General features: G+C 58.7%; 52 protein-coding genes (1 of these 52 running past the window's edge). 30 read left to right on the top strand and 22 right to left on the bottom strand.

Annotated elements, in window-relative coordinates; translation table 11 throughout:
- Positions 1-342, top strand: partial view of an apolipoprotein N-acyltransferase gene (gene lnt / locus AB5Y85_RS07125; RefSeq protein ID WP_368221289.1) — the final stretch only. It extends 1098 nt beyond the left edge of the window; only the last 342 of its 1440 coding nucleotides appear in the window; the start codon falls outside the window, past its left edge; the stop codon is at positions 340-342.
- Between the two features lie 67 nt (positions 343-409).
- Here lnt and AB5Y85_RS07120 read toward each other — a convergent pair whose 3' ends face one another.
- The 3 genes from AB5Y85_RS07120 to AB5Y85_RS07110 all read right to left on the bottom strand — a co-directional run bounded on the left by AB5Y85_RS07120 (position 410) and on the right by AB5Y85_RS07110 (position 4095).
- A complete protein-coding gene (locus tag AB5Y85_RS07120; RefSeq protein ID WP_101529544.1) occupies positions 410-1594 on the bottom strand; it encodes a MerR family transcriptional regulator in 1185 nt (394 codons plus the stop codon).
- 157 nt (positions 1595-1751) lie between these two features.
- Positions 1752-3482 carry a single-stranded-DNA-specific exonuclease RecJ gene (recJ, locus tag AB5Y85_RS07115; RefSeq protein ID WP_113739677.1) on the bottom strand — a complete coding sequence of 577 codons (1731 nt, stop codon included), beginning with the start codon at positions 3480-3482 and terminating at the stop codon, positions 1752-1754.
- A complete protein-coding gene (locus AB5Y85_RS07110; RefSeq protein ID WP_005335146.1) occupies positions 3448-4095 on the bottom strand; it encodes a disulfide isomerase DsbC N-terminal domain-containing protein in 648 nt (215 codons plus the stop codon). Before AB5Y85_RS07110 ends, recJ begins: the two co-directional genes overlap by 35 nt.
- Before the next feature lie 316 nt (positions 4096-4411).
- On the opposite strand from AB5Y85_RS07110, the gene mscL reads away from it, so the two are divergent.
- A complete protein-coding gene (mscL, locus tag AB5Y85_RS07105; protein ID WP_047438040.1) occupies positions 4412-4822 on the top strand; it encodes a large-conductance mechanosensitive channel protein MscL in 411 nt (136 codons plus the stop codon).
- A 72-nt stretch (positions 4823-4894) separates the two neighbouring features.
- Here mscL and xerD read toward each other — a convergent pair whose 3' ends face one another.
- A complete protein-coding gene (xerD, locus tag AB5Y85_RS07100; protein WP_257687036.1) occupies positions 4895-5794 on the bottom strand; it encodes a site-specific tyrosine recombinase XerD in 900 nt (299 codons plus the stop codon).
- Positions 5795-6044: 250 nt separating this feature from the next.
- On the opposite strand from xerD, the gene fldB reads away from it, so the two are divergent.
- The 3 genes from fldB (at position 6045) to AB5Y85_RS07085 (ending at position 9506) form a co-directional block, all read left to right on the top strand.
- Positions 6045-6563 (top strand): flavodoxin FldB, encoded by a 519-nt coding sequence (fldB, locus tag AB5Y85_RS07095; protein WP_005335151.1) that lies wholly within the window; start codon positions 6045-6047, stop codon positions 6561-6563.
- A 202-nt stretch (positions 6564-6765) separates the two neighbouring features.
- Entirely contained in the window at positions 6766-8166 is a 1401-nt protein-coding gene (locus AB5Y85_RS07090; RefSeq protein WP_113739676.1) for a TldD/PmbA family protein, read from the top strand.
- Entirely contained in the window at positions 8166-9506 is a 1341-nt protein-coding gene (locus AB5Y85_RS07085; RefSeq protein WP_257687037.1) for a TldD/PmbA family protein, read from the top strand. The genes AB5Y85_RS07090 and AB5Y85_RS07085 overlap by 1 nt, the downstream gene beginning before the upstream one ends.
- An 82-nt stretch (positions 9507-9588) precedes the next feature.
- Here AB5Y85_RS07085 and AB5Y85_RS07080 read toward each other — a convergent pair whose 3' ends face one another.
- Positions 9589-10083 carry a zinc ribbon-containing protein gene (locus tag AB5Y85_RS07080; RefSeq protein WP_005348075.1) on the bottom strand — a complete coding sequence of 165 codons (495 nt, stop codon included), beginning with the start codon at positions 10081-10083 and terminating at the stop codon, positions 9589-9591.
- Positions 10084-10228: 145 nt separating this feature from the next.
- On the opposite strand from AB5Y85_RS07080, the gene leuS reads away from it, so the two are divergent.
- From leuS to lipA, 14 genes are all read left to right on the top strand, one after another.
- Positions 10229-12805 (top strand): leucine--tRNA ligase, encoded by a 2577-nt coding sequence (leuS, locus tag AB5Y85_RS07075; RefSeq protein WP_368221288.1) that lies wholly within the window; start codon positions 10229-10231, stop codon positions 12803-12805.
- Between the two features lie 220 nt (positions 12806-13025).
- Positions 13026-13508 carry an LPS assembly lipoprotein LptE gene (gene lptE, locus AB5Y85_RS07070; protein WP_005335160.1) on the top strand — a complete coding sequence of 161 codons (483 nt, stop codon included), beginning with the start codon at positions 13026-13028 and terminating at the stop codon, positions 13506-13508.
- A complete protein-coding gene (gene holA / locus AB5Y85_RS07065) occupies positions 13508-14545 on the top strand; it encodes a DNA polymerase III subunit delta (protein WP_257687038.1) in 1038 nt (345 codons plus the stop codon). Before lptE ends, holA begins: the two co-directional genes overlap by 1 nt.
- Positions 14539-15189, top strand: coding sequence for a nicotinate-nucleotide adenylyltransferase (gene nadD, locus AB5Y85_RS07060; protein WP_257687039.1), 651 nt, complete (start codon positions 14539-14541; stop codon positions 15187-15189). Before holA ends, nadD begins: the two co-directional genes overlap by 7 nt.
- A 103-nt stretch (positions 15190-15292) precedes the next feature.
- A complete protein-coding gene (rsfS, locus tag AB5Y85_RS07055) occupies positions 15293-15634 on the top strand; it encodes a ribosome silencing factor (RefSeq protein ID WP_005335165.1) in 342 nt (113 codons plus the stop codon).
- Positions 15635-15653: 19 nt separating this feature from the next.
- Positions 15654-16121 carry a 23S rRNA (pseudouridine(1915)-N(3))-methyltransferase RlmH gene (gene rlmH, locus AB5Y85_RS07050; RefSeq protein ID WP_005335166.1) on the top strand — a complete coding sequence of 156 codons (468 nt, stop codon included), beginning with the start codon at positions 15654-15656 and terminating at the stop codon, positions 16119-16121.
- 103 nt (positions 16122-16224) lie between these two features.
- Entirely contained in the window at positions 16225-18141 is a 1917-nt protein-coding gene (mrdA, locus tag AB5Y85_RS07045; protein WP_040066816.1) for a penicillin-binding protein 2, read from the top strand.
- Entirely contained in the window at positions 18134-19237 is a 1104-nt protein-coding gene (gene rodA, locus AB5Y85_RS07040) for a rod shape-determining protein RodA (protein ID WP_005335170.1), read from the top strand. Before mrdA ends, rodA begins: the two co-directional genes overlap by 8 nt.
- Positions 19237-20235 (top strand): lytic murein transglycosylase B, encoded by a 999-nt coding sequence (gene mltB / locus AB5Y85_RS07035; protein ID WP_257687040.1) that lies wholly within the window; start codon positions 19237-19239, stop codon positions 20233-20235. The genes rodA and mltB overlap by 1 nt, the downstream gene beginning before the upstream one ends.
- Entirely contained in the window at positions 20177-21157 is a 981-nt protein-coding gene (locus AB5Y85_RS07030; RefSeq protein WP_257687041.1) for a septal ring lytic transglycosylase RlpA family protein, read from the top strand. The genes mltB and AB5Y85_RS07030 overlap by 59 nt, the downstream gene beginning before the upstream one ends.
- 186 nt (positions 21158-21343) lie before the next feature.
- Positions 21344-22540: a D-alanyl-D-alanine carboxypeptidase family protein gene (locus AB5Y85_RS07025; protein WP_005335176.1), complete on the top strand. Its 1197-nt coding sequence runs from the start codon at positions 21344-21346 to the stop codon at positions 22538-22540.
- A gap of 292 nt (positions 22541-22832) precedes the next feature.
- The gene (gene ybeD, locus AB5Y85_RS07020) at positions 22833-23096 is read left to right on the top strand and encodes a DUF493 family protein YbeD (protein WP_005335178.1); all 264 of its coding nucleotides are present in this window, start codon (positions 22833-22835) and stop codon (positions 23094-23096) included.
- A gap of 62 nt (positions 23097-23158) precedes the next feature.
- Positions 23159-23836 (top strand): lipoyl(octanoyl) transferase LipB, encoded by a 678-nt coding sequence (gene lipB / locus AB5Y85_RS07015; RefSeq protein ID WP_040066806.1) that lies wholly within the window; start codon positions 23159-23161, stop codon positions 23834-23836.
- Entirely contained in the window at positions 23833-24798 is a 966-nt protein-coding gene (lipA, locus tag AB5Y85_RS07010; RefSeq protein ID WP_005335190.1) for a lipoyl synthase, read from the top strand. The genes lipB and lipA overlap by 4 nt, the downstream gene beginning before the upstream one ends.
- A gap of 107 nt (positions 24799-24905) precedes the next feature.
- Here lipA and AB5Y85_RS07005 read toward each other — a convergent pair whose 3' ends face one another.
- Together AB5Y85_RS07005 and AB5Y85_RS07000 are read right to left on the bottom strand one after the other, a co-directional pair.
- Entirely contained in the window at positions 24906-25466 is a 561-nt protein-coding gene (locus AB5Y85_RS07005) for an NUDIX domain-containing protein (RefSeq protein ID WP_257687042.1), read from the bottom strand.
- Positions 25467-25473: 7 nt separating this feature from the next.
- Positions 25474-26274, bottom strand: a complete 801-nt coding sequence (locus AB5Y85_RS07000) for a DUF2989 domain-containing protein (protein ID WP_042082765.1) — start codon at positions 26272-26274, stop codon at positions 25474-25476.
- 211 nt (positions 26275-26485) lie between these two features.
- Here AB5Y85_RS07000 and AB5Y85_RS06995 point away from each other — a divergent pair, with 211 nt between their 5' ends.
- Together AB5Y85_RS06995 and AB5Y85_RS06990 are read left to right on the top strand one after the other, a co-directional pair.
- Positions 26486-27919, top strand: coding sequence for a glyceraldehyde-3-phosphate dehydrogenase (locus tag AB5Y85_RS06995; RefSeq protein ID WP_257687043.1), 1434 nt, complete (start codon positions 26486-26488; stop codon positions 27917-27919).
- Positions 27920-27991: 72 nt separating this feature from the next.
- On the top strand, positions 27992-28300 hold the full coding sequence (locus tag AB5Y85_RS06990; protein ID WP_042658559.1) for a YeaC family protein: 309 nt from the start codon (positions 27992-27994) through the stop codon (positions 28298-28300).
- Positions 28301-28432: 132 nt separating this feature from the next.
- On the opposite strand, the gene AB5Y85_RS06985 is transcribed toward AB5Y85_RS06990, so the two are convergent.
- From AB5Y85_RS06985 to ansA, 3 genes are all read right to left on the bottom strand, one after another.
- The gene (locus AB5Y85_RS06985) at positions 28433-30091 is read right to left on the bottom strand and encodes a VWA domain-containing protein (protein WP_139442258.1); all 1659 of its coding nucleotides are present in this window, start codon (positions 30089-30091) and stop codon (positions 28433-28435) included.
- A gap of 8 nt (positions 30092-30099) precedes the next feature.
- Positions 30100-32175: an AAA family ATPase gene (locus AB5Y85_RS06980; protein WP_257687044.1), complete on the bottom strand. Its 2076-nt coding sequence runs from the start codon at positions 32173-32175 to the stop codon at positions 30100-30102.
- A gap of 270 nt (positions 32176-32445) precedes the next feature.
- Positions 32446-33453: an asparaginase gene (gene ansA / locus AB5Y85_RS06975; RefSeq protein WP_005335195.1), complete on the bottom strand. Its 1008-nt coding sequence runs from the start codon at positions 33451-33453 to the stop codon at positions 32446-32448.
- Between the two features lie 446 nt (positions 33454-33899).
- On the opposite strand from ansA, the gene gltS reads away from it, so the two are divergent.
- On the top strand, positions 33900-35099 hold the full coding sequence (gene gltS, locus AB5Y85_RS06970) for a sodium/glutamate symporter (RefSeq protein ID WP_005348115.1): 1200 nt from the start codon (positions 33900-33902) through the stop codon (positions 35097-35099).
- Positions 35100-35338: 239 nt separating this feature from the next.
- Here gltS and AB5Y85_RS06965 read toward each other — a convergent pair whose 3' ends face one another.
- Positions 35339-37210, bottom strand: a complete 1872-nt coding sequence (locus tag AB5Y85_RS06965; RefSeq protein WP_257687056.1) for a methyl-accepting chemotaxis protein — start codon at positions 37208-37210, stop codon at positions 35339-35341.
- Between the two features lie 256 nt (positions 37211-37466).
- Here AB5Y85_RS06965 and prfB point away from each other — a divergent pair.
- The 5 genes from prfB to AB5Y85_RS06940 all read left to right on the top strand — a co-directional run bounded on the left by prfB (position 37467) and on the right by AB5Y85_RS06940 (position 44598).
- Positions 37467-38565 (top strand): peptide chain release factor 2 gene (gene prfB / locus AB5Y85_RS06960; RefSeq protein WP_257687045.1). Its coding sequence is split into 2 segments (ribosomal slippage): positions 37467-37541 and positions 37543-38565, totalling 1098 coding nucleotides; the frame shifts between segments, so codons are not numbered across the junction.
- Between the two features lie 16 nt (positions 38566-38581).
- The gene (gene lysS / locus AB5Y85_RS06955; protein WP_005335201.1) at positions 38582-40117 is read left to right on the top strand and encodes a lysine--tRNA ligase; all 1536 of its coding nucleotides are present in this window, start codon (positions 38582-38584) and stop codon (positions 40115-40117) included.
- Positions 40118-40314: 197 nt separating this feature from the next.
- Positions 40315-42102, top strand: coding sequence for an assimilatory sulfite reductase (NADPH) flavoprotein subunit (locus AB5Y85_RS06950; RefSeq protein WP_257687057.1), 1788 nt, complete (start codon positions 40315-40317; stop codon positions 42100-42102).
- Positions 42102-43826 (top strand): assimilatory sulfite reductase (NADPH) hemoprotein subunit, encoded by a 1725-nt coding sequence (cysI, locus tag AB5Y85_RS06945; protein WP_257687046.1) that lies wholly within the window; start codon positions 42102-42104, stop codon positions 43824-43826. Before AB5Y85_RS06950 ends, cysI begins: the two co-directional genes overlap by 1 nt.
- Positions 43816-44598 carry a phosphoadenylyl-sulfate reductase gene (locus AB5Y85_RS06940; protein WP_047438077.1) on the top strand — a complete coding sequence of 261 codons (783 nt, stop codon included), beginning with the start codon at positions 43816-43818 and terminating at the stop codon, positions 44596-44598. Before cysI ends, AB5Y85_RS06940 begins: the two co-directional genes overlap by 11 nt.
- 78 nt (positions 44599-44676) lie before the next feature.
- Here the strand turns inward: AB5Y85_RS06940 and folA are convergent, their stop codons facing one another.
- From folA to AB5Y85_RS06920, 4 genes are all read right to left on the bottom strand, one after another.
- Positions 44677-45168, bottom strand: a complete 492-nt coding sequence (gene folA / locus AB5Y85_RS06935; RefSeq protein WP_069526448.1) for a type 3 dihydrofolate reductase — start codon at positions 45166-45168, stop codon at positions 44677-44679.
- Between the two features lie 18 nt (positions 45169-45186).
- Positions 45187-45654 (bottom strand): threonine/serine exporter family protein, encoded by a 468-nt coding sequence (locus AB5Y85_RS06930; protein ID WP_257687047.1) that lies wholly within the window; start codon positions 45652-45654, stop codon positions 45187-45189.
- Positions 45651-46448 (bottom strand): threonine/serine exporter family protein, encoded by a 798-nt coding sequence (locus AB5Y85_RS06925; RefSeq protein ID WP_005348133.1) that lies wholly within the window; start codon positions 46446-46448, stop codon positions 45651-45653. The genes AB5Y85_RS06930 and AB5Y85_RS06925 overlap by 4 nt, the downstream gene beginning before the upstream one ends.
- A gap of 235 nt (positions 46449-46683) precedes the next feature.
- Complete coding sequence (locus tag AB5Y85_RS06920; protein ID WP_179902385.1) at positions 46684-47019, bottom strand: DUF3135 domain-containing protein; 336 nt, start codon at positions 47017-47019, stop codon at positions 46684-46686.
- A gap of 393 nt (positions 47020-47412) precedes the next feature.
- Between AB5Y85_RS06920 and mog the strand changes: the two genes are divergently transcribed.
- Positions 47413-47943, top strand: coding sequence for a molybdopterin adenylyltransferase (gene mog, locus AB5Y85_RS06915; protein WP_005348144.1), 531 nt, complete (start codon positions 47413-47415; stop codon positions 47941-47943).
- 83 nt (positions 47944-48026) lie between these two features.
- On the opposite strand, the gene AB5Y85_RS06910 is transcribed toward mog, so the two are convergent.
- The 6 genes from AB5Y85_RS06910 to trmB form a co-directional block, all read right to left on the bottom strand.
- A complete protein-coding gene (locus tag AB5Y85_RS06910) occupies positions 48027-48443 on the bottom strand; it encodes a DUF2541 family protein (RefSeq protein ID WP_257687048.1) in 417 nt (138 codons plus the stop codon).
- Between the two features lie 167 nt (positions 48444-48610).
- Complete coding sequence (locus AB5Y85_RS06905) at positions 48611-48820, bottom strand: YgdI/YgdR family lipoprotein (RefSeq protein WP_005335219.1); 210 nt, start codon at positions 48818-48820, stop codon at positions 48611-48613.
- A 203-nt stretch (positions 48821-49023) separates the two neighbouring features.
- Positions 49024-50319, bottom strand: coding sequence for a sulfurtransferase (locus tag AB5Y85_RS06900; RefSeq protein ID WP_179902387.1), 1296 nt, complete (start codon positions 50317-50319; stop codon positions 49024-49026).
- 29 nt (positions 50320-50348) lie between these two features.
- On the bottom strand, positions 50349-51269 hold the full coding sequence (gene glsB, locus AB5Y85_RS06895) for a glutaminase B (RefSeq protein WP_005348151.1): 921 nt from the start codon (positions 51267-51269) through the stop codon (positions 50349-50351).
- 122 nt (positions 51270-51391) lie between these two features.
- Positions 51392-51724, bottom strand: coding sequence for a YggL family protein (locus tag AB5Y85_RS06890; protein WP_005348158.1), 333 nt, complete (start codon positions 51722-51724; stop codon positions 51392-51394).
- Positions 51725-51772: 48 nt separating this feature from the next.
- Positions 51773-52486: a tRNA (guanosine(46)-N7)-methyltransferase TrmB gene (gene trmB, locus AB5Y85_RS06885; RefSeq protein ID WP_005335228.1), complete on the bottom strand. Its 714-nt coding sequence runs from the start codon at positions 52484-52486 to the stop codon at positions 51773-51775.
- 348 nt (positions 52487-52834) lie between these two features.
- Here trmB and AB5Y85_RS06880 point away from each other — a divergent pair, with 348 nt between their 5' ends.
- On the top strand, positions 52835-54016 hold the full coding sequence (locus AB5Y85_RS06880; RefSeq protein ID WP_257687049.1) for a PLP-dependent aminotransferase family protein: 1182 nt from the start codon (positions 52835-52837) through the stop codon (positions 54014-54016).
- 73 nt (positions 54017-54089) lie between these two features.
- Here the strand turns inward: AB5Y85_RS06880 and AB5Y85_RS06875 are convergent, their stop codons facing one another.
- Positions 54090-55619 (bottom strand): EAL domain-containing protein, encoded by a 1530-nt coding sequence (locus AB5Y85_RS06875; protein WP_240533715.1) that lies wholly within the window; start codon positions 55617-55619, stop codon positions 54090-54092.
- Positions 55620-55871: 252 nt separating this feature from the next.
- On the opposite strand from AB5Y85_RS06875, the gene AB5Y85_RS06870 reads away from it, so the two are divergent.
- Positions 55872-56777: a TIGR01777 family oxidoreductase gene (locus tag AB5Y85_RS06870; protein ID WP_257687050.1), complete on the top strand. Its 906-nt coding sequence runs from the start codon at positions 55872-55874 to the stop codon at positions 56775-56777.
- Positions 56778-56849: the final 72 nt, after the last annotated feature.

Genomic DNA, 56849 nt, shown 5'->3' with positions numbered 1-56849 from the left:
ACCGACTTCCTGCTGACCGTCTCCAACGACGCCTGGTTCGGCACCAGTATCGGCCCCTGGCAGCATATGGAGATCGCCCGGATGCGCGCGCTGGAGCTGGCTCGTCCGCTGCTGCGGGACACCAACACCGGTATCACTATCGTCACCGAGATCGATGGCAGCATCATCGGCCAGATCCCGCAGTTTGAAGCGGGTGTGCTGCGCAGCGAGGTGCGTCCCGCCCACGGCGAGACCCCCTATATGCGCTTTGGCAGCTGGCCCCTCTACGGTTTGACCGTGCTGCTGCTGGGTCTGGCGCTGGCGCTGCGCCCCAAGGCCCACCCCTGGGCCCGCGAGCTGTAACGCCAATCCGCAATCCCCGATAAACAACGAGGCGCCCGCAGGCGCCTCGTTTTTTTACGACAGCTAATCACGTATCTTTTTGCAGGCAGCAGATCACATAGCCGTAACTGCCCAGATATTGGCGGTGGATGGCTACTTCCCGGCTCAAATCCTGCCAGGCGGCACTCTCCCCCAGCTCGTCTCGATAGCGCACCAGATTGACCTCGATAGGGTCCAGATAGTTGTTCCAGGCGCTCATCGGCAAGGGAGTGTGTGACAGGCAGCGGTAGCCTGCCGCTTGTACCGTCTCAAGCAGGCCCGCCAGCGTCTGCATGGCAGGATAATCCTGCTGCCAGAACGCCAACGCCTCCTCGGGCGGGTTATCGGTCAGCCAGACCGCATCGCTCAGCACGATGCAAGCCTGCGGGCTTGAAAGCAGCGGACGCCACGCTTTCAGCGCATTGGCAACACCCATCACGTAGGCACTCCCCTCCGCCCAGATGAGGTCTGCCTGGGCCAGATCGTCCGGCAGTGCCGCCATGTTGGCGCAGAGGGTGGAAACATGCTCAAAACCCGCCGCGCGGGCAGAGTGAGCCACGGCGGCCAGTGCCTCCTCTTCCAGATCGATGGCCACAATGTCAGCATCGGTCACCTGAGCCAGCGCCATGGTTGACGCCCCACGCCCGCAGCCCATGTCGAGGATCCGGCGCGGCCGAATGGGCAAGGCGGCAAACTGCTGCTGGGTGAAGGCGCGCTCCCCCGGCCCCCAGTAACTCATGCCATCCAGCAGCTGGATAAAGTCCTTGATGTAACGCTCATGTTCATTCATGTCTTTGCTCAACCATTGCAAGTGGTAGCGATCTTTCTCGCTAAAACCCTGTTTCATCACCCACGCGAAGTAGGCCTCCGGTGCCTCGCGCTGCAGTTGCAGCTGCCAGGCCTTGAATTCCTCACCGGAGCGCGGGCGCAGCCCTGCCAGATCCGCCAACAGATCCCGGGCGCGCTGCATCCGCGCCAGCTCCTCATCCAGCTCCCTGACCCGGGCCTGCAATGCCGCCTGATCTATCTCGCCAGCCAGACAGGCGAGGCACTGCTTGAGGCTGAGACCACCCGCCTGCAGGGCCTGCACCATCTGCAGTCGCTGCAGATCCCCCTCGTCATAGTGGCGATAGCCGTTGGCGGCCCGAGTACCGGCAATCACCCCCAGCTTCTCGTAATAGAGCAGGGTGGAGCGGGCGAGGCCGCAGCGGCGGGCCAGTTCGGATATTTTCATGGCAATCACTCACGGTGCGGGCCCTCAGGTGACCCGATAGAGACGAGCTTAAACTGTGAAGCTATAGACGGGTCAACGCCCTTTTCCAGAAATCCGCCAACAAAAACGGCCACCCTCGGGTGGCCGTTGTCAGCGATAGGGCTGCGATGCTATTGACTCAGAGACCGGCCGCCTCCAGATGCTCCACCAGCAGCTGCACGCTGCGGTTGCCGCGCCACTCGTTGACGTCAAGCCGGTAGACAAGCCGCACCCGCTTGACCGAGGCATCGGGCCAGCGCTTGAGATCGACGCCAAAGGCGATGGCATCCACCGCGTGACCGGAATCGGTTGTCAGCATCATTTTGAGGTGCTTCTCCCCCACCAGCCGCTGCTGCACCAGCACGAACTCGCCGTCAAACAGTGGCTCGGGGAAGGCCTGACCCCAGGGGCCGGAGGCGCGAATAAGCTCCGCCAGCTCGATATTGAGTTCGTCCGGCAACAACTCGCCATCGGTGAGCAACACCCCGGTCAAAAGCTCTGGTGTCACCAGCTCACTGATGACCGCCTCAAAGGCCCGACTGAACGCCTCAATGTTGGCCTTGGGCAGGGTCAACCCCGCCGCCATGGCGTGGCCGCCAAACTTGCCCATCAGGCCCGGATGGCGGGTATCGAGCAGTTCCAGCGCATCGCGCAGGTGCACACCGGGGATAGAGCGGCCGGAGCCCTTGAGCTCGGTCTCGCTGCTCTCGGCAAACGCGATGACCGGGCGGTAGTACTTCTCCTTCACCTTGGAGGCCACCAGCCCCACCACCCCCTGATGCCACTCGTCCCGGTGCAGCACTATGCCCGACGGCACCTCGCCATCGCGAAACCGGATCTGCTCCAGAGTGGCGAGGGCCTCCTGCTGCATCCCCTGCTCGATCTCCTTGCGCTCCTGATTGAGGCTGTCCATCTCGGCCGCAAGCTGGCGCGCCAAATTGAGATCATCGCAGAGCAGACAGGCGACCCCGAGGGACATGTCATCGAGGCGCCCTACCGCATTGAGGCGCGGCCCCAGCGCAAAACCGAGGTCGGCGGCGGTGAGGCGGCGACCATCGCGGCCCGACACATCCACCAGCGCCTGAATGCCGGGGCGGCAGCGGCCGGCCCTGATCCGCTGCAACCCCTGATGCACCAGAATACGGTTGTTGCCATCGAGCGCCACCACATCGGCGACCGTGCCGAGGGCCACCAGATCGAGGTAATCCGCCACATTGGGGGCTCGCAACCCTTGCCGTTCGTACCAGCCGAGCTGACGCAGATGGGTGTTGAGGGCCGCCATCAGGTAGAAGGCTACCCCCACCCCGGCCAGCGACTTCGAGGGGAAATCGCAACCATGCTGGTTCGGGTTGACGATGGCATCGGCGTCAGGCAGCTCCTGACCCGGCAAATGGTGATCGGTAACCAGTACCTGCATGCCCGCCGCCTTGGCTGCCGCCACCCCGGCGATGCTGGAGATGCCGTTATCCACCGTGATGAGGAACTCGGCGCCGCGCGCCACCGCCAGCTCGACAATTTCGGGGGTGAGGCCGTAGCCAAACTCGAAGCGGTTGGGCACCAGAAAATCGATGTGGCGCCCCCCCATGGCGCGCAGGGCCAGCACACACAGGGCCGAACTGGTGGCACCATCGCAGTCGAAGTCGCCGACAATCAGGATCCGTTTCTGGGCGGTCAGGGCATCCGCCAGCAGCGGCACCGCCTGCTCCATCCCATAGAGGCGCTGGGGCGGCAACAGCTGGCTGGCGCTGCGCTCCAGCAGGGCGGGATCCTCTACGCCACGACTGGCGAAGATTTGGCGAAGCAGAGGATGCAAGGTGGCAGGCAGATGGGAATCATCAACTCGCGGACGACGACGGATTTGCAGGGACATCAATATGATCCAGTATCTTGAGCAGCTGTTCGGGGCTCTGATACCCACGCACCAGATCCCCGTCGGAGGAGACCCAGGCCGGCAGTACCTTGACCCCCAACCATTGGCTCAGGCCAATATTTTGGATAAGGGTCTCACTACATGCCGTTTGAGGCAAATAGGCTTTTAACGGATCATTTTGCAGCAGGGGATCGCTGCACCAGTCGGCGGCCCGTTCGGCGTGATCAATCACCGGATAGAGAGCCACGCTCACCCCGGATGCCTGCAGGTGTTGCAAGGTGCCGGAGAGCTGACGACGTTTGGCGTCCTGCTCGCCGAGAAACAGTGCGACCCGGTGACGCTCATCCCGAGCCTTGAGCACGATGGGGGCATGGGCCACCTGTGCCAAGCCAAGTCGGCGCTGCTCGCGCATACCCGAGATGGTCAGGTTCTTCATGTCACGGGTCATATCCAGCATGACCCCCTGCACCACATAATCCCCTTTGGCATCGCTGTAGAGCACCCCCTGTGAGGTACCCAGCATATACAACCCCGCGATCGGGGTCGGTTCAACCAGATAGACGGGGACCCCCAGCCGGGCTGTGATGGTCTGTTTCAAGGCTTGGGTATCCATCCCCGCTCTGGCAGCAAATGTGCACAAAAGCATCATTCCCAGTAGTAAATACTTCACTTGTTTACTCACGTGGTATGAATGAATCGACCCAGCAAACTACAGCAGCACAGCTCATCATTCAACCAGCTACTTACCAAAAAATTAATATCACTTTGTACCAAAAAAATGGCTCCCCCCGATTGCCAAGGACTCATAACGCCCGCAAGCTAGTCAGGACGACAGGAACAACGCGGCTTAGCCTCTGTTTTTCCTGACAAGAGTTCGCCCTTTGGCAAGGGTAATCAACGCGCTATCTTGTTTAATTTCGGAGGAAATAATGAGTCTGATTCAAGAGTTCAAAGCCTTTGCCGCCCGCGGCAACGTCATCGATATGGCGGTCGGTATCATCATTGGTGCCGCCTTCGGCAAAATTGTCTCCTCTTTTGTCGGTGACGTGATCATGCCGCCCATCGGCCTGATCCTGGGCGGCGTGGACTTCAGCGACCTGGCGGTCACCCTGAAGGCCGCAGAAGGTGCAACACCCGCCGTAGTTATCGCCTATGGCAAGTTCATCCAGACCATCATCGACTTTCTGATCATCTCTTTTGCCATCTTCATGGGACTGAAGGCCATCAACACCCTCAAGAAAAAGCAGGAAGAGGAAGCCGCCGCCCCGGCAGGCCCGACCAAGGATCAGGAGCTGCTGACCGAGATCCGTGATCTGCTGAAATCCCAGCAAGGGAAATAAGCGCCATCTCCTGTCGTGTAGAGATAAAAAAACCGCCTGCTGGCGGTTTTTTGTTTTTGGGAGGCCAGCCACTCAGGCTCTGGGGTGGTGCTCCCCGTGCAGCGCCTTGAGCCGTTCGTTGGCCACATGGGTGTAGATCTGGGTGGTGGAGAGATCCGCGTGACCCAGCAGCATCTGTACCACTCGCAGGTCGGCGCCGTGGTTGAGCAGATGGGTGGCAAAGGCGTGGCGCAGGGTATGGGGGGATAACTCGCCGTTGATCCCGGCCCGCATGGCATAGAGTTTGATGCGATGCCAGAAAGTCTGGCGGGTCATCATACGGGCCTGCTTGGAGGGAAATACCACGTCCGAGCTGGTGCCCCCCAGCAGCAGGATGCGGGCCTCCCGGTAGTAACGCTCCAGCCAGTGCATCGCCTCCTCGCCCATCGGCACCAACCGCTCCTTGTTGCCCTTGCCGACTACCCGCACCAAGCCCTGACGCAAACTGACATGCTCGGCAGTGAGCCCCACCAGCTCGGAAACCCGCAAGCCGGTAGCGTAGAGCAGCTCCAGCATTGCCTTGTCCCGCAGCTCCAGCGGGTCATCCACCATCGGCGCACTCAGCAGAGCCTCCACTTCCGCTTCGCTTAAATCGGAGGGGAGTTTTTTCGGCAACTTGGGCCCCTCCAGCAGCACGGTCGGATCATCGCTGCGCAGCTTCTCACGGTTGAGATACTGATAGAAACGGCGCAGGGCCGAGAGAAAACGGGCGGTGCTGCTGGCCGCAAACTGGTGATCGACCCGCCAGGCGAGGTAGTGCTGGATCTCGTCTATCCCCGCCAGCAACAGCGAGCTTCCCTGCTCGTCGAGCCAGAGGGAGAACTTCTCCAGATCGCTGCGATAGGAGCTGACCGTGTTGTCAGACAATCCCCGCTCCAGCCAGAGAGCATCGAGAAAGGGTTCAATCAGGGGATGGGGGTCGGGCTTGCTCATGGTGCGCTGCAATCAGGGGATCGATGGCCCATTGTAACGCGCCAACTCCTTGGAAAGACAAGGCACTTTCATTGGAAAGATAAGGCACGTTTGCCACACCCCTTGCCGGGCGGTGAAGGTCGAGTGGCAATCTGCTAGACTGGCGCCCTCCCCTTACGTTACCCATCGTGTTGCCAACATGGCGCAGCCCACACGAGCATGCGAGAACGCGCCAAAAGCAAGCGAGAACGCGCCAACAGAGAGTAGAGCGATGAAGATTGGTCTGTTTTACGGTTCCACCACCTGCTACACCGAGATGGCTGCCGAGAAGATCCGCGCCCTCATCGGCCCCGAGCTGGTGGATATTCACAATATCAAGGATGTCTCCCTGCGCCGGATGGAGGATTACGAGATCCTGATCCTCGGCATCTCCACCTGGGATTTTGGCGAACTGCAGGAGGACTGGGAGTCCCGCTGGGAAGATATCGCCGATCTCCATCTGGAGGGACGCATCGTGGCCCTGTTTGGCCTCGGCGATCAGCTCGGTTATGGCGAATGGTTCCAGGACGCCCTCGGCATGCTGCACGATCAGCTGGTGCCAAAAGGGGTCAAGCTGGTGGGCTACTGGCCCAACGAAGGGTACGAATTCGATGCCTCCAAGGCACTGATCGACGATGGCCGTCACTTCGTCGGGCTGGCCCTTGATGATGCCAACCAATATGACCAGACCGATCCGCGCATCGAGCAGTGGGTCGAGCAGATCCTGAGCGAAATCCACGCCCTGCTCTGATCTTTCCCAGGTTTTGGCAAAACGACCCTGAGCGCCTGGCGCTGGCCGCCGGGCGCAGTTATCGCACCGATTTTCTCAATCGGTATCATCGCATGACGCTATAGCGACTTTTTTGTGCTGGTCTGCAACAATGGACTCGACATCCCATAACAATCAGAGCCGGATGTCGGAAGCAAACGGACAGACCAGAAAAGGATATTCTATGACCCCATTCTCCCTGTTGGCCCCCGCCATTGCCCGTGACGTGCTCGATCACGCGCTGGCGCTGGGTGCCGATTTCGCCGAGCTGTTTGTCGAGCGCAAGCGCCGCAGCCAGCTCAGCCTGCTCTCCAGCCAGATAGAGAATATCAGCGGTGGCCTCGATTTCGGCATCGGCGTGCGCCTCTGTTACGGCCACAAGGTGCTCTACGGCTACACCAACCAAGCCAGCCGCGACGAGCTGCTGCGCATCGTCACCCTGCTGGCGGCCAAAGACCGCCGCGACCCCGTGGTGACCGCCACCGCCTTCGATTTCACCCGCCTGAGCGATCGCAACCCGGTGGCCCTGCCGCTGTCGGCAGACAAGCTGCTGGAGCAGAAGATCGCCTATCTGCACGCCATGGATGCGGTGGCCCGTGCCGAGAGCAGTAAGGTGAGCCAGTTCTCCGGCAACGTGCTGGGCTGGGAGCAGGAGGTGGAGATCTTCAATAGCGAAGGAGTGCAAGTGGCCGATCGCCGCCACTACAACCGCATCATGGCCCAGACCATCGCCATGGAAGGGAGCGAGCAGAGCGTTGGTTACGAGGCCCCCGGCGCCCTGATGGGGTGGGAGCATGCCGATCGCATCGATCCGCGCGAGCTGGCCCTCACCGCCACCCGTCAGGCACTGGTGAAACTGGGCGCGGCTCCCTGCCCGAGCGGCACCCTGCCGGTCATCATGGAGAATGGCTTTGGCGGCGTCATCTTCCACGAGGCGTGCGGCCACCTGCTGGAGACCACCTCGGTAGCCAAGAAGGCCTCGGTGTTCCACGACAAGATGGGCCAGCTTATCGCCAATCCGGTGGTCAATGCGGTGGATGAAGGCTTGCAGAGCAACGCCTGGGGCTCCATCAACGTCGATGACGAGGGGATGGCGACCCAGCATACCCAGCTCATCAAGGACGGGGTACTGACCGGCTTTCTGGTGGACAGAATGGGCGCTCTCAAGACCGGTTATGCCCGCACCGGATCGGGTCGGCGCGAATCGTACAAGTACGCCCCCACCTCGCGCATGCGCAACACCTATATCGAACCGGGCAACCACAGCCTCGACGATATGCTAGCCACCGTCGAACATGGCATCTACGCCAAGAAGATGGGGGGCGGCTCGGTACAGCCCGGCACCGGTGAATTCAACTTCAATGTGCAAGAGGCCTACCTCATCGAGCACGGCAAAATCACCAAGCCGCTCAAGTCGGCCACCCTGATCGGCACCGGCCCGCAGGTGCTGAAAGAGATCTCCATGGTGGGCCGCAATCTGGCGCTGGCCGCCGGTATGTGCGGCTCTGTCTCGGGCTCGGTCCCCACCTCGGTGGGCCAGCCGGCCCTCAAAGTGGACAATATCCTGGTGGGAGGGAACGCCTGATGAGCCAACTCGACATGAACCAACTGCTCACCCGCCTGCTGGATAAAGTGGCCGACCTCGGCGCCGAGGCAGACATCATCGCCAATCAGGAGAAGGCCTTCTCCCTCAAGGCTGACAAGGGCGAGCTGGGTGAATACAAGGTCACCAGCAGCCAGCAACTCGGTATTCGCCTGATAAAAGAGGGCCGGGTCGGCATCGCCTACTCGGAAGCGCTCGATGAGTCAGCGCTGGATGCCATGCTGCAAGATGCGCTCGATGCCAGCCGCTTTGCCAAGGTTGACCCGGATCAGCGCATCTCGGTGGCCAATAGCCGGATCACCACAGATTGCGCCGAGATCAACCAGCCCGATACCACGCCGGTTGAGGAGAAGATCGCTCTGGCCCTGCGCCTGGAATCTGACATGCTGGCCATGCCCGATGTGAGCGGCGCCCCCTACAACAGCTTCTTCGAAGGGGAGAGCCAGCTCTGGCTCGCCAACAGTCAGGGCACCCTCTGCCAGCACGGCGAGTTCAGCGTCGGCTGCTACACCTCGGCGCTGGTGGAACGGGATGGCCGCCAGTCGATGCACTCGCAGGGGCAGTATGGCCGTCGCTTCGACGAGCTGGACAGTCAGGCCCTGATCGAGCAGATCTACGCCATCGCCGATGGTCTGCTGCCCGGTGAAGCGGTGCCGAGCGGTCGCTACAGCGTCATCTTCAGCACCAACTGCTTCGCCAGCCTGTTTGGCTGCTTTCAGGGTGTGCTGTCGGGCAAGTGGGCCCAACAGGGGATCAACCCCTGGCGGGAAAAGGTGGGGCAGAGCGTCGCCTCGCGCTGGCTCACTCTGGAGAGCCGGGTCTATATGCCGGGCGGCATGAACATCAAGGCGTTTGATGGCGAGGGAGCGGCCACCTCGGATCTGCTGCTGATTGGCGACGGTGAGCTGAAAACCCTGCTCCACAACAGCGCCACCGCCCGCCACTTTGGCGTCGCCAGCAACGGCTCGGCCGCTCGCGGTGCCCGCAGCGCCCTCGATGTGACCGCTCGCCATCTGGTGTTTGGCGCGGGCCCCCACTGCGAAGCGGAGGTGCAGAGCGGCGACTATCTGGAGCTGGTCAAGCTGGATGGCCTGCATTCGGGTGCCGATGCGGTGAGCGGCGACTTCTCGTTTGGCGCATCAGGGTTCCTCTGTCGCGATGGAGTTCGCCTGCAGCCGGTGCGCGGCATCACGGTAGCAGGCAACTTCTACCGCCTGCTGGGCGAGCTGGAAGCGGTCGGTGACACCCTGCACCACAACGATGGCAAGGGCTTCTACGCCCCGCTTATCCGTTTTGGCGGGCTCTCCGTCGCAGGCAAGTAAACGTCCCGACGAAACCTGCAAGCAAGAAAAAGGCGCCTGATGGCGCCTTTTTCTCGTTATCTCGTCCGCCTTGAGGCCTGACTCAGGGCGAGAGCGGCTCGCGATGATACTCGGCGCAGCCGCATTCGGGGCAGGTGTCGAGCTGCTCGGGGTGCAGCACGGTATGGCGCCAGCCACACTGGTCGCACACCATGACCCCGAGCCCTACCCAGTCACCCGCTTCGTAAACACCCTTATGCTCCAGCTCGTCGGCCAGCTCGCGCCACTCCACCTGGGCGCGGTCGGTCACATCCGCCAGCCAGGACCAGGCGGTGTCTTTGAGGGCCAGCATAAAGGCAGACTCTTCCACCTGCGCACTATCGTCATGGCGCCCCTCGTCATAGTTGCCCAGATCCCGCTTCACGTACTCGGCGATGAGCGCCAGTTCGTCTTGGGTCAGGTCGCTGGCAGCCTCCAGATAGGCCTGCACCTTGGCAATCATCCGGTTGAGGCGCTCCCCCTGGAACTCTTCAGTCTCTTGCCACTGTTTTTGCAGCTCGGCAATGAAGGCTTCGTACCCTTTTTGACGTTTGTCCATGGCTCTAACTCCTCTACTAAACCCTGATCTGGCCCGGCTTAAGGCCCAAGGGACGCTGGCGGTTGTTGCCGCCGCAGGATATGGGTATTCTATTGCGATTTCCCAGCTGATTTATCTATTCATTTCACAGATCCGGATGTCACCAATGCAAGAGCAATACGTTCCCCAATCAATCGAACCAGCAGTGCAAAAGCACTGGGATGCCAAGAAAACCTTCAAGGCCGTGGAGAAGGTAGACAAGGAGAAGTTCTACTGCCTGTCCATGTTCCCCTATCCGTCTGGTCGACTACACATGGGGCACGTTCGTAACTACACCATAGGTGATGTGATCTCCCGTTATCAACGCCTCAATGGCAAGAACGTGCTGCAACCCATAGGTTGGGATGCATTCGGTCTGCCGGCCGAGAACGCAGCGATCAAAAACAATACCGCGCCGGCGCCCTGGACCTACGAAAACATCGAATACATGAAGAACCAGCTGAAGATGCTGGGTCTGGGTTATGACTGGGATCGTGAAATCGCCACCTGCAAACCGGATTACTACCGCTGGGAGCAGTGGTTCTTCACCAAGCTCTACGAGAAGGGCCTGGTCTACAAGAAGACCTCTTCCGTCAACTGGTGCCCGAACGACATGACAGTGCTGGCCAACGAACAGGTGGTCGACAACTGCTGCTGGCGCTGTGACACTCCGGTGGAGCAGAAAGAGATCCCCCAGTGGTTCATCAAGATCACCGACTACGCCGAAGAGCTGCTCAACGACATCGACAATCTGGAAGGCTGGCCAGAGATGGTCAAGACCATGCAGCGCAACTGGATTGGCCGCTCCGAAGGGGTCAACATCAGCTTCAATATCGAGGGTCAGGCTGATCAGCTGGAGGTCTACACCACCCGTCCGGACACCTTCATGGGCGTGACTTATGTCGGTATCGCTGCCGGTCACCCGCTGGCGCTGCAAGCAGCCCAGAACAATCCGGAGCTGGCTGCCTTCATCGAAGAGTGCAAGAACACCAAGGTAGCCGAAGCGGAACTGGCCACCATGGAGAAGAAGGGCATGGCCACCGGCCTCTATGCCATTCACCCGCTGGATGGCCGCAAGGTACCGGTCTGGGTCGCCAACTTCGTGCTGATGAACTACGGCACCGGCGCCGTGATGGCAGTTCCGGCTCACGACCAGCGTGACTTCGAGTTCGCCACCAAATATGGCCTCGACATCAAGGCGGTGATCAAGCCGGTTGATGGCGACGTCGACGTGAGCGAAGCGGCTTACACAGAGAAGGGCGTGCTGTTCAACTCTGGCGAGTTCGACGGTCTCGACTTCCAGGGCGCCTTCGATGCCATCGCCAGCAAGCTGGAAGGGCTCGGCAAGGGCAAGCGCACCGTCAATTACCGCCTGCGTGACTGGGGGGTCTCCCGTCAGCGTTACTGGGGTGCCCCCATCCCGATGCTGACCCTGGCTGACGGCACCGTAGTGCCGACGCCGGAAGATCAGCTGCCGGTACTGTTGCCGGAAGATGTGGTGATGGACGGTATCCAGAGCCCGATCAAGGCTGACGCCGAGTGGGCCAAGACCACTTACAACGGTCAGGAAGCGTTCCGCGAGACCGATACCTTCGACACCTTTATGGAGTCCTCCTGGTACTACGCGCGCTACTGCTCCCCGGACTACGACAAGGGCATGCTGGATCCGGCTGCTGCCAACCACTGGCTGCCGGTGGATCAGTACATCGGCGGTATCGAACACGCCTGTATGCACCTGCTCTACGCCCGCTTCTTCCACAAGCTGCTGCGTGACGCGGGTCTGGTCAACAGCGATGAGCCGTTCAAGCGTCTGCTCTGCCAGGGCATGGTGCTGGCCGACGCCTTCTACTACAAAGACGAGAAGGGCGGCAACGTCTGGGTCAGCCCGACCGACGTCAAGGTAGAGCGTGACGAGAAGGGTCGCATCACCAAGGCCATCGACAACGAAGGCCGTGAGGTAATGCACTCCGGCATGACCAAGATGTCCAAGTCCAAGAACAACGGCATCGACCCGCAGCTGATGGTCGAGCGTTACGGCGCCGATACCGTCCGTCTGTTCATGATGTTCGCCTCTCCGGCCGAGATGACACTGGAGTGGTCCGACTCCGGCGTAGAGGGTGCCCAGCGCTTCCTGCGTCGCCTGTGGCGCGTCACCTTCGAGCACGTCTCCGGTGGCACCGTTGCCGCACTGGATGTAGCTGCTCTCACCAACGAGCAGAAAGCCATTCGTCGTGAACTGCACAAGACCATCGCCAAGGTGAGCGATGACGTGGGCCGCCGTCAGACCTTCAACACCGCCATCGCCGCCATCATGGAGCTGATGAACAATCTCTCCAAGCTGGGTTCAGAAGAGCAGGACCGCGCCCTGATGCAGGAAGCGCTGGAAGCCGTGGTGGTCATGCTCTACCCCATCACCCCGCACATCGGCTTCGAGCTGTGGAAGATGCTGGGCAAGGGCGACGACATCGATCACGCAGCCTGGCCGGTGGCCGATGAAGCGGCCATGGTCGAGACCGAGAAGCTGGTGGTGGTGCAGATTAACGGCAAGATGCGCGGCAAGCTGACCGTGCCGGCCGAGATCAGCCAGGCCGACGTCGAGAAGCTGGCGATGGCCGATGCCTCCGTGCAGAAGTTCACCGACGGTCTGACCGTGCGCAAGGTGATCTATGTACCTGGCAAGCTGCTCAATATTGTCGCTAACTGATCGGTTGCCAACTGATGTCATACCATTTGGCAACCTTGGCTGACTGTGTGGCCACTCATGGGTAACGACGTACCGGCCCATGACAGCTCAATATTGTCGCTAACTAATTGGCTGCCAACTGATTGGTTACCAACTGATCATTGCCAATCTGTAACAGCAAACGGATGATAACGGCGGGCCATGCGCCCGCCGCTTTCCCTTAATGCAAAGAGGATTTTCTATGGGCACCATCTTCACCCGCTGGATGGCCATCGTGCTGGCTGGTCTGCTGCTGCAAGGCTGCGGCTTTCACATGCGCGGCAACGGCATTCCGAGCGAGCTGATGACCATGAAGGTCGTGGGCGACAACAAGAGCGACTTCTACCGGATGGTTACCACCCGCCTGAAGGCCTCTGGCGTGACCCTGGCCGACAAGGAGGGCATTCCGGTGCTCACTCTGGGCGGCGTAGGCAGCACCAGTCAGGTCGCCTCGGTCAACGCGCTGGGGACGGACACCGAATATGTGCTGGGCTTTGGTACCCAGTTCACCATCTCGGTACCGGGCAAGCCGACTCAGGTCTTCCCCATCAACTTCAACCGCAGCTTCCTCAACAAGCCGGATGCCGCACTCGCCTCCTCCCGTGAGCAGGAGCAGCTCAACCGCGAAATGCAGGAGCAGGCGGCCAATCAGGTGATCCGGCAGTTGAGTCAGGTCAGCTTCTGATGCGGATCTACCCGGAGCAATTTGGTGACCACCTCAAAGCAGGGCTTCGGCCCTGCTATCTCGTTTTTGGCGACGAGCCCCTGTTGCGACTGGAGTCCATCGATGCCATCCGTCAGGTCGCCCGCAAGCAGGGTTTCGATGAGCGCCACACCTTCGTGGTGGAACAGGGGCTGGACTGGAATCAGGTCTACGATGCCTGTCAGGCCATGAGCCTCTTCTCCGCCCGCCAGATCATCGAGCTGGAGCTGCCCGCCAAGGTGGACAAGGATCTGGCTGCCCGCATCAGCGAAATCGGCAAGCAGCTTCATCCCGACCTGCTGCTGGTGCTGAGTGGCGGTCGCCTCAATCAGACCCAGATGAAGGCAGCCTGGTTCGACAAGCTCTACCAGATTGGCACCTATGTACCGGTCAACCATCCGGAGCCCAAGTTCTTCCCCCGCTGGATGAACGCCCGTTTTGCGCGTTTCGGCCTCAAGGCGCTGCCGGATGCCATCAACTTCATGTGCCACTCCTACGAGGGCAACCTGCTGGCCGCCAGTCAGGAGATCGAGAAGCTGACCCTGCTCTCGCCGCCCCAGCCCATCAGCGTCACCTATCTGCAAGAGACCATTATCCGCCACGCCCACTTCACCCCATTCCAGCTGGTCGATACCCTGCTGGAGGGCAAGGTGAACCGGGCCCAGCGCATTCTGGCCGCTCTGCGGGCCGAAGGTACCGAGCCAGGGATGCTGGCCTGGACCCTCTGCCGCGAGCTGGAGCAGCTGACCGAGCTGTCGCTGGCGATGCGCAACGGCCAGCCGCTGGGTGAGCACTTCAGCCGCCTGCGCATCTGGCAGAGCCGCCAGCAGCTCATTCAGCAAGCACTGACCCGGCTGCCATTTGCCAAGTTGCAGCAACTGTGGCAACTGATGGCCCAATTGGACGATGCCCAGCGCCGCTTCGATACCGAACAGGCGTGGCTGATGCTGCAGACCATTGCCCTCGGCTTTCGTGATGGCACCCCGCTGCCGCTGGTGATGGAGAGCAGCCCGTGCTGAAGGCGCCTGTCGGTTTGCTTGGCGGCACCTTCGACCCCATCCATATCGGTCATCTTCGCCCGGCCATCGAGGCGCGCGATGCCCTCGGGCTGGCCGAGATGCGGCTGATCCCGAACCATATCCCGCCCCACCGCGCCAATCCGTTCTGCTCGAGCGAACAGCGCCTCGCCATGGTCAAGCTGGCGGCGGCGGAGAACCACCACTTTGTGGTGGATGAGCGGGAGCTGAGACGGGACAAGCCCTCTTACACTATCGATACCCTGATCGAGCTGCGTCATGAACTGCCCGATACGCCGCTCTGTTTTCTGATGGGGATGGATTCCCTGCTGAGCCTGCCAAGCTGGCACCGCTGGCAGGAGCTGCTCGACCATGCCCATCTGGTGGTGAGCGTGCGGCCGGGCTGGCAACCGGATTATCCGACCGGGGTGGCACAGCTGCTGGCGCGCCATCACACCACAGATGCTAACGCGCTGCACCAGCGTCTGGCCGGTCATATCTGGCTGGCGGACAACCAGCCTATCGAACTGTCAGCCACCCGACTGCGGGCCTTGCTGGATGGGGGGCAAGACACCCGCTACCTCTTGCCCGAGTCGGTTGCGCACTATATTGATCAACAAGGGCTCTACCGCGCCAACCGCCGCTAGCCCCTGTCGTAATCCCGCCCCACCCGATGGGAAACGGGAGTGACCATGATATAATCCGCCGCCCTGACGCAAACGCTGCGCGCCGGAATACAGGAGAGACTCATTGCAAGGCCAAGAATTGCATGCCTTTATCATCGACAAGATCGATGACATGAAAGGCCGCGACATCATCACCCTCGATGTTCGCGGCAAATCCAGCATTACTGACACCATGATCATCTGTTCCGGCAACTCCAGTCGTCACGTCAGCGCCATTGCCCACCATCTGGCCAGCGAGGCCCGCCACGCGGGTCTGGATCTGCTGAGCGTGGAAGGGCAACTGAGCGGTGAATGGGTGCTGGTAGATATGGGCTCGGTGATCGTGCATGTGATGCAGGATGAACACCGTGACTTCTACCAACTGGAAAAGCTGTGGAGCGGTGCCGCTCAAATGAATACGCAATAAGAGCACAAGTGTAACGACCATGAAGATCCAGTTGATTGCGGTGGGCACCAAGATGCCCGCCTGGGTAGAGCATGGCTTCGAAGAGTATCGTCGCCGCTTCCCCAAAGACATGCCGTTTGAACTCGTCGAGATTGGCGCAGGCAAACGGGGCAAAAATGCCGACATTCCGCGCATCCTGCAGAAGGAAGGGGAAGCCATGCTGGCGGCTGCGGGGCGCTCGCGCATCGTCACCCTCGACATTCCGGGCAAGCCCTGGACCACGGAGCAGCTGGCGACCCAGCTGGAGGCGTGGAAACTCGATGGCCGCGATGTAGCCCTGCTGGTAGGCGGGCCGGAAGGCTTGTCCCCCGAGTGCAAGGCTGCCGCCGAACAGAGCTGGTCACTGTCACCGCTCACCCTGCCCCATCCGCTGGTGCGGGTACTGGTGGCCGAGAGCCTCTATCGGGCCTGGAGCATCACCACCAATCATCCGTATCATAGAGAGTGAGCCATGCGTCTCTGGAGTCTCACCGCTCATATTCACCCCTATCACAGAGAGTGAACAATGCAGTTCCTGCTCTTATTGCCCCCAAGGGTCTTGAGGTAAAGGCATGCTGAAACAACGCATCGAAATGCGCGATCACAGTGCCGAGGGCAATCTGTTCTTCCGGCGCACCCTGGTAGCCTACATCGGCATCGTCGTGCTGATGCTGGTGCTGCTGGGCAATCTCTATTATCTGCAGGTCGAGTCCTACGACACCTACCAGACTCGCTCCAACTCCAACCGTATCCGCGTGGTACCGGTGGCGCCACCACGGGGCCTCATCTATGACGCCAACGGCGTGCTGCTGGCGGAAAACCGCCCAGTCTACAGTCTGGAAATTGTGCCGGAAGAGACCAAAGATCTCGAAAAAACCGCCGACCAGCTGATCACCCTGCTGGGTCTGCCGGAAGGCACCAAGGAGAAGTTCCTCGCCGAAGTGAAGCGCCAGCGCCGCTTCAAGCCGGTCCCCCTCTACGAGAAGCTGACCGAATATCAGGTAGCCCTCTTCTCGGTCAATCAGCATAACTACCCGGGCGCCAGCATCGAGGCCTACCTGAAACGCTACTACCCGTTTGGGGACACCCTCACCCACGCTTTGGGCTATGTGGCCAAGATCAATACCCGTGACGTGGAGCGCCTCGAGAAGGAAGAAAAACTCGCCAACTATGCGGCCACCAAGGATATCGGCAAGCAGGGGGTGGAGAAGTATTACGAAGATGAGCTGCACGGTGTGGCGGGCTATCAGGAGGTCGAGGTGAACAACCGCGGCCGGATTGTCCGCACCCTCAAGTTCCAGCCACCTATTCCGGGCAAGGATATCTACCTCAATATCGACGTCCGGATGCAGCTCAAGGCCCAGCAACTGCTGGCCGGCCAGCGCGGCGCCATCGTGATGATGGATCCGAGAACCGGCGCCATCATCGCCATGGAGTCGAGCCCGAGCTATGACCCCAACCTGTTCGTGACCGGCATCTCCAGCGCCAACTACTCGGCGCTCCTCAACGATCCGGCGCGGCCGCTGGTGAACCGCACCACTCAGGGCATCTATGCCCCCGCCTCCACCGTCAAACCCATGATGTCGGTAATGGGGCTCAACGAGGGGGCCATTACCCCGGGCTACCGCTATTTCGGCGGCCCGAGCTTCTCCATTCCCGGCACCACCAAGAAGTTTCGCGACTGGCGTCGCTGGGGACACGGCTGGCTCGATGTCTATCGCGCCATCGAGGTCTCGGCAGATACCTATTTCTACGATCTCGCCTATCGGGTCGGCATCGACAAGATCCACAGCTACATGACCAAGTTCGGCTTCGGTCAGTACAGTGGCGTCGACCTCTATGAAGAGACCAAGGGGGTCATGCCGTCCCGTGACTGGAAAATGGCCCGCTGGCGTCAGCCCTGGTATCAGGGGGACACCATCTCCATCGGTATCGGTCAGGGTTACTGGAGCGCCACGCCAATCCAGCTGGCCAAGGCGATCAGTATCCTGACCCAGAATGGCCACGATGTGACCCCGCACCTGCTCAAGAGCACCGCCTCCCAGGCGGGAGTGGTCGATGCACCGATCAACCCGAACATGGCGCTAAAAACCAAGAGCGACAGCTACTGGCAGGTGGCGCGGGAGGGGATGTGGCGAGTGATCAACGGCCACGAAGGTACCGGCCGTCGCGCTTTTGCCAACACCCCCTATGTGGCGGCAGGCAAGTCCGGCACCGCCCAGGTGGTCAACATGAAAGAGAATCAGGTCTACAACGCCAAAACCATGAAAGTGGAGCATCGCGACAATGCCCTGTTTGTCGCCTTTGCACCCTATGAAACCCCCAAGGCAGTCGTGGCACTGGTGCTGGAGAACGCCGGTGGTGGCAGTACCAATGCGGCCCCTGTTGCACGCCAGATGCTGGATGCCTATCTGCTGCCCCCTGATCCGCAACTGCCACCGGCACCGGAAAAGCCGTCCCAACCGAGTGAGGTCGCTCCCAATGAGTAATTCTGCCCGCCAGCAGAGCATCTGGTACAAGCTGCATATCGACTTGCCCCTGCTGCTCGGTCTGCTGGCCGTGATGACCCTCTCCATGGTGGTGCTCTACTCCGCCTCCGGTCAGGATATGGACTCCATCGTGCGCCAGCTGGTGCGCGGCGGCCTCGCCTTTGCCCTGATGATCGGCCTGGCCCAGCTGCCCCCTTCCCTCTACGCCCGCTGGTCGGTGCCGCTGTTCGCCGTGGTGGTGCTGATGCTGATTGCTGTGGACGTATTCGGCCACATCGGCAAGGGGGCCCAGCGCTGGCTCGATCTGGGCTTTATGAAGTTCCAGCCCTCCGAGGTGATGAAGCTCTCCATGCCGATCATGGTGGCTGCTTGGCTCAGTCGCCACTCGCTGCCACCCAAGTTCAGCCATGTGGTGATCGCCCTCATCATGGTGCTGCTGCCCACCCTGCTGATCGCCGCCCAGCCTGACCTTGGCACCTCCATTCTGGTGGCCGCCTCCGGCTTCTTCGTCATCTTCCTGGCGGGGCTCAGCTGGTGGCTGATCGGCTTGGCGGTCCTGCTGATGCTGGCCTTTATGCCGGTGCTCTGGTTCTTCCTGATGCACGACTACCAGCGCCAGCGGGTGCTGATGCTGCTCGACCCGGAGAAAGACCCGCTCGGCCGCGGCTACCACATCATCCAGTCCAAGATTGCCATCGGCTCCGGCGGCGTCTTTGGCAAGGGGTGGCTGCAAGGGACCCAGTCCCAGCTGGAGTTCCTGCCCGAGCGCCATACTGACTTCATCTTCGCGGTATTCAGCGAAGAGTTCGGTCTGGTGGGGGTTGCCCTGCTGCTGGTGCTCTACCTCTACGTCATCAGCCGCTGTCTGTTTATCTCGATGCAGGCCCAGAACAGCTTCGAGCGACTGCTGGGTGGTGCCATCACCCTCACCTTCTTCGTCTATGTGTTCGTCAACATGGGCATGGTGAGCGGCATCTTGCCGGTGGTAGGGGTGCCCCTGCCGCTGGTGAGCTATGGCGGCACCTCCATGGTGACCCTGATGGCCGGATTCGGTATCCTGATGTCCATCCAGACTCATAGAAGACTGCTCGCCTGATGAGACGGGTTGGATTGCTGCTCTCGCTCGCCACCACGATGGCGACCGCCGCCGTGGCGCCGGATCGGTTGGCCCTGCTCGCCGAACAGCAACAGGTGCCGCTGGCGGAGCTGCAGGCGGCCGTCGCCCGCGCCCAATTACGGCAGGAGGTGCTCGACACCATCAGCAAGCCGTGGGAGGCCAAACCCTGGCATCGCTACCGGCCGCTGTTTGTTACCCCGGATCGCATCCGTGACGGCCAGCAGTTCTGGCAGCAACATGCCGAGACACTGGCTCGCGCGGAGCAGACCTATCGGGTGCCCGCCTCGCTCATCGTGGCCATCATAGGGGTCGAGACCTTCTACGGTCGCCAGATGGGTCGTCATCCGGTGCTCGATAGCCTCTACACCCTGGGGTTCCACTACCCGGAGCGCAGCGACTTCTTTGCCAAGGAGTTTGCCCAGCTGGTGGTGCTGGCCAAAGAGGAAGGGTGGCAACTCGATACCCTCAAGGGCTCCTATGCCGGCGCCATGGGGATGGGGCAGTTCATGCCCTCCAGCTACCGCCACTACGCCGTCGATTTTGACGGGGATGGCAAGCGGGATCTGTTTGCCAACCCGGTCGATGCCATCGGCAGCGTGGCCAACTATTTTGCCCGCCACCAGTGGCGCTGGGGCGAATCCGTGGTGGAACCGGCCCAGATCGGGTTGATGGCAGTCGAACCTCTACTCAGGCCTGAGCCCGAGTTAACACAACAGTGGTCAGAACTGGCGGCGGCAGGGATTGAGCTCGCCACGCCGCTGGCCCCACAGACGCCGGTCAAGTTGCTGGCGTTTGCCCAAGCCGATGGACCGGAATACTGGGTCGCACGGCATAACTTTTATGTGATCACCCGTTACAATCGCAGCCCACTCTATGCGATGGCGGTGTATCAACTTAGCCAAGCCATTCAGGAAGCGTATGCATCTTCGTCACAAACTCCTCCCGCTCAGCCTGAGCTTGTTGCTGGCCGCCTGTAGCAGCCAGCCGGAACAGAGCGCCCCCGTCGAGCCGCAAGCACCGGTCAGCAAGCCACCCGTTATCGAGATCCCGCAAGCCACCGGCGCCATTCCGCGCCCCGAGCCCCTGAGTGCCAGCGGCAACCGGGACTACTGGATCGGCAAGCAGAAGCACGAGGTGTGGCGCGACATCAAACACTACAGCGAAGAGGGCACAGCCAGCTGGCTGTCGCCGGATCTGGACGGCCAGAAGACCGCCAACGGCGATGTGCTGGACAGCAAGCTGTTCAGTGCCGCCCACCGCAACCTGCCCATCCCGAGCTATGTGCGGGTCACCAATCTGGACAACGGGCTGGAGACCATAGTGCGGGTCAACGATCGCGGTCCCTTCAACAGCCCGCGCCTGATCGACCTCTCCTACGCAGCGGCCAAGCAGCTGGAGATGGTCGATAACGGTGAGGCCCGAGTACGGCTGGAGCTGATCAGCGACACCCCGGATCAGATGGTGATCATGGAGCCGATGAAGCCCATCGAAATGACTCCGACCACTCCGGCTGCGGCCTCGAACACGCTGTCGCAAGATGGCTTCCTGGGTGAACCGACGGCGCTGGCGATGGCCACTCCCGCCGCCGAACCCACTCCCGTCAAGGCGCCCGCGGCCACGCCCGCCAAAGCGGCACCTGTCAAGCCAGCTCCCGCCAAGACCGCAGCTCCTGCCAGCAGTGGTGATGGCAAGATGATCCAGGTACTGGCCAGCGGCTCCCGGGATCGGGCCGAGGCGATGGGCAAGGTGATGACCCAGCGTTACGGCGTGCCCTACCGGATCGATGCTCATGGCGCCATTTTCCGGGTGCTGATTGGCCCGGTCGCCGCCGACCAGCAGGCAAGTGTGCTGGAAAAAGTACGTCAGGGCGGGCTGGAACAGGCCTTTATCGTGCCCTGATCGCCCCCTTTTGCCGCGGATGTGACTAACCGCTTACTCACTGTCATCACGTCGTTTTATGGCGTGATGACAGGGAGTGATGGATAAAAAACCAGTTCTGATCGCCATCTCGGGCTATAACCTGCGGGCGCATCTGGTATAGTTAGGCCCGCATTTTATCCCCATCTGGCTCGCAGGAATTTCAAGATGTCCAAATTTGCCCGTTCAGTTCTTCTGGCCTCACTGATCAGCGTAACCGCCCAGGCCAATACGCCGGTGCCGACACCGACCCCGAATGCCATGCCCATGGTGGTTCCCGCCGCGCCGGAGATCTCCGCCAAGGCCCATATTCTGATCGACTACTACTCCGGTCAGGTGCTGGCCGAGCAGAACGCCGAAGAGCGTCTGCCGCCCGCCAGTCTGACCAAGATGATGACCTCCTACATCATCGGCCAGGAGCTGCTGAAGGGGAATATCAAGCGCACCGACATGGTGACCATCAGCCAGAACGCCTGGTCCAAGAACTACTCCGACTCCTCCAAGATGTTTATCGAGGTGGGCAAGCAGGTCTCCGTCGATGACCTGAACAAGGGCATCATCATCCAGTCCGGCAACGACGCCTGCGTCGCCATGGCCGAGTTCCTGGCAGGCAGCACCGACTCCTTCGCCAGCCTGATGAACAGCTGGGCCGCCAAGCTCGGCATGAACGACAGCCACTTCATGAACCCGCACGGTCTGGATGCGGAAGGTCACTACAGTACCGCTCACGATATGGCCCGTCTGGGTCAGGCGCTGATCCGCGACCTGCCGGAGGAGTACAAGATCTACTCCCAGAAATCCTTCGTCTTCAACGGCATCACCCAGCACAACCGCAACCGCCTGCTGTGGGATCAATCCCTGCAGGTGGATGGCATCAAGACCGGCCACGTCAGCCAGGTCGGCTATAACCTGGTCTCCTCTGCCACCAACAACGAAGGCATGCGCCTGATCGCCGTGGTACTGGGCGCCAGCAGTGAAGCCTCCCGCGCCGCCGAGAGCAAAAAACTGCTCACCTATGGCTTCCGCTTCTTCCAGAGCCTGACCCCGTACAAGGCAGGCACCGAGCTGGTCACCCAGAAGATCTGGATGGGCGACAAACCGGAAGTGAAACTGGGCGTCGACAAAGATGTCTCCGTGCTGGTCACCCGCGGTCAGGGCAACAACCTGAAGGCTGACTTCCAGCTCGACAGCGAGCTGAAAGCGCCGCTGGCCAAGGGCCAGCGCGTCGGTACCGTGTTCCTGAAGCAGGGCGACAAAGAGATCAAGCAGGTGCCGCTGGTAGCCCTGGAAGAGGTGCAGGAAGGTGGCTTGATGAGCCGTCTGTGGGACTACCTGGTACTGCTGGTCACCAGCTGGTTCAAGTAATCCAACGCACAATCCTCACCAAACAGCGGCGCCAACAGGCGCCGCTGCTGCCTGTGACCGGCAAAGGCAGTGAATAACCCTGTAAACTGCAGGTTCCGCCTTACCCTGATTTGTGGTAAAAAGCAGCACTTCCATCCTTGTCTGACCGATCCTGGCCTTGATCCCGGTCCGGGCAGCGCCCATATAGTTATGAGCCGTGCCCATATAGACTTGAAATGGCGGCCTCCACGGGCCATCGGCCACTAGCCATCCAAGATGAAGTCATCCAGGTGATGACGCAAAAGGTGAGTAAATGAATACCAAGTTTGATGAACTGCTGGAGTTTCCCTGCAAATTCCCGTTCAAGGTACTCGGCGTTGCCGACCCGGCACTGCCGGAAATGGTGGTTGAAGTGCTGCAGCAGCACGCCCCCGGCACCTACAGCCCGACAGTCCAGCCCAGCTCCAAGGGCAACTACCACTCGGTCCGCGTGACCGTGACTGCCCAGAGCAAAGAGCACATCGAAGCGATGTACCACGCCCTTGGCAAGATCGAGCTGGTGAAATACGTACTGTAATTTCTCTCTCGCCCCGTTCTGCGGGGCGACTGTTTTTGGCCGCAGCACGCCGCGAGGACGCCATGTCATCCCAGATCCCCGCCCAGTCCAGCCTGATTGTCAGGCAGCTGGGTCGCCGCCCCTACCAGCCGGTATGGGACGCCATGAAAGCCTTCACAGACAACCGCACCAGCGACACCCCGGACGAGTTCTGGGTGGTCGAGCACGATCCCGTCTACACCCAGGGTCAGGCCGGCAAAGCCGAACACCTGCTCAATCCGGGCAATATCCCGGTGGTGCAGAGCGATCGCGGCGGTCAGGTGACCTATCACGGCCCGGGCCAGCTGGTGCTCTACGTACTGGTGGATGTCCGCCGCTGCAAATTCTCGGTTCGCGAGCTGGTGACCGCGCTGGAGACAGCCATCATCAACACCCTCGCCAAAAGCGATATCCAGGCCTATGCCAAGGCCGATGCCCCCGGGGTCTATGTGAAAAATGACCTTGGCATGGAGGCAAAACTGGCCTCGCTGGGTCTGCGCATCCGCAAGGGGTGCTCGTTCCACGGGCTGGCCCTCAACATCAACATGGACATGACCCCCTTCCTGCACATCAATCCGTGTGGCTATGCGGGCATGGCCATGACCCAGACCAGCGCCCTGGGCGGCCCGCAGAGCGTGGCCGAGGCGCAATCCATTCTGGTGGCCGAGCTGGCTCGCCTGATTGGCTATCAAACAATAACAAACACCGAGAGTGAATCATGAGCAAACCCGTTCGTATGGAGCCGGGCGTCAAGCTGCGCGATGGCGACAAGATGGCCCTGATCCCGGTGAAATTCATGCCGGATCCCAACGAAGAACTCCTTCGCAAGCCGGACTGGATGCGGATCAAGCTGCCCCCCTCCAGCCAGAAGATCGAACACATCAAGAGCACCTTGCGCAAGAACAAGCTGCACTCGGTCTGTGAAGAGGCCTCCTGCCCCAATCTGGCGGAGTGTTTCAACCACGGCACCGCCACCTTTATGATCATGGGCGCCATCTGCACCCGCCGTTGCCCCTTCTGCGACGTGGCCCACGGCCGCCCGCTGGCACTCGATCCGGAAGAGCCGAAGAAGCTGGCGCTGACCATCAAGGAGATGAACCTCAAGTATGTGGTGATCACCTCGGTGGACCGCGACGATCTGCGCGACGGCGGTGCTCAGCACTTCGCCGACTGCATCCGCGAGATCCGCGAGCACAGCCCGCAGACCCGCATCGAGATCCTGACCCCGGACTTCCGTGGCCGGATGGAGCAGGCACTGGAGGTGTTCCGCGAGACCCCGCCGGATGTCTTCAACCACAACCTGGAAACCGCGCCGCGCATGTATCGCGTCGCTCGCCCGGGTGCCGACTACAAGTGGTCGCTGGAGCTGCTGCGCCGCATCAAGGAGATGCACCCCCACGTACCGACCAAGTCCGGTCTGATGATGGGCCTTGGCGAGACCAACGAAGAGATCGTCGAGGTGCTCAAGGATCTGCGCGCCCACGGCGTCAACATGCTGACCCTGGGTCAGTATCTGCAGCCGAGCCGCCACCACCTGCCGGTGAAACGCTACGTGCCGCCAGCAGAGTTTGACGAGCTGAAAGATGTCGCCATGGAGTTGGGCTTTACCCACGCCGCCTGTGGTCCTTTCGTTCGCTCCTCCTACCATGCTGATCTGCAAGCCAAGGGCGAAGAGGTCAAATGATCTCGCACGACAGAGAGGCCAAATAACCGCCTCCATCTCAATTAAAAAGAGCGCCTATTGGCGCTCTTTTTGTTGGTGTCACTGACCGTTGCGGCTTGATCTACTCATCAGCCGTGGTTGAAGATCCCCTGCTGATGCCAGCGTTGCAGTTGGGCCAGCACCCGGGTCTCTCGCGCCGTCCACTGGGGACAGGGCCCCGCCAACTGGGTCTTGTTGGTCTGCAGCGCCTCGTCGAGGGCAAACCAGCCGGGCACGAAGCCTAGGCGGATCTCGTAGGGCTGCGGCTGCGGGGCCACCAGCTGATCGCCAATCCGGCACAAGTAGTAGAGCGAGCGAATGCAGTAGGCATCGAACCCCGGCTCGCGGGCGGCGCGATATTCACGGGTCTCGCCAAGCAGGCCCCCCACTTCCCGCAGCTCGGCACCGCACTCCTCCAGCAGCTCGCGAGCGAGCGCCACATGGTGGCTCTCCCCCGCTTCAATGCCGCCCCCGGGGAACATCAGATCGCCGTTGACCCGGGAGTGAACGAGCAGCAGCTCATCGCCACGGGGCACCACGGCACGCACCGTGAGGCGCTCCAGAGTACGGCCATCGGTACGTACCTCGCCATGAACGAAAGAGAGATCGAACGGATTGGGCCAGCAGCTGGCCGGGGAGAACATCGTCATCACTGCCTCAGGGCCGGTAGTTGCCATGCTTGAGCTGCTCGACAATTTCGGCAGCCCGCACATCGTAACCATCCTGCTCTGTCTTGCTCAGGGTGTGGTAGATGCCAAAACGCTTGGCTGAGACCTCGGGGCTATCCTGAAACGACTCGCTCACCTTGCCCCACAGATAGGCCAGCCCGTACTGTTTCTGGCCCATATAGAGGGTGCTGAGGGAGGTGAACATGCGGCTGTTCACCTTGTCCCCCTCCTGATAGAGGGAGAGCCCGTGCTGCAGGGTGGCAATGGCCTTTTCCGGGTCGCTCTTGGCGTAGATACCACCGAGCGCCAGTTGCAGCTCGGGTTCATCCAGCGCCTTGGTACCTTCCAGCGCCATAAACTGCTGGCGAGCCAGCTCGTTGGTGTTGTTGGTCCAGTGCCAGAGCAGCAGGTAGGGATCTTGTGAATTGCGGGTCGCCGCATCGAGCTGGGCCAACTGATCCCCGGCCGCCAGCATGCCCTCGACCCTTGGACTCTTCTGCTCGCGGGCATTCTTGTATTCAATGCTGGTGGAGCGCTCGGCACATTTGAGATAGCGCTCAAGGTTGCGCATCAGCTCGTACTTGCGCCGATCCGTCCCCTCCTCCTTGAGATAGAAGCGACTGCGGATCACATCGGTACGCTCATAGCGACACCAGCCATCGTCCACCAGATCCTGGCAGAGCTCGGGATGATTGCCACAGATGTTGTGGATCCGATCGTCATTGCAGCCAGCCACGGCAAGGCCGACTGAAAGCATGATGAAGGTCTGTCGCAGGGGGAAATTGGCCATGGTTCACATCTTGTTGGTAACGCGGGTTGGTAACAACTGGCGCCTTTACGGGCCACCTCCGGCTAGCAAACCGGTTACATATCCATTACAATGCGCGCGCCATATAAGGCCGCGATTGCAGAATAATATAACGAAATATACACCCCTACACTGATCTGCATTCGACGAATTTTCTATTTACACCAACAACGTGAAATAAAGGATCTGGTCAATGACCCACGAGCACTACTTGCAAGCGTGGCAGGAGAGCCAGGAGCTCGCCGAAGCCATGCAGCCCTTGATTGGTCGCCTCTACCGACAACAAGGGGTCGAGATCACCCTCTACGGCCGCCCGCTGCAAAACGCCTCCACCATCGATATCCTCAAGGCCCACCGGGTCGTCCGCCGCCACCAGGGCGCCCCCCTCCCCATCCAGCAAAGCTTCCCCCTGCTTCAGGCCATCGTTGCCCTCAAACCCACCGCCGCCGAGGTTGACCTTGGCAAGCTGGCAGTCGGCTACTGGCAGGATCATCAGGATGAAGCGGGGATCGAGGACTATCTGCAAGCGCGACTGGCACAGGCCCTTGGCCGCAGCCAGATGCCGCAGCCGACCGACGTGGTGCTCTACGGCTTTGGCCGTATCGGCCGCCTGCTGGCCCGGCTGCTCATCGAGCGCACCGGCGCTGCCAATCCGCTGCGTCTGCGCGCCATCGTGGTACGCGGTGGTCGTGACGGGGATCTGGAAAAACGCGCCAGCCTGCTGCGCCGCGACTCGGTGCATGGCCCCTTCAACGGCTCCATCGAGGTGGATGTGGAACGCAGCGCCATCATCGCCAACGGCACCTTCATTCAGGTGATCTACGCCAATAGCCCGGCCGACATCGACTACACCGCCTACGGCATTCACGATGCGCTGATCGTCGACAACACCGGCGTCTGGCGTGACGAAGCAGGCCTCTCCGAGCACCTGAAAGCGCGCGGTGCTGGCAAGGTGCTACTGACCGCCCCCGGCAAAGGGGAGATGAAGAACGTGGTGTTCGGGGTCAACCATGAGGTGATAGGCCCGGATGACAGGATCATCTCCGCCGCCTCCTGTACCACCAACGCCATCACCCCGGTGCTCAAGGTAATGCAGGAGCGATTCGGCATCCGCCACGGCCACGTGGAGACGGTCCACTCCTACACCAACGATCAGAACCTCATCGACAACTACCACAAAGGCGAGCGCCGCGGTCGCAGCGCCGCCCTCAATATGGTGATGACCAGCACCGGCGCCGCCAAGGCGGTGGCCAAGGCGCTGCCGGAACTCAAGGGCAAGCTGACCGGCAACGCCATCCGGGTGCCGACCCCCAATGTGTCGCTGGCGATTATCAATCTGTCGCTGGAGCAGGCCACCGATCGGGAGAGCCTCAACGCCTATCTGCAGCAGATGGCGTTAAGCTCGGCCCTGCACCGCCAGATCGACTTCAGCGCCAGCACCGAGCTGGTCTCCTCCGACATGGTGGGTTCCCGTTATGCGGGCATCGTCGACTCCCAGGCGACCATCGCCGAGGGGGATCACTGTGTGCTCTACGTATGGTATGACAACGAGTTCGGGTACAGTTGTCAGGTAGTGCGGGTGATGGAACAGATGGCTGGCGTAGTCCGCCAGGATCTGCCTGCATAGACCGATAGAGTCTACCTGCATGACCCGTCAGATCCCGCAGTTTATGGCTCAATAGTTCAAGGAGAAGGCCGGATGTCGTTTCAACAGGGTGAGTTTTTACAAGCTATCAGGCAGATGCCACAAGAGGTGTACGAGCGGCTCAAGACCGCAGTCGAGCTGGGCAAGTGGCCCGATGGCAAGCCCCTGACCGACGAGCAGAAGGCCACCTCGCTGCAGGCGGTGATGGCTTGGCAGGCGATGCATCTCGACAATCCCGAGCATATGAACATCGGTCGTGACGGCGAGATCGTGATGAAGAGCAAGAGTGAGCTCAAGAGGCTGTTTCGTGATGAAAATCAGCCGGTTGAGGAAGAGATAGTGCGGGTCAATCTCAACCACTGAGACCGCTCGCCATCCCGTCTCGCGGCGGCCAGTCGAATAGCGATAGTGCGATACATAGTTCGATAAATAGCAAAGAGGGGAGCCATAATGGCTCCCCTCTTCTAAACTACTCTTCCACCAAGTGTTCAACCTTTACAGCACAATAACCTCATCACTAAAGCTGTCAGCAACACGTTGGCCATGGCAGAGCACAGAATAAACAGAACAATTGAGTAATCTCTTTTGGGTCTGCAAGTGTTCGATAAAATCCTCCGAAAGAACGCAATCCCCATCAGAAATCATCAAAATATCAGCTTTTTCGTAGCCCTTATCTTGCCCGATGATTTCACAGGCTCGCTTCATAGGCGTCTCGTAATCGGTACCCCCTCCAAAACCCTGCCGCAAGAAGTGAAGCAGACCTGCGGCATTATTCTCCTCGGTCATCGCAAATTCTCTTACCTCTCCGCTATCGCCAAAGAGCAAGATATGTAAAGAGCGCCGCTCTTGCCGCAGGATTGCCGACACAGCCAACAATAATGCCCTGGCTTTTAATAGCGCTGTTCCATTCATGCTACCGGATGTATCCAGACAGGCCACCACAGGCCCTGTTCTTTTTTGCTCCAATTCCAGCTGTTCACCCGAAGTAAAAGTGGTTCCCTGCAACTCATAGGTCATCAGGTTTTGCTCCAAAAAACGGGCGTAGAACAGAGTTTCCAGCGCCTCATCTTCCAGATTGACCAACTCAGTAGGAAGCAAACGAGCCAGATCATCACTACGGTGAGTACCGTGTACCTCACTCTTGCTCGCCTGAGGGAGCCGGGCCTGTTTTTTCTTCTCTTCCGAAATATAGGCGCGACCCATCTTATGAGTTAACTCTTTAATGGCATGATTTTGCTGTAGCTGCTTGGCGAGTGGCTCGATATCATCCTTACATAGCTTGAGATCGTTATACGAGAAATTGGCACCGGAACAAGCTAACAATAAGGGTTTGGACTTTTCATAGGTTGTATCTATATCGCCCAATATCTGACCATAACCAGCCAACTTTTTACGCATCTCGTCAGGGATTTCCTCATCGGCCAGCTCTGCCTCATAAGCTTTACACTCTGCCAACTCTGCACGAAGAGCGGCAATCATCTCCTCATTAAGAGGCTGGTTTTTAAGGTGTTCCTCCTGTTCCTGCCAGTCCGGTTCCGGGGTAGGATTATCCGCCAGCGAGTCATCCCAGTCCCATAATCTCCATTTGGTTGCCCCCAACTTGTATCTGGCTGACTCTTTAAGCGCTTTGATGGTCGGTTCCCAGCTCTCGTCAATGATATTCACTGTTGATAACAGGCTATTAAACCAAGAAGAACCTCTATTTTTGGGCGAATGTTTGACACATCGGGCAGAAAAAACATGGCAATTCGCAAATACCAGCCCATAAAAACCACGGTCGCCAATATGACTCACAGCCTTGTCCGCCACCACCTCACAACCAACTGCTCCGTCCCCATCACAGGATACATAGATCTTGCGACCCAGTGTACTTTTGGAGGTGAAACTGGCTGGATCACAGCGCTTTACCGTACTCTCTCCAATATCTGTAACTTCAATATTTGAGATCTCTCCCTCACCGATATAAATACCAGAATGTTCTGCGAAGAATCCAAGATCGCTATAAAGCACACTACCTGGTTGTGGCGTCACCTGATCACGAAAATTGCTGTCAATAAAGTATTTGATACCCTTTATCCCGAGTGGAATTGCAGCGGTAACACCGCTGATGCCTCGCCATAATGAGCTGGCTATGCCAGTTAATAGACCGAACATAGAGCCCCTTATACCCAGAGATTGGCATTCATCTGCTGTATTAACAGATCAATTTTATCTGACTCGGATATCTCATCATCTATCGGATTACTAACAGCTTCTACTCCAACGAATTTCAGTCTGGGGCTATTTTTTTGACTATCCCATTGCCAAACATTGTTAAAATCCCAGCCTAATGTATGTTCGAATACAAACTGTTTAAAAAGAAGCGAAGGTATTTTTTTACCATCTTTACCATTTGCATCATCTACACGTCCCCAGAGCTCTAGAATATCTATGGAAATGTTGTTAAATGATTTCAAACTAGGTTTTACTCCTGAAACAAACCCATACATAGCATTATGATTACCATTATAAGACTTTATTAAACCACAAGCATTGGAATTTATCTCTACATTAGAATATTCAGCAAAAAAAACAGAATCTAAGTATTTTGAGCCTTTGCATTCACCTTCGATAAAGCAACGTGATATAATGCTATTATTGCATATGTTGGCAACATATCCGACTGAACTAAAGCTTGAAAAATCACAACCATCTAGGATGAATGCACAGTCAAATATTTTACTATCATCAACACGCTTACTAAGTTTAGGGAGCGCTACAAAGGAAGAATTTCCAGATATGATGCAAAATGAAACCTTACAATTATTTAGTCTATTTTTGCTTAAGCTACTATTTATATGGCACCAACTAACTTCACTATGCTCCAAAACATCCAAAAACATTATTCCATCTATATTGCAATAGCTAACTTTGCTGTTGCTGGCCATATTCGCCAAAGAACTTCCTGTTACATCTAAATTTTTAATAACTGAGCCTGACTGTATTGAATTAAATATTGCCCCCTTATTATCTAGTCCTTTAATCGAGAATCCACCACCATCGTAAAAACCTTTAAAGTCTATAGGTGTCCATGAACTTAGCACCGACAAATCAATGTTTGACACTTGCTTAAAGAAATATTCTTTTTGACTGACATCTGGATTTGAGAGAAGGAAAAAATGTTCAATGCAAGATATTTCAATCGGATCTTCTTCTGTCCCGTTACCATATAACCCCGAGCTAATGCTAGAACGATGTTTGTTACATGTGTCATCACAACTGTTGAGGAGATTTGATATCATTAGACTTGAGCTATCATTCCCATTTTTAGGTACTGGATAGCTTACACTTCTTAGAGTATTGAAAACTAATTCTTTAACCTTCCCAATATTATCTGGGTGTGCCCATAAGCAGTGTCGCAGTAAAATTAAATCTGATAGATTTACTTCATCTCGGTCATTTGTCAATGCTGATACTTGTAGCAGGTGAATAGTTTTTACCAAACGACGATCAGATAATCCCTCTCTACGATCATCTTTAAAAATTTCATGGTATTTTCGCCAAATATTCAGAACCACACTCTGAATTAATTCAGATATCTTTACACTTGCAATCTTTTTATCCAGTTCGGCTAATTCCACCAATGTCAATTGATTAAACAGGTCCATGCGTCTACCTTCTCCCAAGGTAAACAGCTTATGCAAATTATCTTCGCTCACATAGTTAACGAAGCTACGCAGCAAAAATCGGTCATACAGAGCCCCCAGTTCCTCTTGACCAGTTGGCAGTTCGTTTGACGCTGCGATCAGGCTGCGTAGCGGTACCCTCTGCACTGATGCACCATTGTGATAGATACGTTCGTTAAGAATGGTCAGCAAAGCATTAAGAATGGAGGAACTGGCTTTAAATATCTCATCGAGAAAAGCAACCTGCACCGATGGCAGATATCCAGCCGTATTGCGCTCAAAACGATCCTCTTTCAGCTTGGAGATGGAGAGAGGGCCAAAGATCTCCTCGGGAGTTGAAAATTTTGTCAGGAGATATTCAAAATGACTGGCCCCCTCTTTGTCATCATCCTTAAGCGCCTTGGCGACCTGACGAGAAATAAGGCTCTTTGCCGTTCCCGGTGGGCCCACCAGCAGGATGTTCTCTCCCGCCAGCAACGAGAGCAATGCTAGTTTCATCGCCTCATCGCGCTCCACCAATCCTTCGTTAAGCTGTGCCAACAGGGCTACCAGTTTGTGTTTGATCTCGAGCATCTGCCGTTTCGTCCTTCATTATTCAGTCACGTGCTAACCACGCCGAAAAATAGATTCAAATTAACCCCAGCGGCACAATCTAGCATGAACATCGCCAATGAGCAGGACCTCGAGCATTGTTATGTGCTCTGTATCAAATGGAAAAGCATATTTTTCAGTTAGATACTGTGCCGACTATGCTGATTCAGCGAACAACTGATTCATGATTGGTAAAAACAAGAAGGGAGCCATAATGGCTCCCTTCTTGTTTATCCATACCTCACCTAAGCATCAGGGAGTCAGCTCCCCACGCAGGGACTGCTGCATCAACTCGCGAATCCGGTGGGAAGGCAAGTCCTGGCTCAGCAGGAAGTGGAGCTTGGTGAGTGCCGCTTCGGCGGTCATGTCAAAGCCCGAGATCACCCCGGCCCGCGACAGGGCGTTGCCGGTGGCATAGCCCCCCATGTTGACCTTGCCGTGCAGGCACTGGCTCAGGTTGACGATGATGACGCCGCGGGCCGAAGCCTCGGAAAGCAGCGCCAGCATGGCCGGGTTCTGCGGCGCATTGCCAACCCCGAACGACAGCAGGATCAGCGCCTTCACCGGCTGTTGCAGGATATTGGCGATCACCTCGCTGGAGATCCCCGGATAGAGGGTCACCACGCCGATGGGTTGGGGGGTGATGTCGTGCAGCACCAGCGGCCGCTCGGACGGCACGCCCAACTCGCCCGCCTCCAGCGAGATGGCGATCCCGGCATTGAGCAGCGGCGGATAGTTGGGCGAATCGAAGGCGTGGAAGCCGTCGGCGTGCACCTTCTTGCTGCGGTTGCCGCGATAGAGCTGGTTGTTGAAGAACAGCGTCACCTCGTGGATCGGGTAGTTGGCCGCGATATAGAGGGCGTTGAGCAGGTTCTGCTGACCGTCGGAGCGCAGCTCGGCCAGCGGGATCTGGGAGCCGGTGATGATGACCGGCTTGTGCAGGTCTTCCAGCATGAAAGAGAGCGCCGAGGCGGTGAACGACATGGTGTCGGTGCCATGCAGGATCACGAAACCATCGTATTTCTCGTAGTTGTCTCGAATGTCCTCGGCGATGCGCTGCCAATCCGCTGGCGTCATGTCGGAGGAGTCGATGAGGGGCGCATATTCGTGGATATGGTAATCCGGCATCTCGGGGCGGTGGAACTCGGGCATCCGCGCCAGACAGTCTTCCATAAAGCCCGCCATCGGCACGTAGCCGTGATCGGAACGCTGCATCCCTATGGTGCCGCCTGTGTAGGCAATGTAGATAGACTTCTTCACACCCTCTCCTCTTGATGAAGTGAACACCGCCAAAACATGAACCATGTCGGGGTGAACCACAATGTCAACGCCCGCCAGCGCCTCTGCGTGCAGCGGAAACCGGCGAATTATAGAGACTGGCGCCCCAAATGACAGCCGTTCCATGCACCCTTTTCGGCTTTTCTGCCCTCTACCCACATAGTGTTAAATGTCACAATAAACGACTAAAACGAGCATTAATACGACAAAGATGGAATTAAACGATGCTTTTTGCTACAATCCGCCGGATTTTACTAAAATCTCATCTGGATGCCTGAGCATTTCAGGCCCGCACAAGCCCCATCTTTCCTGGGGCGGGGAGATGTTTCCCCTTCTTTGCTGGCACATAAGCCACACTGTTTTCATCCCGGCTGAATCTGTAAGTCTTTTGCTATGAAAGACACAGCCAATCAACATGGGAGTACTGAATGTTACAACTTGATTCCTACGCAACGCTGGTCGCTGCCACTCTGGTATTGCTGCTTGGCCGGGTGTTGGTTACCCGAGTCGGGCTGCTGCGTACCTTCAACATCCCCAAACCGGTAGCCGGCGGCCTGGTGGTCGCGCTGGTACTGCTGCTGCTGCGCTCCACCCTGCAGATGGAGCTGCAATTTGATACCAGCCTGCAAACCCCGCTGATGCTGGCCTTCTTCGCCTCCATCGGTCTCTCCGCCGATCTCGCCAGCCTGAAACGCGGCGGCAAGGCGGTGGTTACCTTCCTGATGGTGGTCACCGGCCTGCTGCTGGTACAGAACAGTCTGGGTGTCGGTCTGGCGACCCTGCTCGGTCTGGATCCCCACATGGGGCTGCTGGCCGGCTCCATCACTCTCTCCGGCGGCCACGGCACCGGAGCGGCCTGGAGTGCCACCTTCTCCGAGAAGTACGGCGTGCAATCCGCCGCCGAGCTCGCCATCGCCTGTGCCACCTTCGGTCTGGTGCTGGGCGGCCTGATCGGTGGCCCGGTGGCTCGCTATCTGGTGAAGAAAGTGCAGGTGCCCGGTGAGGAGCACAATCAGGATGAGGCCCCCCAGGGCTTCGAAATGCCGGATATGGAGCGCCCCCTCACCACTTTCAGCGTTATCGAAACGCTGGCATTGATCGCCATCAGCCTCAAGGGAGGCGAGCTGCTCTCCGCCTCGCTCAAAGGGGGCGCCTTCGAGCTGCCGATCTTTGTCTGCGTGCTGTTTGTCGGCGTGCTGCTGCGCAACGTCCTGACCCTGCTGAACTGGCATGAGGTGAGCGATCGCGAGGTCTCCCTGCTGGGCAACGTCAGCCTGTCGCTGTTCCTCGCCATGGCACTGATGAGCCTGAAATTGTGGGATCTGGCCAGCCTGGCCCTGCCCATCTTCATTCTGCTGGCCGCCCAGACCGTAGCGATGGCGCTCTACGCCATCTTCGTCACCTTCCGGGTGATGGGCAAAAATTACGATGCAGCCGTGCTGGCGGCGGGTCACTGTGGCTTTGGCCTCGGGGCCACCCCGACAGCCATCGCCAACATGCAAGCCATTACCCAGCGCTTCGGACCCTCCCACCTGGCGTTTCTGGTGGTGCCCATGGTGGGCGCCTTCTTTATCGACATCATCAACGCCATGGTGATCAAGCTGTTTATGGCGATGCCGTTCCTGTAATTCCCTTTCCGTCAGACGTATATGATCAGAGCCCACCTTTCGGTGGGCTCTTTGCTTGCTCTCTACTCACCAGCTGACGCAGGCAGAGCCGGGGCTCGTATCCGCCACCAGGGTGACCCGCGAGCAACCTAAACAGCCCGAAATCACCAAGCCCGCACTCCCCCGAACAACAAAAAGCCCCGCACTCGACAGAGGGCGGGGCTTTTTTATGTCAGCCGGAACAGGCTGAGAGATGCACCTTACAGGATAAAGGTCGACACCTGCTGGTTCAGGTCAGCAGCACGCCCTTTGAGGCTGTGGGCCTGATCCAGATCGCGCATGGCGGATGCGGTGATCTCGTCACTCACATCCTTGATGGCGGTGGTGTTCTGGGTGATCTCGCCGGTCACCTGAGTCTGCTCCTCGGCGGCGGTGGCGATCTGGCCCGCCATGTCGGAGATGAGGGAGATGGCGCTGGTGATCTCTTCCAGCGCGCGCACCGCCTGATCGGCATCCTGCACGCTGTTGTCCGCCAGCCCCTGACTGGTCTGCATCAGGCTCACCGCGCGGGCAGTGGTCTGTTGCAGGGTCTCGATGGTGGACTGGATCTGCTGGGTGGAGTCCTGGGTACGGCGCGACAGTACCCGCACCTCGTCAGCGACCACCGCAAAACCACGCCCCTGCTCACCGGCACGGGCCGCTTCGATGGCTGCGTTCAGTGCCAGCAGGTTGGTCTGCTCGGCAATCCCCTGAATGGTGGAGAGGATGCTGGTGATGGCCTGCGCGTGGCGGCTCAGCTCACCGATCACCTCGGTCGCCTGCCCTACCTCTTCGGCCAGACCATTGATGGACTGGCGGGTCTTGTTGACCAGCATCTTGCCCTGCTCACTGCTCTGGGCAGATTGCTGGGCAGCGGCGGCGGTGTTCTCGGCGTTGCCGGCGATCTCCATGGTGGCGCTCGCCATCTCGGTGACCGCAGTGGCGACCATGGTCACCTCCTGCTGCTGACGCTGCAGCTCGTCCACCGCGGCCTGATTGGTCACCAGACTGCGCTCGGCATCGGCGTTCAACTCGTTGGCCAGCTGGCGGATATTGCCGATCAGCTGATGCTGGCTGCCGACGAAACGGTTGAAGCTGTTGGCCAGTTGGCCCACTTCGTCGTTGGCGTCGATCTTGATGCGCTGGGTCAGATCGCCGTTGCCATCGGCAATGCGGGCCAACGCCAGGGATACCTTGGTGAGCGGGCCAAGCAGCATGCTGACCAGCCAGGAGATAGCGAGGATGCTGCCCACCAGCACCAGCAGCGCCATCCCCAGCTGGGTCATCAGCAGGGAGGAGAGCGGCGCTTCCAGCGCGGCCTTGTCCAGCACCAGCACCAGTTCCCAGTCTGTGTCGGGGATATCAACCGCCCACAGCAGCTTGTCGCGACCTTCATTGTCAAAATAAGCTGGCACCAGCTCCTTGCTCGACTTGCTCTGCTCGATCAGCGCGTTGGTCAGATCATTGTCGATCTCGCTGGCCGGTTTCATCGCCTTGGCGGCATCCTTGTAGGCGATGATGGTGCCATCCTTGTGCATCATGATGGCGAAGCCATCCGCAGGCAGCTGCATCTTGGTCACGTCTTCCACCAGCGAGGCGATGGAGAGGTCACCACCGACAACCCCGCCAGAAACCGGCTGGGCCAGGGTCACCACCATGATGTTGTAAGCCACATCGAGATAGGGTTTGGTGACAATCAGGCCACCTTTGCTCATCGCCTCCTGATACCAGCCACGAGAGCGCGGGTCGTAGCCATCGCGGTTGATGGAAGGATCGGAGTCATTCATCTTGCCGCTGCTCTCACCGAAATAGGTGAGCTGGAAACGGCCGGAAACTTGTGCCTGTTGCAAGGCATTGAGGGGTTCGGCACCGGCCTTGTTGCCGAGCGCCTGGATCACGTCGCGACGGGCTGCGAGCCAGTCGCTGACACGCTCGGCCTGCTGGGTACCCAGCCGTTGCAACTGCTCCTGGCTGCCTTGCAGCAACAGGGACTTCTGGCTGCTATAGCTCTGCCAGGAGAGCAACAAAATCACCAACGAAAGGGCGATCACCACTGACAACAGTATCTTCTGCTTGAGTGACAGGTTTTTCATCATGTGTTCTTCTTATTGAGGTGAGGAGCGGGTTTTTCCCTAAATTGCACAACACTACACGTAGTCATTAGCGACCCGAATGGCCAAAACTGAACCTGAAAATGGGTCTGCGGGCGATATTTTCTACCGAGGTGGAGAAAAGTGCACCAGAAATTGACGGCATGAGCCGCACAAGCCAAGGCAACCCTGTTTATTCCTTCCACAATTGGCTAGAATATCCCGTTTTTAAATCACATCGACCCTGAGAGTTTTCACGATGTTCGAAGTTAATCCCGTATTAAATAAACTTAAGGAGCTGTCTGAGCGGACCGAGCTTCTTAGGGGGTACCTTTGACTATGACGCCAAGAAAGAGCGTCTAGAAGAGGTCAACGCCGAGCTGGAACAGCCGCACGTATGGAATGAACCCGAGCGCGCACAGGCGCTGGGCAAAGAGCGCGTTGCGCTGGAAAACGTGGTCGGCACCATCGACACCCTGACTCAGGGCGTGGATGACGTCGAGATGCTGGTGAGCCTGGCCGTGGAAGGGGAAGACGAAGAGACCTTCAACGAAGCCATCGCCGAATCCGAACAGCTGGAAGCCAAGCTGGTGGATCTCGAGTTCCGCCGCATGTTCTCCGGTCAGCACGACGGCTCCGACTGCTATATCGATATTCAATCCGGCTCCGGTGGTACCGAAGCACAGGATTGGGCCAACATGGTACTGCGCATGTACCTGCGCTGGGGCGATGCCCACGGCTACAAGCCCGAGCTGATTGAATGCTCCGAAGGCGACGTGGCTGGTATCAAATCCGCCACCATCAAGTTCACCGGCGAATATGCGTTCGGCTGGCTGCGTACCGAAACCGGCGTACACCGTCTGGTTCGCAAGTCTCCGTTCGATTCCGGTGGCCGCCGTCACACCTCCTTCTGTTCTGTGTTCGTCTACCCCGAGATCGACGACGATATCGATATCGAGATCAACCCGGCGGATCTGCGGATCGACGTCTACCGTGCCTCCGGTGCCGGTGGTCAGCACGTTAACCGAACCGAATCCGCGGTGCGTATTACCCACGTTCCGACAGGTGTCGTGGTACAGTGCCAGAACGACCGTTCCCAGCACAAAAACAAAGACCAGTGTATGAAGCAGCTGAAAGCCAAGCTCTACGAGCTGGAAATTCAGAAGCAGAACGCTGAGAAACAAGCCCTGGAAGAGACCAAGTCTGATATCGGTTGGGGCAGCCAGATCCGTTCCTATGTGCTGGATGACTCCCGTATCAAGGATCTGCGCACCGGCGTCGAAACCCGTAATACCCAATCGGTGCTCGACGGTGACTTGGACAAGTTTATCGAAGCCAGCCTGAAATCAGGTCTGTAAACAAGCAGGAATCACCATGTCTGAACAAACCATCACTCCGGAAGTCGACCAAACTCTCGAACTCAACAACGAGATGACCGAGCGTCGTTCCAAGCTGGCCGCCCTGCGCGCCCAGGGTAATCCTTTCCCCAACGACTTCCGTCGCGACAGCCTCTCTGGCGATCTGCACGCAGAGTTCGACGACAAAAGCGCCGAGGAGCTGACGAGCCTGGGTAAACGGGTGAAGATTGCCGGTCGCATCATGACCCGCCGGATCATGGGCAAGGCTTCTTTCGCCACCCTGCAGGACATGGCCGGCAAGATCCAGGTCTACGTCACCCGTGACGACCTGCCGGAAGGTTTCTACAACGAGCAGTTCAAGAAGTGGGATCTGGGCGACATCGTGGGTGTCGAAGGTACCCTGTTCAAGACCCAGACCGGTGAGCTCTCCGTTCACGTTTCCGATATCCGCCTGCTGACCAAGGCGCTGCGTCCGCTGCCCGAGAAGCACAAAGGCCTGACCGACCAGGAAGCTCGCTGCCGCCAGCGCTACCTGGATCTGATCGCCAACGAAGAGTCTCGCAAGACCTTCATGATCCGCACCCAGGTGGTTGCCGGTATCCGCAAGTTCTTCAACGAAAAGCGCTTCATGGAAGTGGAAACCCCGATGATGCAAGTCATCCCGGGTGGTGCCTCCGCGCGTCCGTTCGTCACTCACCACAATGCGCTGGACATCGACATGTACCTGCGTATCGCTCCGGAGCTCTACCTGAAGCGTCTGGTGGTTGGTGGTTTCGAGCGTGTCTACGAGATCAACCGCAACTTCCGTAACGAAGGTATCTCGGTTCGTCACAACCCCGAGTTCACCATGATCGAGTTCTACATGGCCTACGCCGACTACATCGATCTGATGGACCTGACCGAAGAGCTGCTGCGCACCCTGGCGCAGGACATCCTGGGCGACACCAAGATCCGTTACGCCAAAGAGGGCGAAGAGGGCCTGACCATCGATTTCGGTCAGCCGTTCCAGCGCCTCACCATGGTCGAGTCCATCCTGAAGTTCAATCCGGATGTGACCCTGGATGATCTGGCTACCCTCGAGAGCGCCAAGGCCGTTGCCAAGCGTCTGCACATCGAGCTGATGAAGGGTTGGGAGCTGGGCCACGTGATCACTGCGATCTTCGAAGAGACCGTGGAACACATGCTGCTGCAACCGACCTTCATCACCGAGTACCCGGCCGCCGTTTCTCCGCTGGCTCGCCGCAACGACGTGAACCCGGACGTAACCGACCGCTTCGAATTCTTCATCGGTGGCCGCGAGCTGGCCAACGGCTTCTCCGAGCTGAACGATGCAGAAGATCAGGCCAAGCGCTTCCAGGATCAGGTTGATCAGAAAGAAGCAGGCGACGACGAAGCCATGTTCTACGACGCCGACTTCGTTACCGCGCTGGAGCACGGTCTGCCGCCGACTGCCGGTCAGGGTATCGGTATCGACCGTCTGGTGATGCTGTTCACCAACAGCCACACCATCCGCGACGTCATTCTGTTCCCGGCCCTGCGTCCGCAGAAATAAGGTTCATGCCCGCCGGGATCCATCCCGAGCGCGATAGCTTGAAAACGCCCCGCAACAGCGGGGCGTTTTTCTATCTTCTTTACCGCCAAATCACTTTATAAATTCAATAATGGAATAAAGAAGATGTTTTTATTCTTTGTTGTTATCCAACACGCCCTTTAATCTGGCCAAAAATCAGACCATGGAAGACGCGTGTGATGCAATTGAAGGATTCCCCATTCAACCTCTCCCCCCTCTCTGACGAGCAACAACGTCAGCTGGGTCAGGTACTCTCGACCCTCAATACCCAGCAACTGGCTTGGGTGAGCGGATATCTCTACGGCCTCTCCCAGAGCGGTCACCAAGGCGTTGCAACCAGCGCCGCCGTGGCTGCGCCCAGCGGCAGCCTGACCATTCTCTACGGCTCCCAGACCGGCAACGCCAAAGGTGTCGCCACTGCCATCAAGGCGCAGGCAGAGGCCCGCGGCCTCCCCGTCACCCTTGCGTCGATGGCCGACTACAAACCCAAGCAGCTCAAGAAAGAGAGCCATCTGCTGGTGGTAGTGAGCACTTACGGGGAGGGTGAACCACCGGAGAGCGCCGTCGATCTGTTCGAGCAGCTTAAAAAAGGCAAGCTTGGCAAGCTGGACGGGCTCAAGTTCGCGGTACTGGGGCTGGGTGACAGCTCCTACGAATTTTTCTGCCAGACCGGCAAAGATTTTGACGACTTCCTCGCCAAAGCAGGAGCCGAGCGCATTTATGAGCTCGCCAGCCTCGATGTGGATTATCAGGATGCAGCCAAGAGCTGGAGCGAACAGGCGCTCAATGCCATTGCAGCGACGCTCTCTATCGGTGCTGCCAGCAGCGTAGCCAGCGCGGTGCAGCAGGCGGTTGGCCACAGCCAATACAGCAAGGAGAACCCCTTCCCTGCCCGCCTGTCGGTCAATCAGAAGATCACCGGCCGAGATTCCACCAAGGATATCCGCCATATCGAGATCAATCTGGCCGACTCAGGCCTCACCTATCAGCCGGGGGATGCCCTCGGTGTCTGGTTCGATAATGACGCCGAACTGGTGGGCGAAGTGCTGGCCCTGACCAGCCTATCCGGCGATGAAGCCACAGCCCACGGCACCTTGCGCGCCGCACTGACCGGTCACTTCGAACTGACCCGGCTGCACGGCGGCTTTATCACAGGACTCGCTGATATATCGGAGAACGCAGCGCTCAAAGATCTGGCTGGCGACAAGGCCCAGGTCAATGCACTGGTCGCCTCTGCCCAAGTGGTGGATGTACTGAAACGGTTCCCGACCGCGCTAACGGCCGAGCAGCTGGTTGGCCTGCTGCGACCCCTCACCCCGCGCCTCTATTCCATCGCCTCCGCCCAGAGCGAGGTGGAAGAGGAGGTACACCTGACCGTCGGCGTGGTGCGCTACCCACAGGAAGATGGCACAGTGCGCAGCGGCGCCGCCTCCTCCTATCTGGCGGATCGGCTGATTGAGGATGGCGAGGTGCGGGTGTTTGTCGAGCACAACGACAACTTCCGCCTGCCGCAAAACCCCAACACCCCCGTCATCATGGTGGGTCCGGGCACCGGTATCGCCCCCTTCCGCGCCTTTATGCAGGAGCGGGAAGCTCAAGGGGCCGAGGGCAAGAACTGGCTCTTCTTCGGCAACCCCCACTTCACCCAGGATTTCCTCTATCAGGTGGAGTGGCAGCGTTATGTGAAATCGGGGCTGCTGTCGAAGATCTCCCTGGCCTTCAGCCGGGAGCAGGCCAACAAGATCTATGTGCAGGACCGCTTGCGTGAGGCAGGGCTTGAACTCTACCAGTGGCTGGAAGCTGGCGCTCACTTCTATGTGTGTGGCGACGCCAACAAGATGGCCAAGGATGTACAGGAGGCCCTGCTGGATGTAATTGCCGAACACGGTCACAAGAGCCGTGAGGAAGCAGAAGAGTATTTGAGCGAATTGCGTCGTGCCAAACGTTATCAAAGGGATGTCTATTGATGAGCAAACAACCTCTTTCTCACCCAAAAGCGGGACCGGTCGAAGGGCCGCTGGCCGACAACGAGCGCCTCAAGCGCGAGAGCAACTTCCTGCGCGGCACCATAGAGCAAGATCTGCAGGACCCGCTCACCGGCGGCTTTAACGGCGACAACTTCCAGCTGATCCGCTTTCACGGCATGTACCAGCAAGATGACCGCGACATCCGCCCGGAGCGCGCCGCCCAGAAGCTGGAGCCGCTGCACAACGTCATGCTGCGTGCCCGCCTGCCGGGTGGGATCATCACCCCGGCCCAGTGGCAGATCATCGACAAGTTCGCTGAAGAGCACAGCCTCTACGGCAGCATCCGCCTGACCACCCGTCAGACCTTCCAGTTCCACGGGGTCTTGAAGCGCGACATCAAGCTGATGCACCAGACCCTCAACAGCACCGGTATCGACAGTATTGCCACCGCGGGCGACGTGAACCGCAACGTGCTCTGCACCAGCAACCCGGTGGAGTCCGAACTGCATCAGGAGGCCTACGAGTGGGCCAAGAAGATATCCGAACACCTGCTACCCAAGACCCGCGCCTACGTGGAGATCTGGCTGGACGGTGAAAAACTGGGGCAGGATGAGGAGCCGATATTGGGGTCCAACTACCTGCCGCGCAAATTCAAGACCACTGTGGTGATCCCGCCCCACAACGACGTGGATATCCACGCCAACGATCTCAACTTCGTGGCTATTGCCGAAGGTGGCAAGCTGGTGGGCTTCAACGTGCTGGTGGGCGGTGGCCTCGCCATGACCCACGGCGACACCACCACCTATCCGCGCAAGGCGAGCGACTTTGGCTTTATTCCGCTCTCCCACGTGCTGGAGGTGGCGGCCGCCGTCGTCAGCACCCAGCGCGACTGGGGCAACCGGGTCAACCGCAAGAACGCCAAGACCAAGTACACCCTCGAGCGCGTCGGCGTCGAAGCCTTCAAGGCCGAGGTGGAGAACCGCGCCGGCATCCAGTTCGGGCCGGTTCGCCCCTATGAGTTCACCAGCCGTGGCGATCGCTTCGGTTGGGTCGAGGGGATCGACGGCAAGCACCACCTCACCCTGTTTATTGAGAATGGCCGCCTGCTGGACTTCCCGGGCAAGCCGCTCAAAACCGGCATGCTGGAGATCGCCAAGGTGCATCAGGGGGATTTTCGCCTGACCGCCAACCAGAACCTGATCATCGCAGGGGTGCCTGCCAGCGAGAAGGCCCGCATCGAAGGGCTGGCGCGCCAATACGGCCTGCTGGACGATGGCGTCAGCGAGCAACGCAAGCAGTCGATGGCCTGCGTAGCCCTGCCCACCTGCCCGCTGGCGATGGCCGAGGCTGAGCGCATGCTGCCCGCCTTTGTCACCGACATCGAAGGGCTGCTGGCCAAGCACGGCCTGGCGGATGACGCCATCATCTTCCGGGTCACCGGTTGCCCCAACGGCTGCGGCCGCGCCATGCTGGCAGAAGTGGGTCTGGTGGGCAAGGCGCCCGGCCGCTACAACCTCCATCTGGGGGGCAACCTGGAGGGGACCCGCATTCCGCGCCTCTATCAGGAGAACATCACCGAGCCGCAGATCCTGGCCGAGCTGGATCGACTGATCGGCCGCTGGGCTGCCGAACGCACTGCGGCGGAGTGCTTCGGTGACTTCGTGATCCGGGTTGGGGTAATTGCCCCCGTTATCGATTCTGCGAGGGACTTCTATGCCGCTTAATGTCACTGAAGATGGCCGTCTTGACCTGCAGGCACTGCTGGCCCTCGGCCGTGAGGAGCAAGTCGAGGCTCTGGCCCCCCTCAACCGGGAGCTGGATACCATGAGTGCCCCCGAGCGGGTGCGCTGGGCCCTGGCAAATCTGCCGGGGGAGCATGTGCTCTCATCCAGCTTCGGCATTCAGGCGGCGCTGATGCTCCATCTGGTAAGCCGCGAGCGGGCCGACGTGCCGGTAGTGCTGACCGATACCGGTTATCTGTTCCCGGAGACCTACCGCTTTATCGACGAGCTGACCGAGCGCCTCGCGCTCAACTTGAAGATCTACCGGGCCGAGCTCAGCCCTGCCTGGCAGGAGGCTCGATTTGGTCTCTTGTGGGAGCAGGGGGTGGAGGGGATCACCCGCTACAACCAGCTCAACAAGGTGGAGCCGATGGACCGCGCCCTGCGGGAGCTGGGGGCGCAGACCTGGTTCTCCGGCCTGCGCCGGGAGCAGTCCGGCAGCCGTGGCAAGCTGCCGGTACTCGGCATCCAGCGCGGCCGCTTCAAGTTCCTGCCGGTGATCGACTGGAGCAACAAGGATGTCTTCTACTACTTCAAGGAGTTCGACCTCCCCTACCACCCGCTGTGGGAGCAGGGTTATCTCTCGGTGGGCGATGTCCACACCACCGCCAAGTGGGAGCCGGGCATGAGCGAGGAGCAGACACGCTTCTTCGGCCTCAAGCGCGAGTGCGGTTTGCACGAGGAAAATGGCGAGAACGACGGCTCAGGCATCTAATCCAGTCTTGAAATCCATCAGAACAACAAGGGCATCCGAAGATGCCCTTGTTGTTATTTGCCCATTAGCATTCGCCCGTCAGCGGCGCTGCCAGGTCTCGAAGCTATAGGGATGCGGGTTCTTCTCATCGGCAGGGTGGCTCTCGCACGCAATGCGTTGCCACTGGCCATCGTCAAAAGCAGGGAAACGGGTATCTCCCTCCACCGCCAGATCGATTTGCGTCAGATAGAGACAATCCGCGCTCGGCAACATCTCGGCATAGAGATGACCACCACCGATCACCATCAACTCCTCCACCGAGCTGCCTGCCAACAGCGCCAGCGCCGCCTCGACGGAGCCCACCACCTCAATGCCCTCAGCCTGATAGCCGGGATTGCGGCTGATCACCAGATTGCGCCGTCCGGGCAGCGGTCGACCGATGGATTCGAAGGTCTTGCGCCCCATCAATACCGGTTTACCGAGGGTGACACGCTTGAAGTGAGCCAGATCGGCAGGCAGATGCCAAGGCATCTGGTTGTCCTTGCCTATCACCCTGTCGTGGGCCATGGCGGCAATCATGGAAATCTTCATGGGGCCTCTCACCGTCTGTCAGATTATGGGGCGGTTACGGTACACGACCAGAGAGGGGATCGCCAAACCGAAACTGAGGGCACCGACGATAAAGAGCGCCTTGAGGCCGTTCTCCACCGCACTCTGGATCAACTCCATGGTCACGCCATTAATGTTGAGCTCTACCACCGCAATCATGGTCTTGAACGCATAACTGCCCGGGATCATCGGAATGATGGAAGCAACGCTGAACACCGGACGCGGCGCCAGCAGACGGCGCGACCAGTAGACGCAGACAAAGCCGACCGTGGTCGCCGCAGCCAGCGTCGCCCACTCGATGGGCATACCATAGTGGATCAGCAGGGTACGCAGGCTGTGGGCCAGCGCGCCGCCCATGGCGCAATACTTCAGCATCCGTGGCGGCACGTTGAACAGCATGGCAAACCCCACCGCCGGAATGGAGGACCAGAAGGCATCCTTGGCCAGTAGCCAGAACAAATCCATCATACTTTCCACCCCCAGATCCCGGTGACCGACATGGCCAAAATGATACCTATGGCGGCGCTGATGGTCAGCAGGGTCGCGGTCCCCCAGCGGGCCAGCCCCATGTTGAAGTAGCCCTTCACCATGTCTGAGACCGCATTGATCAGCGGAAAGCCCGGCACCAGCAGCAGCACGCTGGCCGCCATGGCGAGATAGGGCTGGTCACCCCAGTTGAAGAAGGTGGCGCTGGAGGAGAGCAGGGTGGCAATAAAGCCGGTGGCGGCAAAGTTGATGAGCGGGCTATGGTGATGGCGGGCCATCAGCTGGCGCACCCGCATCGCCACGGCAGACGAGAAACAGGTCACCAGGAAGATGGGCCAGTCACCGCCAAACAGCAGGCTGAAGGCGCCGCAAGAGAGCCCCACCATGGGGACCACCAGCCAGGGGTGATAGTGAAAGGGGACGATGGCCTCGAGGCGCTGGCGCACTTCACGGGCACCGATCAGCTCTTTTTCCGCCATGATGCAGATCCGCTGGATCTCGCACACCACCTGCATGTTGATGCCATGTTCGCGCACCCGCCGGGTAGTGGTGACGCAACCCCCCTGATAGAGACTGGTGAGCACGATGGCACTGGAAGAGATGGCCATCTCGACACTCTCCAGCCCCAGTGCCATCCCCAACCGCACCGTGGTCTGCTCGATGATCCGGCTCTCCGCCCCGAACTGGGCCAACATCTGACCCACCTTGACGATAATGCGGGTGATCTCTGTCTGTTGCTCCCGCGACAACACCCGTCTTGGTGTGATACTTCTCATAATCCCTTCGAGTCGTAGCAATAAAAATTTCGGCCATATTAGCCTAACTTTTACTGTTATTCATCCCCCCCTATCACAACCTGACTAATTAGTTATTACAAGAAGGAGAAAAGAAATTACATCACAAATACATTACGACTAACATTAAAAACCATAACAATCAGGTCGCCGGGAATCCCCTTTATTATGGCCTCACCGATTTGGCTGAAATATCATTCAAGGGGGTTATTGCAGATTATTTGCGACGTCGATAGTCCGCCAGACGGATTATTTTACCACTGTCATCGCTTTCAGGCGGAGGGTCCCCCTCTTCCCTGAACTGGCTCATTTCGCTGCGCATCAAATAAAAAGATTCCCGCATCATGTTGGTAATCCGGATACAGCTATCAAGATTGTTTTTCGCCAGACGGCGCTGACCATCAATCTTGAACTGCAACCCGCGCAGACGTCGCCGCTGATCGGGGCTCGCTCGGGCCATCAACTGGTCGATCTGCTGCTCCAGAATCGCATCCAGCCGGGAGGGCTCACTCGCAGCCAACTCCTTCAGGGTGTCAAAATCAGGCAACTCCATATGCCCTCCTTGGCGACTATTGCTGGCAACACACTGCGGTACCACACCATCACGTCCCAGCCATATAAATCTGTATATACGACGCGGCTAAAAAGGGTTCAATCCATCCACTGGCGACTAAACCGGACAATGGTCACTACGAGGGTGTCTATCTATTTTAATTGTGTTTGGAAACAAGCGATTGTTTTTAATTCAGGCGAGATAAAACACTTATGCATTTTAGGTTGTGATTTTCTGTTTTTTATTGCAAATAAAAATCCGGGTGGCCTTATTTTGCTTCATTCGACACTTTATTCTTCCCTCACCGACCCGCGTCATCTCCTGACGGTTTAACATATCTCACTGATTATGTTATTTTAATTGCCACTTTTATCGGACATTCAAGAGCAGACCATGAGCAAGGCAAAAATCGGTATCGTCACCGTCAGCGATCGCGCCAGCGCGGGCATCTATGAAGACCTCTCCGGCAAGGCCATCATCGACACCCTGAACGCCTATCTGACCTCGGAGTGGGAACCTGTCTATCAGGTGATCCCCGATGAGCAGGAGCAGATTGAAGCGACCCTGATCCGGCTGGCGGATGAGGAGCAGTGTTGTCTCATCGTCACCACAGGCGGCACCGGTCCGGCCAAGCGGGATGTCACGCCGGAAGCGACCGAGGCGGTATGTGATCGCATGATGCCTGGCTTTGGCGAGCTGATGCGGGCCGAATCCCTCAAGTTTGTGCCGACTGCCATTCTATCGCGCCAGACTGCCGGACTGCGCGACGATACCCTGATCGTCAATCTGCCGGGCAAGCCCAAATCAATCCGCGAATGCCTGGATGCGGTCTTCCCCGCCATCCCCTACTGTATCGATTTGATGGAAGGGCCGTATCTTGAGTGCGATGAAACCGTCATCAAGCCGTTTCGGCCGAAAAAATAGCGAACCCGACCATAAAAAATAATGGCGAGCCTTGGCTCGCCATTATTTTTAACTCATCTGTCTGCGCAGAAAAACCGCATCAATTATTTGCGGCCGAATACTTTTACGCCCGCTTTGCTGCGCTCTGAATTACCGTACACTTCGATTTTTTTCACACAACGGCGCGAGCCCAGTGATTTCCACTCGGTCTCTTTATCACTGCTCATTTCCCGATCGAAACGAATGGTCTTGGTACGATCACCACCATAGGTCACCACCACCCGATCCAGGGTCAAATCACGCTCCGCCTTCACCTTGATATATTTGGTCTGACGGCAAACCACCAAAGGAATTGTCGCACCATGATCACCGGCTCCCAGTAAAATAGTCCGCCCCAGCGTGAACTGATCGTCACCGGCATGGCTGGCTGACGCCACCACCAGCAAGGCACCACCCAGCAAGGCACCACCCAGCAAGCTGCGTGCAGAAAAACGGGAATTCCAGATAGACATCAAGGACATAACACCTCCAATAAAAAATGGAGTGTGATGATAAGGGTTAAACCATAACGGAAGCTGTATCACAGCTGAATTTGCTGCGAATGTGCGGGGATCGACAGAGAAAACAGCGCGACTTTTCGGCAAAAAGAGAAGAGCCGCAGATAGCGGCCCTTGCGGCAAGAGAGCGCTTAGCGCTCCATGATTTGGGTCACGTCATCTTTCTTGATCATCACCTCGCGCCCTTCATGATCGTAATAGCGATACATGCCGGTGCTCTCGTCCAGCTTGGGTTTGCTCTCTGTGGTGATCATCTTGCCATCCTTGGTGCTCATGATGTATTGGGAGCTGCATGCCACCAGCCCCAGGGCACACACCAGGATCATCATCAATTTTTTCATGGCGGCCTCTTCTGCGATCATCCTCACCACGAGGATGTTTCTTGAAGCCTAGTTCAATCGCACGGCACGGGATGGCGGGATGATCAAAGCGGGATCGCCGTCAATAATCAGCGACTTAGCCTAGTTATCTGGCCGGGTGGCGAGCTCAATGAAAAAGGCCGGACATCTCTGTCCGGCCTCTTCTTTCAAGCGCAAATGCGCAATCATGACTTGGCAGGCTGACGCTCACCGGTCACGATCGGGTTCTTGGGATCGGAACTCCACTCGTACCAACCACCGTCGTAGACGCTGATCTGTTTCCAGTCCATCAGCCAGGCGTAGAAGAAGGCCTCGGAGGCGCGCCAGCCGGTACCGCAGTAGAACGCCGCCTGCTGGGTTGGCTCGATGTTCCACTGGTCCCACATGGCGAGGATCTCGCGGGCCGGCTTCATGGTACCGTCCGGGTTGTGGAAGTCGCTCATGCTGTTGGCATCGACGCCACCATGACCCCATTTGGCCCCCGGGATATCGCCCTTCGGCTTGATGTAGCTGTAACCTGAGGTGTTGCCGACAAACTCGTCCCAGGTACGCACACTGACCAGCGCGCTATCGGGCTGCTTGAGCAGCTCTTTCGCCTGACTTAGCGTGGTGTAGTACTCGGGGTGAGCGGGAATGGCCACGCCAAACTCCTTCACCGGCTCATATTTGTTGGGCAGACCAGTTTCGGTGCGCAGGTGCTGGATAAACCAGGCATCCAGACCACCGTCCAGCAGGCGCACATCTTCCACCCCCGCATACATCATCAGGTGCGCGGCACGGGCAGCCGCCATGGTGTTGCGACCATAGAGGATAACGGTGGTGTCGTGACGGATGCCGTTATCCAGCAGCAGCTTCTTGAGCGCTTCGTCAGAGACCTTGTTCCACAGCGGCTCCTCTTCGAGGCTGTTGGTATCGATATAGCCGGCCCCCGGGATGTGGCTGATGAGGTAGGCCTTGGGTGAACCCCAATCCACTTCAAACAGCTTCCAGTCTCCCTTGGGCGCCGCCGCAACCGGCTTGCCCTCTTGCAGATCCGCCAACCAGCGCGGATAGACCAGCTGCTGCCAGCGTGCCAGCGACTCGCGCGGTGCGGCTTGCCACCCTTGCAGCTCGAACAGCTGCTTGATCCCCTGCTTGCGCAGCAGACGGGCCACCTCGGCCACTTCGCGGGACGCACCGTAGAGGGCAACCGGACGATCGGCTTTCAGCCCCTTGATCTCGAGCGCCTTTGGCCACTCTTCATCGCTGTATTTCCACTCGGCAGAGAGGTTTTCGGCGCCCGCCACATGGCCGCCCTGCTTCTCCCCTTCCATCGGCCACCCCTGATAGAAGTAGCTGGCGCGGGTATCCAGGATGACAGCCTGTTTGGCCTTGGCATCGGCCAGCGAGAGCGGTGGCAACTCCCCTGCCACTGCGGGCAGGGCACACCAGAGCAGTAAGGTCGCCAGCGCGGCCTGCAGGAAGCGAAGATGTCGTTTCATGGTGATTTCTCGATTCATAGTGAACAAGGTTAAAAAATGGAGCGACCCAGCCGCTCGGCCAGCAGCTCCAGCGCCGCCGTGCCCGCCAGCGAGTTACCGGCTTTGTTGAGCTCGGGCGACCAGACACAGACGCAGAGCTCGCCCGGGATCAGGGCGATGATACCGCCGCCGACACCCGATTTGCCCGGCATGCCGACCCGATAGGCAAAATCGCCCGCCTCATCATAGAGACCGCAGGTGGCGAGCAGGGCGTTGACCTGCTTGGTGGTGCGGGCGGGCAGCAGCGGTACGCTCTCGCCCAGTGGCACACCACGGTTGGCCAGATAGATGAATGCCCGCGCCAGATCGACGCAGCTCATGCGAATGGCACAGGCATTGAAGTAGCTTTGCAGCACCTTGTCCACTTCGTTTTCGAAGTTGCCGTAGGCCTTCATCAGATAGGCGATGGCGGCGTTGCGGGCAGAGTGCTGATATTCGGAGCGAGCGACCACCTGATCCGCCATGATGGCCGGATTGCCGGAAAGGCGGCGCACCAGCTCTAGGGTACGCTGACGGGGCGCAGTGAGGCGGGTCTCCAGCAGATCGCTCACCACCAGCGCCCCAGCATTGATAAAGGGGTTGCGGGGGATCCCCTGCTCGAACTCAAGCTGCACCAGCGAGTTGAAGGGCTGGCCGGAGGGCTCCTTGCCAACCCGGGCCCAGATCTCCTCCTCCTGATAGAGAGTGAGTGCCAGGGTCAGGCTCAGGGCCTTGGAGATACTCTGGATGGAGAAGGGTTCAAAAGCGTCACCGGCGGTGAACAGCTCCCCCTCGACGGTACAGACTGCGATACCCAGCCGATCGGCCGGTACCTGAGCCAGTGCCGGAATGTAGTCGGCCACCTTGCCTTGTCCCAGCAACGGGCGCACCTCTTCAAGGATGCTGGCCAGTAATTCGGATGACAACACCATAAGCAATAAGCGATTCCATGACTAAAACAGCGGTGGAAATCCCATCCCCACTGACAAAAATCCCGCCAGCGGCGGGATTTTTCAGTTACCCACAACAAGGCGCCAGATGCGGCAGCCTTGTATCAGGCCGGTTCACCGTACCAGAGGTCGAACAGCTCGGTAACGACCACGGCTTCCATCCCCTTGCCTTCCAGCCAGGATTTGACGGCAGCGCGGTCTTCTTCGGTACACTTGCCCAGTTGCTGGGTGCAGATCATCCCTTCCCAGGCCAGGTGACCGGAGCCGGCAAAAGCCAGTTTACGGGGTTCAACAACCTCATCGATCATCGCATCGACTACCGCATCGATGGTCTCTTCGGCAGTGCCGACCGGGAAGTTGAAACTGATGTCGAAACCCATTTCCTGGAATTCATCGACGCGCAGTTTCTTGCGCAGGCGGCGGCTACGATTGGCCATGATAGCTCCTCAAGTTAGTTGATACGCTAGGTGTGTTGACGTGCCAGCTTAGCTGACACGCTTGAAAATCAGATCCCAAACCCCGTGGCCGAGACGGTGGCCACGTTGTTCAAATTTGGTCAGCGGACGCCAGTCCGGACGAGGCACCCAGTTGCCGGTGGCAGAGGTGTTCTCGTAACCCTCGGCGGCGCTCATCACTTCCAGCATGTGCTCGGCATAGTTTTCCCAGTCGGTCGCCATGTGGAACACGCCACCGATGGCCAGCTTCTGGCGAATATCCTGGGCAAACGCAGGCTGTACGATGCGGCGCTTGTGGTGACGGCTCTTGTGCCAGGGATCCGGGAAGAAGAGCTGCAGGCAGGAGAGTGAACCGTTCGGGATCATGTGCTCCAGCACCTCGACCGCATCGTGGCAGATCACCTTCAGATTGGTGACGCCCGCTTCCTGAGCGGTACCCAGACAGGCACCCACGCCCGGGGAGTGCACTTCGATACCAATGAAGTTCTTCTCGGGGGCATTCTTCGCCATCTCCACCAGAGAGGCGCCCATGCCAAAGCCGATCTCCAGCACCACAGGTGCTTCACGGCCAAACAGTGCGACCAGATCGAGCTGCTTTGGCTCGAAATCGATGCCCATGACCGGCCAGAGCTCTTCCAGGGCTTTCTCCTGCCCTTTGGTCAGGCGGCCTTCGCGACGGACAAAGCTGCGGATCTTGCGCATGAACTTGCCGTCTTCGTTAAATACATCTTGGGTCACAGGCATAATGGTCTCGTTATTTCATCAATCCGGGTAATACATCTTGTGTCCGATCCCGAGCGGGACCGCTCGCGGCTCGGCATTTCATCGACCCGCGAAAACAGGGAGCGAATTATCCCAAGATAGGCCCAAGGCGCAAGTGTTTCGCGCAACAAATATTCCGGCCATCCACTTCCCTGCACCCTCACTGGCATCACCATACCGACTAACCGTCCAATATAATCCGCAGCAGAGTCGTTCCAGCCCTTTTTTGGCGATTTTTGTGACAATCATTGCCTCATTTCTGAAATCTGATACAAACGGATAACCTGGCGGTCGAATGGAGCGACCGCCCACATGCCGAGAGAATTGTCTATGCAGCCGTTTTTTGCCCAGCGCTTCGAGAAGGTTGAACCTTCCTTTATCCGTGAAATCCTCAAAGTTGCCGCCAATCCGGAGATCATCTCCTTCGCCGGTGGCCTGCCCAATCCCCACCTGTTTCCGGTCAAAGCGATCGATCAGGCCTGTCAGGATGTACTGCGCGAACAGGGGGCTGCGGCCCTGCAATATGCGGCGACCGAGGGCTTCGCCCCGCTGCGCCAGTATATTGCCGACCGCTATCTGACCCGCCACGGCATGCAGGTCAATCCGGACAATATCCTCATCACCAGCGGCTCCCAGCAGGCGCTGGATCTGCTGGGCAAGGTGCTGATCGACGAGGGTCAGGATCTCATCATCGAAGAGCCGGGTTACCTTGGCGCCATTCAGGCTTTTTCTGTCTACCAGCCCACCTTCAAGCCGATCACCCTTGAAGAAGAGGGACTGGATCTGGCGGCGCTGGATGCGCTGCTGGCAAGCGGATCCAATGCCAAGCTGCTCTACGGCGTGCCCAACTTCCAGAACCCGAGCGGTGTCTCCTACAGCCGTGCCAACCGCGAGGCAGTGGCCGAGCGACTGGTGCGCCACGAGCTGTTGATGGTGGAAGATGACCCCTACGGCGAGCTGCGCTTCGAGGGCGAGCATCTGCCCCCCATTGCCAAGCTGGCGCCAAACAATACCGTGCTGCTCGGCTCGTTTTCCAAAACCGTGGTGCCTGCCTTCCGTCTGGGCTGGATGGTGATGCCGGAGTGGCTGCGCAAGAAGGTGACCATCGCCAAGCAGGCGACCGATCTGCACAGCAACGCCTTCAGCCAGCAGGTGCTGCACCGCTTCCTGACCGACAACTCCCTCGACGCTCACCTGGAGAAGATCAAGGAGGTCTATGGCCGCCAGCGCGCCGCCATGGAAGCCGCGCTGGCCCGTCACTGCCCGCCCGGCGTCAGCTACACCCGACCGGAAGGGGGTATGTTCCTCTGGCTGACCCTGCCAGCCCACATCAGTGCCATGGCGCTGTTTGACGAGGCGATCAAGGAGAAGGTGGCTTTCGTACCCGGCGCCCCCTTCTACGTGCGCCCCGAGATCAAGAACACCCTGCGCCTGAGCTTCTCCTGCGTCGATGAAGCGACCATCGAGGAGGGGGTCAAACGCTTGGCCCGCGCCCTCCAGCGCATGCTCTGATCGCCCAAGCCAAACCGTACCAACAATAAACCAGCGAGTGATCGCTGGTTTTTCATGCTCCCCATTCACCCGTTCAGCCAAACAGGGTCTTGCAAAACTGCTTCATCGGGATGGGGCGGCTATAACGATACCCTTGCAGATAGTCAACGTGGCGCGCCCGCAGGTAGTCCGCCTGCGACTGCTTCTCGACCCCCTCCGCGATCAGGATCAATTCAAGTCGCTTCGCCAGATCAATCACGTTTTCAACGATATGGCTGGAGAGTGCATCCGTGCCGATCATCTCCACAAAGCTCCGGTCAATCTTGATTGCATCGACCTGAAACTGTTGCAGATAGGTGAGACTGGAGTGACCGGTGCCAAAATCATCGATAGAGATCAACACGCCCAGTTTGCGCAATTCGGCAAACATCCGGGCGGTTGTCTCATCAGCTACCAGCAGTTCACGCTCGGTCAGCTCCAGCCCCAAATCAACGGGATTGTCCTTAAACGCGTCGAGAAACGCCTTGCAGTCAGCCAACAGGTCGAGATCCTGAAAGTGTTTGGCGCTGATATTGAAGCAAAAATGGAACTTGGCCGGCAGCTTGCGGGCATAAGGGGAGAAGTGGTCGCGCACCTGCGCCATCAACAGGCTGGTCATGGGCACGATCAACCCGCTATCTTCCGCCAGCGGAATAAAGCGATCCGGCGAGATCATCCCCTGCTTGGGATGCTGCCAGCGCATCAGCACCTCACAGCCACGCCACTGCTCATCCTCACCGGAGACCACCGGCTGCAGATAGGGGATAAACTCCTCCTCGATCAACGCCCGCTTGAGCTCCTCCGCTGGCGAGCTGCTACGCCCCACCAGCCTGAAGGTGCCGAATCCAATCAGCAGCGCCAGCAACGGAAAGAGGAACAAGGTCTCTCTGGAGTGGCGCCATGCATGGCTCAAGTAGTCATGCACCGTCACCCAGGTGACGACCTGATAGGGGAAATCGGCTGAAGATAGCACCATATACCCCTCTTTTGCTGGAGAGGGCGCCGTATCTACCTGACCTGAACCAAACAGCGCCCTCTGCCCCACTACCAGGGCTATCGGGGAGTTCTTGCTGGAGATCTCCAGAGTATTGCGCAGGTAGTAGCCATCTACACCGATCAGCACACTCCCCTTGTCCGTTGCTTGACGCAGCACAATCAAGGGGCGATCCGGTGTGACCTCATTACCAGGCAGCAGTTGCAACCAGCCAGCCACGAAGTTGTCTGGATTGAAAGGGCCATCGTAGTCGCCATAGAGTGAGGAGCAGTAGATACGACTGCCGACAGCCAGATTGGCGGACCGCACATCGGGGATCGTAGCCACCTGCTCGCGTAGCAGTTGTGCCGCCTCCTTACAGGGGTGACCAAGCATCCCCTCCACATTGATGGCCGCTTGCCGGGCATGGCCGATGGTGCGATCAAACATCACACGGGCATGCTGCAACCGTGAATCGGCATCACGCTCTATCTCCGTCACGGTCTGCCAGATAACTGCAATAACCCCCAGCAGCAGGATCCCGCCCCCCATCAGCAGCGCCAGCAGAAGCCTCGAGTAAAGCTGGCGAAGTTTCAAACGACGAAATGGCATGGCGGCCTCTTTGATGCTCGGATAATGGGTGACAGCCTCGTTGGACAGGCGAAAAGGGTCGCCATAATAGCGATTGATCAACAAATGTCCACCCAACAAAAATCAATCAATTCAAACTATTGTTCAACAATATGTCGTAAGAAGAGGATAGAGTTAACAAACGTCAAACAGATAACTCCCGAAGCACGTCTCACTTGTTGCAGGAGGACGACGCCATTAGAGTAGAGCAAACGGCAGCAGGAGCGTGCAGCGATGAAGATTCTTATTACCGGAGGAACCGGCTTTATCGGCCGCAAGCTGGTTGCCCATCTCAAGGTCAATCACGAGGTCGTGGTATTGAGCAGGCAGGGGAGCCGCGCTTACTCCCTGCTGGGTCACGATATCAAGGTATTGGATAACCTCGACCGGCTCGATGACCTCAATGACGTGGACGCGGTGCTCAATCTGGCCGGTGAACCCATTGCCGCCGGACGCTGGAGCGAGTCGCGCAAACAGCTGCTCTGCGATAGCCGCTGGCTACTGACCGAGCAACTGGTAGATCTCATCAAGCTATCCAGCACGCCGCCCAAGGTGCTGATCAACGCCTCCGCCATCGGCTGGTATGGCAGACAGGGCACCGAAACCCTCGATGAGCAGTGCCGCTCTCCCAACGACGAGTTTACCCACCAGCTCTGCCAGCAGTGGGAAACCTTGGCGCAGGAGGCCCAGAGCCGCCAAACCCGGGTCTGTATCGTGCGGATCGGGCTGGTGCTTGGCATGGATGGCGGCGCCCTGCCCAAAATGCTCCCCCCTTACCGACTCGGACTCGGCGGCCCCATGGGATCGGGCAGCCAGATGATGAGCTGGATCCATGTGCAGGACCTGGTGCGCGCCATGCTGTTCTTGCTGGATCACGAAGAGTGCAGCGGCATCTTCAACGGCACTGCCCCTCATCCGGTCAGCAACCGGGAGTTCAGCCAGACCCTTGCCACCACGCTGCACCGTCCGCACCTCTTCTTCGTGCCGGCGCCGCTGTTGCAACTGGTGATGGGGGAGGCGGCAGATCTGCTGCTGACCGGACAAAAGGTGATACCAGCACGGCTGCAACAGGCCGGTTTTCACTTCAGCTATCCCGAGCTGCCGAGCGCCCTCGCCAATCTGCTGCGCGAGCCCCGCTAACTCACACCCGCTCGCTGCGTCCGCTCATCAGCACCTCACATAACAAGCTGCCCGGCCAATGGCCGGGCAGCT

The sequence above is a fragment of the Aeromonas sp. R3-1 genome (genome assembly GCF_040908345.1).
Lineage (GTDB): Bacteria > Pseudomonadota > Gammaproteobacteria > Enterobacterales > Aeromonadaceae > Aeromonas > Aeromonas veronii.
Note: the sequence above shows the minus strand (reverse complement) of the source record. Positions and strands in the feature narration are given on the sequence as shown.

What these genes read in the sequence shown, in the direction of transcription:
- AB5Y85_RS06925 (WP_005348133.1), bottom strand. Translation starts at nt 46,448, where the DNA reads ATGAGAAGTATCACACCAAGACGGGTGTTGTCGCGGGAGCAACAGACA.
- AB5Y85_RS06910 (WP_257687048.1), bottom strand. Translation starts at nt 48,443, where the DNA reads ATGTCCTTGATGTCTATCTGGAATTCCCGTTTTTCTGCACGCAGCTTG.
- glsB (WP_005348151.1), bottom strand. Translation starts at nt 51,269, where the DNA reads ATGGTGTTGTCATCCGAATTACTGGCCAGCATCCTTGAAGAGGTGCGC.
- AB5Y85_RS07080 (WP_005348075.1), bottom strand. Translation starts at nt 10,083, where the DNA reads ATGGACAAACGTCAAAAAGGGTACGAAGCCTTCATTGCCGAGCTGCAA.
- AB5Y85_RS06920 (WP_179902385.1), bottom strand. Translation starts at nt 47,019, where the DNA reads ATGGAGTTGCCTGATTTTGACACCCTGAAGGAGTTGGCTGCGAGTGAG.
- AB5Y85_RS07025 (WP_005335176.1), top strand. Translation starts at nt 21,344, where the DNA reads ATGTCCAAATTTGCCCGTTCAGTTCTTCTGGCCTCACTGATCAGCGTA.
- mltB (WP_257687040.1), top strand. Translation starts at nt 19,237, where the DNA reads ATGAGACGGGTTGGATTGCTGCTCTCGCTCGCCACCACGATGGCGACC.
- gltS (WP_005348115.1), top strand. Translation starts at nt 33,900, where the DNA reads ATGTTACAACTTGATTCCTACGCAACGCTGGTCGCTGCCACTCTGGTA.
- AB5Y85_RS06900 (WP_179902387.1), bottom strand. Translation starts at nt 50,319, where the DNA reads ATGAAACGACATCTTCGCTTCCTGCAGGCCGCGCTGGCGACCTTACTG.
- AB5Y85_RS06875 (WP_240533715.1), bottom strand. Translation starts at nt 55,619, where the DNA reads ATGCCATTTCGTCGTTTGAAACTTCGCCAGCTTTACTCGAGGCTTCTG.
- AB5Y85_RS06905 (WP_005335219.1), bottom strand. Translation starts at nt 48,820, where the DNA reads ATGAAAAAATTGATGATGATCCTGGTGTGTGCCCTGGGGCTGGTGGCA.
- holA (WP_257687038.1), top strand. Translation starts at nt 13,508, where the DNA reads ATGCGGATCTACCCGGAGCAATTTGGTGACCACCTCAAAGCAGGGCTT.
- rlmH (WP_005335166.1), top strand. Translation starts at nt 15,654, where the DNA reads ATGAAGATCCAGTTGATTGCGGTGGGCACCAAGATGCCCGCCTGGGTA.
- AB5Y85_RS07120 (WP_101529544.1), bottom strand. Translation starts at nt 1,594, where the DNA reads ATGAAAATATCCGAACTGGCCCGCCGCTGCGGCCTCGCCCGCTCCACC.
- trmB (WP_005335228.1), bottom strand. Translation starts at nt 52,486, where the DNA reads ATGCCTGTGACCCAAGATGTATTTAACGAAGACGGCAAGTTCATGCGC.
- mrdA (WP_040066816.1), top strand. Translation starts at nt 16,225, where the DNA reads ATGCTGAAACAACGCATCGAAATGCGCGATCACAGTGCCGAGGGCAAT.
- lysS (WP_005335201.1), top strand. Translation starts at nt 38,582, where the DNA reads ATGTCTGAACAAACCATCACTCCGGAAGTCGACCAAACTCTCGAACTC.
- cysI (WP_257687046.1), top strand. Translation starts at nt 42,102, where the DNA reads ATGAGCAAACAACCTCTTTCTCACCCAAAAGCGGGACCGGTCGAAGGG.
- AB5Y85_RS07030 (WP_257687041.1), top strand. Translation starts at nt 20,177, where the DNA reads ATGCATCTTCGTCACAAACTCCTCCCGCTCAGCCTGAGCTTGTTGCTG.
- AB5Y85_RS06890 (WP_005348158.1), bottom strand. Translation starts at nt 51,724, where the DNA reads ATGGCCAATCGTAGCCGCCGCCTGCGCAAGAAACTGCGCGTCGATGAA.
- leuS (WP_368221288.1), top strand. Translation starts at nt 10,229, where the DNA reads ATGCAAGAGCAATACGTTCCCCAATCAATCGAACCAGCAGTGCAAAAG.
- AB5Y85_RS06870 (WP_257687050.1), top strand. Translation starts at nt 55,872, where the DNA reads ATGAAGATTCTTATTACCGGAGGAACCGGCTTTATCGGCCGCAAGCTG.
- AB5Y85_RS06950 (WP_257687057.1), top strand. Translation starts at nt 40,315, where the DNA reads ATGCAATTGAAGGATTCCCCATTCAACCTCTCCCCCCTCTCTGACGAG.
- AB5Y85_RS07085 (WP_257687037.1), top strand. Translation starts at nt 8,166, where the DNA reads ATGAGCCAACTCGACATGAACCAACTGCTCACCCGCCTGCTGGATAAA.
- recJ (WP_113739677.1), bottom strand. Translation starts at nt 3,482, where the DNA reads ATGTCCCTGCAAATCCGTCGTCGTCCGCGAGTTGATGATTCCCATCTG.
- AB5Y85_RS07005 (WP_257687042.1), bottom strand. Translation starts at nt 25,466, where the DNA reads ATGACGATGTTCTCCCCGGCCAGCTGCTGGCCCAATCCGTTCGATCTC.
- folA (WP_069526448.1), bottom strand. Translation starts at nt 45,168, where the DNA reads ATGAAGATTTCCATGATTGCCGCCATGGCCCACGACAGGGTGATAGGC.
- AB5Y85_RS06990 (WP_042658559.1), top strand. Translation starts at nt 27,992, where the DNA reads ATGTCGTTTCAACAGGGTGAGTTTTTACAAGCTATCAGGCAGATGCCA.
- AB5Y85_RS07000 (WP_042082765.1), bottom strand. Translation starts at nt 26,274, where the DNA reads ATGGCCAATTTCCCCCTGCGACAGACCTTCATCATGCTTTCAGTCGGC.
- lipA (WP_005335190.1), top strand. Translation starts at nt 23,833, where the DNA reads ATGAGCAAACCCGTTCGTATGGAGCCGGGCGTCAAGCTGCGCGATGGC.
- AB5Y85_RS06940 (WP_047438077.1), top strand. Translation starts at nt 43,816, where the DNA reads ATGCCGCTTAATGTCACTGAAGATGGCCGTCTTGACCTGCAGGCACTG.
- rodA (WP_005335170.1), top strand. Translation starts at nt 18,134, where the DNA reads ATGAGTAATTCTGCCCGCCAGCAGAGCATCTGGTACAAGCTGCATATC.
- mog (WP_005348144.1), top strand. Translation starts at nt 47,413, where the DNA reads ATGAGCAAGGCAAAAATCGGTATCGTCACCGTCAGCGATCGCGCCAGC.
- ybeD (WP_005335178.1), top strand. Translation starts at nt 22,833, where the DNA reads ATGAATACCAAGTTTGATGAACTGCTGGAGTTTCCCTGCAAATTCCCG.
- AB5Y85_RS06995 (WP_257687043.1), top strand. Translation starts at nt 26,486, where the DNA reads ATGACCCACGAGCACTACTTGCAAGCGTGGCAGGAGAGCCAGGAGCTC.
- fldB (WP_005335151.1), top strand. Translation starts at nt 6,045, where the DNA reads ATGAAGATTGGTCTGTTTTACGGTTCCACCACCTGCTACACCGAGATG.
- mscL (WP_047438040.1), top strand. Translation starts at nt 4,412, where the DNA reads ATGAGTCTGATTCAAGAGTTCAAAGCCTTTGCCGCCCGCGGCAACGTC.
- AB5Y85_RS06985 (WP_139442258.1), bottom strand. Translation starts at nt 30,091, where the DNA reads ATGTTCGGTCTATTAACTGGCATAGCCAGCTCATTATGGCGAGGCATC.
- xerD (WP_257687036.1), bottom strand. Translation starts at nt 5,794, where the DNA reads ATGAGCAAGCCCGACCCCCATCCCCTGATTGAACCCTTTCTCGATGCT.
- lptE (WP_005335160.1), top strand. Translation starts at nt 13,026, where the DNA reads ATGGGCACCATCTTCACCCGCTGGATGGCCATCGTGCTGGCTGGTCTG.
- lipB (WP_040066806.1), top strand. Translation starts at nt 23,159, where the DNA reads ATGTCATCCCAGATCCCCGCCCAGTCCAGCCTGATTGTCAGGCAGCTG.
- AB5Y85_RS06880 (WP_257687049.1), top strand. Translation starts at nt 52,835, where the DNA reads ATGCAGCCGTTTTTTGCCCAGCGCTTCGAGAAGGTTGAACCTTCCTTT.
- AB5Y85_RS06930 (WP_257687047.1), bottom strand. Translation starts at nt 45,654, where the DNA reads ATGATGGATTTGTTCTGGCTACTGGCCAAGGATGCCTTCTGGTCCTCC.
- AB5Y85_RS06965 (WP_257687056.1), bottom strand. Translation starts at nt 37,210, where the DNA reads ATGAAAAACCTGTCACTCAAGCAGAAGATACTGTTGTCAGTGGTGATC.
- AB5Y85_RS07110 (WP_005335146.1), bottom strand. Translation starts at nt 4,095, where the DNA reads ATGGATACCCAAGCCTTGAAACAGACCATCACAGCCCGGCTGGGGGTC.
- AB5Y85_RS07090 (WP_113739676.1), top strand. Translation starts at nt 6,766, where the DNA reads ATGACCCCATTCTCCCTGTTGGCCCCCGCCATTGCCCGTGACGTGCTC.
- AB5Y85_RS06980 (WP_257687044.1), bottom strand. Translation starts at nt 32,175, where the DNA reads ATGCTCGAGATCAAACACAAACTGGTAGCCCTGTTGGCACAGCTTAAC.